This is a genomic window from Neobacillus sp. K501, assembly GCF_053749995.1.
The window spans coordinates 115,344-173,014 of the sequence record NZ_JBSLYA010000001.1 but is presented as its reverse complement, the minus strand read 5'-3'; the positions used below and the strand labels follow the sequence as shown (position 1 = coordinate 173,014).

General features: G+C 38.3%; 54 protein-coding genes, 1 pseudogene, 2 riboswitches and 1 other annotated feature (2 of these 58 cut by a window edge). Of the genes and pseudogenes, 44 read left to right on the top strand and 11 right to left on the bottom strand.

Features of this window, described 5'->3' with window-relative positions; genetic code table 11:
* On the top strand, positions 1–1,862 hold the 3' portion of the coding sequence (locus tag ACWM35_RS00830) for an AAA family ATPase (RefSeq protein ID WP_454814546.1). Its footprint begins 1,276 nt before the window's first position; 1,862 of the gene's 3,138 nt are visible here — the last part of the coding sequence; its start codon lies beyond the left edge, outside the window; its stop codon occupies positions 1,860–1,862.
* Between the two features lie 153 nt (positions 1,863–2,015).
* On the opposite strand, the gene ACWM35_RS00825 is transcribed toward ACWM35_RS00830, so the two are convergent.
* Complete coding sequence (locus ACWM35_RS00825) at positions 2,016–2,333, bottom strand: hypothetical protein (protein WP_454814544.1); 318 nt, start codon at positions 2,331–2,333, stop codon at positions 2,016–2,018.
* Positions 2,334–2,524: 191 nt separating this feature from the next.
* Between ACWM35_RS00825 and ACWM35_RS00820 the strand changes: the two genes are divergently transcribed.
* The 3 genes from ACWM35_RS00820 (at position 2,525) to selB (ending at position 5,893) form a co-directional block, all read left to right on the top strand.
* Positions 2,525–2,986 (top strand): GNAT family N-acetyltransferase, encoded by a 462-nt coding sequence (locus ACWM35_RS00820; protein WP_454814542.1) that lies wholly within the window; start codon positions 2,525–2,527, stop codon positions 2,984–2,986.
* Positions 2,987–3,132: 146 nt separating this feature from the next.
* Positions 3,133–3,939: a type II pantothenate kinase gene (gene coaW, locus ACWM35_RS00815; protein WP_454814540.1), complete on the top strand. Its 807-nt coding sequence runs from the start codon at positions 3,133–3,135 to the stop codon at positions 3,937–3,939.
* A 70-nt stretch (positions 3,940–4,009) separates the two neighbouring features.
* Positions 4,010–5,893, top strand: a complete 1,884-nt coding sequence (selB, locus tag ACWM35_RS00810; RefSeq protein WP_454814538.1) for a selenocysteine-specific translation elongation factor — start codon at positions 4,010–4,012, stop codon at positions 5,891–5,893.
* Positions 5,894–6,182: 289 nt separating this feature from the next.
* On the opposite strand, the gene ACWM35_RS00805 is transcribed toward selB, so the two are convergent.
* Positions 6,183–7,625, bottom strand: coding sequence for a TerD family protein (locus ACWM35_RS00805; RefSeq protein WP_454814537.1), 1,443 nt, complete (start codon positions 7,623–7,625; stop codon positions 6,183–6,185).
* Between the two features lie 319 nt (positions 7,626–7,944).
* Here ACWM35_RS00805 and ACWM35_RS00800 point away from each other — a divergent pair, with 319 nt between their 5' ends.
* The 21 genes from ACWM35_RS00800 (at position 7,945) to ACWM35_RS00700 (ending at position 30,946) form a co-directional block, all read left to right on the top strand.
* Positions 7,945–8,769, top strand: a complete 825-nt coding sequence (locus tag ACWM35_RS00800; protein WP_454814535.1) for a M55 family metallopeptidase — start codon at positions 7,945–7,947, stop codon at positions 8,767–8,769.
* 14 nt (positions 8,770–8,783) lie between these two features.
* Positions 8,784–9,716: an ABC transporter permease gene (locus ACWM35_RS00795; RefSeq protein ID WP_454814533.1), complete on the top strand. Its 933-nt coding sequence runs from the start codon at positions 8,784–8,786 to the stop codon at positions 9,714–9,716.
* Positions 9,716–10,669: an ABC transporter permease gene (locus ACWM35_RS00790; RefSeq protein WP_454814531.1), complete on the top strand. Its 954-nt coding sequence runs from the start codon at positions 9,716–9,718 to the stop codon at positions 10,667–10,669. Before ACWM35_RS00795 ends, ACWM35_RS00790 begins: the two co-directional genes overlap by 1 nt.
* A gap of 6 nt (positions 10,670–10,675) precedes the next feature.
* Entirely contained in the window at positions 10,676–11,674 is a 999-nt protein-coding gene (locus ACWM35_RS00785) for an ABC transporter ATP-binding protein (protein WP_454814529.1), read from the top strand.
* Between the two features lie 24 nt (positions 11,675–11,698).
* Complete coding sequence (locus ACWM35_RS00780; RefSeq protein ID WP_454814527.1) at positions 11,699–13,330, top strand: peptide ABC transporter substrate-binding protein; 1,632 nt, start codon at positions 11,699–11,701, stop codon at positions 13,328–13,330.
* A 94-nt stretch (positions 13,331–13,424) separates the two neighbouring features.
* Positions 13,425–14,348, top strand: a complete 924-nt coding sequence (locus ACWM35_RS00775; RefSeq protein ID WP_454814525.1) for a S66 peptidase family protein — start codon at positions 13,425–13,427, stop codon at positions 14,346–14,348.
* A 14-nt stretch (positions 14,349–14,362) separates the two neighbouring features.
* Positions 14,363–15,463 (top strand): dipeptide epimerase, encoded by a 1,101-nt coding sequence (locus ACWM35_RS00770; RefSeq protein ID WP_454814523.1) that lies wholly within the window; start codon positions 14,363–14,365, stop codon positions 15,461–15,463.
* On the top strand, positions 15,456–16,373 hold the full coding sequence (locus tag ACWM35_RS00765) for a C40 family peptidase (RefSeq protein WP_454814521.1): 918 nt from the start codon (positions 15,456–15,458) through the stop codon (positions 16,371–16,373). Before ACWM35_RS00770 ends, ACWM35_RS00765 begins: the two co-directional genes overlap by 8 nt.
* Positions 16,373–17,377: an ABC transporter ATP-binding protein gene (locus tag ACWM35_RS00760; RefSeq protein WP_454814519.1), complete on the top strand. Its 1,005-nt coding sequence runs from the start codon at positions 16,373–16,375 to the stop codon at positions 17,375–17,377. Before ACWM35_RS00765 ends, ACWM35_RS00760 begins: the two co-directional genes overlap by 1 nt.
* A gap of 3 nt (positions 17,378–17,380) precedes the next feature.
* On the top strand, positions 17,381–18,166 hold the full coding sequence (locus ACWM35_RS00755) for a serine hydrolase (protein WP_454814518.1): 786 nt from the start codon (positions 17,381–17,383) through the stop codon (positions 18,164–18,166).
* Positions 18,167–18,343: 177 nt separating this feature from the next.
* Positions 18,344–19,027 carry a sigma-70 family RNA polymerase sigma factor gene (locus ACWM35_RS00750; protein WP_454814516.1) on the top strand — a complete coding sequence of 228 codons (684 nt, stop codon included), beginning with the start codon at positions 18,344–18,346 and terminating at the stop codon, positions 19,025–19,027.
* Positions 19,028–19,057: 30 nt separating this feature from the next.
* Positions 19,058–19,642 carry an ATP-dependent Clp endopeptidase proteolytic subunit ClpP gene (gene clpP / locus ACWM35_RS00745; protein WP_454814514.1) on the top strand — a complete coding sequence of 195 codons (585 nt, stop codon included), beginning with the start codon at positions 19,058–19,060 and terminating at the stop codon, positions 19,640–19,642.
* 129 nt (positions 19,643–19,771) lie between these two features.
* Complete coding sequence (locus ACWM35_RS00740; protein WP_454814512.1) at positions 19,772–20,233, top strand: MarR family winged helix-turn-helix transcriptional regulator; 462 nt, start codon at positions 19,772–19,774, stop codon at positions 20,231–20,233.
* A 3-nt stretch (positions 20,234–20,236) separates the two neighbouring features.
* Positions 20,237–23,320 (top strand): MMPL family transporter, encoded by a 3,084-nt coding sequence (locus tag ACWM35_RS00735; RefSeq protein WP_454814510.1) that lies wholly within the window; start codon positions 20,237–20,239, stop codon positions 23,318–23,320.
* A 297-nt stretch (positions 23,321–23,617) separates the two neighbouring features.
* Positions 23,618–23,834 (top strand) — a binding site (T-box leader).
* A 48-nt stretch (positions 23,835–23,882) separates the two neighbouring features.
* Complete coding sequence (gene proS, locus ACWM35_RS00730; RefSeq protein WP_454814508.1) at positions 23,883–25,313, top strand: proline--tRNA ligase; 1,431 nt, start codon at positions 23,883–23,885, stop codon at positions 25,311–25,313.
* 108 nt (positions 25,314–25,421) lie between these two features.
* The gene (locus tag ACWM35_RS00725) at positions 25,422–25,982 is read left to right on the top strand and encodes a GNAT family N-acetyltransferase (RefSeq protein ID WP_454814506.1); all 561 of its coding nucleotides are present in this window, start codon (positions 25,422–25,424) and stop codon (positions 25,980–25,982) included.
* 148 nt (positions 25,983–26,130) lie between these two features.
* The gene (gene hmpA, locus ACWM35_RS00720) at positions 26,131–27,372 is read left to right on the top strand and encodes an NO-inducible flavohemoprotein (protein WP_454814504.1); all 1,242 of its coding nucleotides are present in this window, start codon (positions 26,131–26,133) and stop codon (positions 27,370–27,372) included.
* Between the two features lie 110 nt (positions 27,373–27,482).
* Positions 27,483–28,148 carry a vWA domain-containing protein gene (locus ACWM35_RS00715; protein ID WP_454814502.1) on the top strand — a complete coding sequence of 222 codons (666 nt, stop codon included), beginning with the start codon at positions 27,483–27,485 and terminating at the stop codon, positions 28,146–28,148.
* Positions 28,149–28,270: 122 nt separating this feature from the next.
* A complete protein-coding gene (locus ACWM35_RS00710; protein WP_454814500.1) occupies positions 28,271–29,050 on the top strand; it encodes an SGNH/GDSL hydrolase family protein in 780 nt (259 codons plus the stop codon).
* Between the two features lie 11 nt (positions 29,051–29,061).
* Positions 29,062–29,973, top strand: a complete 912-nt coding sequence (locus ACWM35_RS00705; protein WP_454814498.1) for an ABC transporter ATP-binding protein — start codon at positions 29,062–29,064, stop codon at positions 29,971–29,973.
* Positions 29,966–30,946 (top strand): ABC transporter permease subunit, encoded by a 981-nt coding sequence (locus ACWM35_RS00700; protein WP_454814496.1) that lies wholly within the window; start codon positions 29,966–29,968, stop codon positions 30,944–30,946. The genes ACWM35_RS00705 and ACWM35_RS00700 overlap by 8 nt, the downstream gene beginning before the upstream one ends.
* A 141-nt stretch (positions 30,947–31,087) precedes the next feature.
* Here the strand turns inward: ACWM35_RS00700 and ACWM35_RS00695 are convergent, their stop codons facing one another.
* Positions 31,088–32,311, bottom strand: coding sequence for an NAD(P)/FAD-dependent oxidoreductase (locus ACWM35_RS00695; protein WP_454814494.1), 1,224 nt, complete (start codon positions 32,309–32,311; stop codon positions 31,088–31,090).
* Between the two features lie 267 nt (positions 32,312–32,578).
* Here ACWM35_RS00695 and ACWM35_RS00690 point away from each other — a divergent pair, with 267 nt between their 5' ends.
* Together ACWM35_RS00690 and ACWM35_RS00685 are read left to right on the top strand one after the other, a co-directional pair.
* Positions 32,579–33,172, top strand: coding sequence for a hypothetical protein (locus ACWM35_RS00690; RefSeq protein ID WP_454814492.1), 594 nt, complete (start codon positions 32,579–32,581; stop codon positions 33,170–33,172).
* 106 nt (positions 33,173–33,278) lie between these two features.
* Positions 33,279–33,404 carry a hypothetical protein gene (locus ACWM35_RS00685; RefSeq protein WP_454814491.1) on the top strand — a complete coding sequence of 42 codons (126 nt, stop codon included), beginning with the start codon at positions 33,279–33,281 and terminating at the stop codon, positions 33,402–33,404.
* A 225-nt stretch (positions 33,405–33,629) separates the two neighbouring features.
* Here ACWM35_RS00685 and tatA read toward each other — a convergent pair whose 3' ends face one another.
* From tatA to corA, 3 genes are all read right to left on the bottom strand, one after another.
* On the bottom strand, positions 33,630–33,845 hold the full coding sequence (tatA, locus tag ACWM35_RS00680; protein WP_454814489.1) for a twin-arginine translocase TatA/TatE family subunit: 216 nt from the start codon (positions 33,843–33,845) through the stop codon (positions 33,630–33,632).
* 39 nt (positions 33,846–33,884) lie between these two features.
* A complete protein-coding gene (locus tag ACWM35_RS00675) occupies positions 33,885–34,907 on the bottom strand; it encodes a M42 family metallopeptidase (RefSeq protein ID WP_454815800.1) in 1,023 nt (340 codons plus the stop codon).
* 89 nt (positions 34,908–34,996) lie between these two features.
* The gene (gene corA, locus ACWM35_RS00670) at positions 34,997–35,947 is read right to left on the bottom strand and encodes a magnesium/cobalt transporter CorA (RefSeq protein WP_454814487.1); all 951 of its coding nucleotides are present in this window, start codon (positions 35,945–35,947) and stop codon (positions 34,997–34,999) included.
* 171 nt (positions 35,948–36,118) lie between these two features.
* Between corA and ACWM35_RS00665 the strand changes: the two genes are divergently transcribed.
* The 3 genes from ACWM35_RS00665 to ACWM35_RS00655 are packed head-to-tail and all read left to right on the top strand — an operon-like array spanning position 36,119 to position 39,649.
* Positions 36,119–37,453, top strand: a complete 1,335-nt coding sequence (locus ACWM35_RS00665; protein ID WP_454814485.1) for a spore germination protein — start codon at positions 36,119–36,121, stop codon at positions 37,451–37,453.
* Positions 37,454–37,478: 25 nt separating this feature from the next.
* Positions 37,479–38,552 (top strand): GerAB/ArcD/ProY family transporter, encoded by a 1,074-nt coding sequence (locus ACWM35_RS00660; RefSeq protein WP_454815798.1) that lies wholly within the window; start codon positions 37,479–37,481, stop codon positions 38,550–38,552.
* Positions 38,546–39,649, top strand: a complete 1,104-nt coding sequence (locus ACWM35_RS00655) for a Ger(x)C family spore germination protein (RefSeq protein WP_454815796.1) — start codon at positions 38,546–38,548, stop codon at positions 39,647–39,649. Before ACWM35_RS00660 ends, ACWM35_RS00655 begins: the two co-directional genes overlap by 7 nt.
* A gap of 63 nt (positions 39,650–39,712) precedes the next feature.
* On the opposite strand, the gene ACWM35_RS00650 is transcribed toward ACWM35_RS00655, so the two are convergent.
* Complete coding sequence (locus ACWM35_RS00650) at positions 39,713–40,831, bottom strand: TIGR04053 family radical SAM/SPASM domain-containing protein (RefSeq protein WP_454814483.1); 1,119 nt, start codon at positions 40,829–40,831, stop codon at positions 39,713–39,715.
* A 243-nt stretch (positions 40,832–41,074) separates the two neighbouring features.
* Between ACWM35_RS00650 and ACWM35_RS00645 the strand changes: the two genes are divergently transcribed.
* On the top strand, positions 41,075–41,704 hold the full coding sequence (locus ACWM35_RS00645; RefSeq protein WP_454814481.1) for a TVP38/TMEM64 family protein: 630 nt from the start codon (positions 41,075–41,077) through the stop codon (positions 41,702–41,704).
* On the opposite strand, the gene ACWM35_RS00640 is transcribed toward ACWM35_RS00645, so the two are convergent.
* A complete protein-coding gene (locus ACWM35_RS00640) occupies positions 41,701–42,051 on the bottom strand; it encodes a hypothetical protein (protein ID WP_454814479.1) in 351 nt (116 codons plus the stop codon). The two genes, ACWM35_RS00645 and ACWM35_RS00640, sit on opposite strands and share 4 nt — an antisense overlap.
* Before the next feature lie 554 nt (positions 42,052–42,605).
* On the bottom strand, positions 42,606–44,672 hold the full coding sequence (locus ACWM35_RS00635) for a peptidoglycan D,D-transpeptidase FtsI family protein (protein ID WP_454814477.1): 2,067 nt from the start codon (positions 44,670–44,672) through the stop codon (positions 42,606–42,608).
* A 233-nt stretch (positions 44,673–44,905) separates the two neighbouring features.
* Between ACWM35_RS00635 and ACWM35_RS00630 the strand changes: the two genes are divergently transcribed.
* The 8 genes from ACWM35_RS00630 (at position 44,906) to ACWM35_RS00595 (ending at position 52,965) form a co-directional block, all read left to right on the top strand.
* Positions 44,906–45,430, top strand: coding sequence for a hypothetical protein (locus tag ACWM35_RS00630; RefSeq protein WP_454814475.1), 525 nt, complete (start codon positions 44,906–44,908; stop codon positions 45,428–45,430).
* A gap of 46 nt (positions 45,431–45,476) precedes the next feature.
* Entirely contained in the window at positions 45,477–47,009 is a 1,533-nt protein-coding gene (locus ACWM35_RS00625) for a carboxypeptidase M32 (RefSeq protein ID WP_454814473.1), read from the top strand.
* A gap of 277 nt (positions 47,010–47,286) precedes the next feature.
* A complete protein-coding gene (locus tag ACWM35_RS00620) occupies positions 47,287–48,075 on the top strand; it encodes a TerC family protein (RefSeq protein WP_454814471.1) in 789 nt (262 codons plus the stop codon).
* A 93-nt stretch (positions 48,076–48,168) separates the two neighbouring features.
* Complete coding sequence (locus ACWM35_RS00615) at positions 48,169–49,473, top strand: hemolysin family protein (RefSeq protein ID WP_454814469.1); 1,305 nt, start codon at positions 48,169–48,171, stop codon at positions 49,471–49,473.
* 143 nt (positions 49,474–49,616) lie between these two features.
* Positions 49,617–49,922 (top strand): iron-sulfur cluster assembly accessory protein, encoded by a 306-nt coding sequence (locus ACWM35_RS00610; RefSeq protein WP_454814467.1) that lies wholly within the window; start codon positions 49,617–49,619, stop codon positions 49,920–49,922.
* Between the two features lie 114 nt (positions 49,923–50,036).
* Positions 50,037–51,752, top strand: a complete 1,716-nt coding sequence (locus tag ACWM35_RS00605; RefSeq protein ID WP_454814466.1) for an ABC transporter ATP-binding protein — start codon at positions 50,037–50,039, stop codon at positions 51,750–51,752.
* A 139-nt stretch (positions 51,753–51,891) separates the two neighbouring features.
* On the top strand, positions 51,892–52,641 hold the full coding sequence (locus tag ACWM35_RS00600; RefSeq protein ID WP_454814464.1) for a Cof-type HAD-IIB family hydrolase: 750 nt from the start codon (positions 51,892–51,894) through the stop codon (positions 52,639–52,641).
* Between the two features lie 123 nt (positions 52,642–52,764).
* Positions 52,765–52,965, top strand: coding sequence for a cold-shock protein (locus ACWM35_RS00595; protein ID WP_454814462.1), 201 nt, complete (start codon positions 52,765–52,767; stop codon positions 52,963–52,965).
* A 147-nt stretch (positions 52,966–53,112) separates the two neighbouring features.
* Here the strand turns inward: ACWM35_RS00595 and ACWM35_RS00590 are convergent, their stop codons facing one another.
* Positions 53,113–53,307: a YwbE family protein gene (locus ACWM35_RS00590; RefSeq protein ID WP_454814460.1), complete on the bottom strand. Its 195-nt coding sequence runs from the start codon at positions 53,305–53,307 to the stop codon at positions 53,113–53,115.
* Positions 53,307–53,501: a hypothetical protein gene (locus ACWM35_RS00585; RefSeq protein ID WP_454814459.1), complete on the bottom strand. Its 195-nt coding sequence runs from the start codon at positions 53,499–53,501 to the stop codon at positions 53,307–53,309. The genes ACWM35_RS00590 and ACWM35_RS00585 overlap by 1 nt, the downstream gene beginning before the upstream one ends.
* Positions 53,502–53,671: 170 nt before the next feature.
* Positions 53,672–53,818: riboswitch (FMN riboswitch) on the top strand.
* A gap of 139 nt (positions 53,819–53,957) precedes the next feature.
* Between ACWM35_RS00585 and ribE the strand changes: the two genes are divergently transcribed.
* The 5 genes and pseudogenes from ribE to ACWM35_RS00560 all read left to right on the top strand — a co-directional run.
* Entirely contained in the window at positions 53,958–54,617 is a 660-nt protein-coding gene (gene ribE / locus ACWM35_RS00580) for a riboflavin synthase (RefSeq protein WP_454814457.1), read from the top strand.
* Positions 54,618–54,688: 71 nt separating this feature from the next.
* Positions 54,689–55,306: pseudogene (ribB, locus tag ACWM35_RS00575) on the top strand (3,4-dihydroxy-2-butanone-4-phosphate synthase); the annotation flags it as partial.
* A 47-nt stretch (positions 55,307–55,353) separates the two neighbouring features.
* A complete protein-coding gene (ribH, locus tag ACWM35_RS00570; RefSeq protein ID WP_454814456.1) occupies positions 55,354–55,824 on the top strand; it encodes a 6,7-dimethyl-8-ribityllumazine synthase in 471 nt (156 codons plus the stop codon).
* A gap of 72 nt (positions 55,825–55,896) precedes the next feature.
* Positions 55,897–56,090: riboswitch (cobalamin riboswitch) on the top strand.
* Between the two features lie 155 nt (positions 56,091–56,245).
* Positions 56,246–57,205, top strand: coding sequence for an ABC transporter substrate-binding protein (locus tag ACWM35_RS00565; RefSeq protein ID WP_454814454.1), 960 nt, complete (start codon positions 56,246–56,248; stop codon positions 57,203–57,205).
* Positions 57,171–57,671: the 5' portion of a FecCD family ABC transporter permease gene (locus ACWM35_RS00560; protein WP_454814452.1), read on the top strand. It continues 561 nt past the right edge of the window; 501 of the gene's 1,062 nt are visible here — the first part of the coding sequence; the start codon lies at positions 57,171–57,173; its stop codon lies beyond the right edge, outside the window. Before ACWM35_RS00565 ends, ACWM35_RS00560 begins: the two co-directional genes overlap by 35 nt.

Genomic DNA, 57,671 nt, shown 5'->3' with positions numbered 1-57,671 from the left:
AAGAACTGTTTAAAAGCCTACAACAAAAAAAGACAGAAATAGAGACAGGGAAAATCACATATATAGAGAATGAGAGACAAGTTGAAAAGCTGCAGGGCGAGCTAGACCGTCTTGAAAGGTATGAACTGTTCCTTGATCGTCAACAAAAGGCTGAACAAGAGCTAAAATTAAATACGTTAAAATATGAAAATACCTTAGCTAGATGGAATGATGCAAAGGCGCTTTTAGAAGAATTGGAGAACAAATGGCTTCATGGCCAGGCATCGCTCCTGGCAGCTAGATTACAATCAGGTGAAGCTTGTCCGGTTTGTGGTTCAGAGCATCACCCAGCACCAGCTGTTTTGGCAGGTTCCGAAATTCCTACGGAAGAGGATTTAAAGGCAGCAAAAGAGCAAGCTGCTGTTTTTGAAAAAGAAAAATCGGCTGCTGAATCAAAGTTTTTCGATAGCAGATCTGTTGAACATACCCAACGGGATGCTGTAGCCGAAATGTTACTGGAAATTCGCATTCACCGTCCAGAATTTACAGATTTCGATTTACAGGATGTGAAATCTGAGGCTATAACTAGGAAAAATCTATTGATAGAAACACAAAATAAGCTAGCTCAACAAATTAACCAGTTTAACAAATTAACCTTGGAAATAGAGAAAACTGAATCTGAAAAAACGAAGCTACAAAAAGATATCCAGCAATTTGCTGTCGAAGTGACCGATTTAACGGTACAGTTCACAGAAAAGAAAACAGAAGTAATGAGATTGATAAAGGTCATACCAGAGAATCTCCGCTCTGAAGCTGAATATGAAAAGTCGGTAGCAGCCTCAATAAAACAGTATGAGATGCTCTTGAAAAAGCTAGATGGGGCAAAACAGCGGGTTCAAGCTGGAAAAGAAAAGCTATCAGGGGAAACAGCAAGATTACAGGATGCGAAGAAGTATCATGAAGCGAAACAAACAGAACTTCAAACCGAAAGAGAACTTTTTATCAATAAGCTTTCAGAACAAGGGTTTGAAAATTATGGGGTATATAACGGTTCTAAGAAATCAGAATCTGAAGTCCAAGCGCTTGAAAATCAAATCCGCGGTTATCGTGAAGAGTTCCGTTCTGTGACGGATCGTTTGAAAGAATTAACGGAACGATTAAACGGCGTGAAAACTCCAGATGTAGAAGGTTTAAAAACTAAGCTTGGAAATCTTGGTGGAGAAATTGAGGAACTGAATCAGCTGCGGACAGATCTAATTGTGAAAAAGCGGGATAATGAAGCGATTTATCAGCGGGTTGAACAATTAAATGAACAAATGAAGGTTCTAGAGGTAAGATATAAGCTTATTGGTCATCTATATGAGATTGCCAAGGGGCAAAACACGTATCGGATTACGTTTGAACGTTACGTCCTCGCTGCCTTTTTAGATGATATTTTACGAGAAGCAAATGGAAGATTGAGAAAAATGACTTCTGGCCGCTTCCAGCTCCTTAGGAAAACGGACCGCTCTAAAGGAAATGTTCAAAGCGGTTTAGAGCTGCTTGTATATGACCAATATACAGGTCAGGAACGTCATGTGAAAACATTGTCGGGTGGGGAAAGTTTTAAAGCAGCATTATCTTTAGCTCTGGGTCTTGCGGATGTTGTCCAAAACTATGCTGGTGGAGTATCGTTGGAGACGATGTTCATCGATGAGGGCTTTGGCACGCTTGACCCTGAATCACTAGACCAGGCGATTGAAGCATTGATGGATATCCAAAGCAGTGGCCGCTTAGTAGGAATTATCTCCCATGTTCCAGAATTAAAAGAGCGGATCGATATCAGACTCGAGGTCATAGCAGGTCAAACTGGAAGTAGAACTGAATTTATTTTTACAACCTAATATTGAATAAGAGCTTGAGTGACCGGAAATCGAAAAACTGAGGTAGTTCGATCATAATTCATTTTTTGAAACTACCTCCCAACAAAATAGCAATAATTACGGAAAACCAAAAGAAGAGTAGTCCCCTGCTAATAACTAGAGGACTACTCTTTCTTAAATAGCTTTAAAATTAGGAAATGGGTATTGTGCTTCTGCAAGAGAGGAAAGACTGGTGAGCTCCGCAACAGACATAATCTGCTTCCACACTCCCTTTACTTTTTCAGAAAGATGTGCTTGATCTATCGCCTCAGGTGACTTCCATTCCGCTATTTCAATGATTGTTCCATCTTCAGCCTGAAGGGTTAATAACTCTAGATCTGTAAGTAAACCTTCTTCACGTAAGACGGGAATATGTCCTTTTAGGATTTCTTTTAATTCTAATTCTTTACCAGGTTGTGGTCGATAAAGTGCCATAAAAACTAATGCCGACATACAAACACTCCTTCATTTTTTCTTAATGATACTTCATTATTCGTTTATTTCAAATAGAATGGTTTTATCTGATAACCTATGATGTTAAGCGGGCAGAATATTTTTCTTCCCAAATTAACTAATTATTGTTTACAATTAAATATAAAGTTAATAAATGTGCTAAACAATGATTATGAAATTGGGGTTTTAATATGATAAAAATAGTAGACTTTCAGAATGATAATCTTATGAAGGAATTATTTGGTCTTCAAAAAATCTCTTATATTATAGAGGCGAAATTGATTGATTATTATGAAATCCCTCCTCTAAAGGAGACATTTGAAGAGTTCTTAGATTGCGGTGAAACGTTTTTAGGGTACTGGGAGGATGATGAGTTACTTGGAGCTTTATCCTATACTATCGAAAAAGAAGTTTTAACGATTTGCCGGATGATCGTACATCCGAATCATTTTCGAAAGGGAATAGCTCAACAGTTATTAACAGCGGCTGAGGAGAAAAATGCTAAAATACAAGTTTATCACGTATCAACAGGCAAAGATAATTTTCCTGCGAAAAAGCTTTATCAAAAAAATGGTTATGTATTAATAGAGGATATTGAAGTGGAGCCCGGATTTTTTATCAGTAATTTTGAAAAAAATAAGACCGTCAATTAAAATTTATCCTCTAAAGGGAAGATTCACACTGAATCTTCCTTTTAATTTGCAAAAAACAAAGTAGGTTTGTATAGAAGAAGGAAATTTATTTTCCCCTGTCAAATTATTAATAAAACAATTTGATTAAAGGTATTGGGGGGAAGGGTATGCAACAAATAAAAGCAGGAATTGATGCTGGGGGTTCATTAATAAAGATTGTTTTTGCCGAAAATGAGAGAATGCACTTTAAAAAGTATTCAATTAATGAAATGGACCAAGCGATTACATGGTTGAAATTGGTGGCACCTTCCGTAAAAGTCGTTATAACTGGGGGAAGGGCACATGCTATTCAGAAAAAACACTTTCCTCAATCGATGATTATTCCAGAATTCCAGGCAACCTGTGAAGGGGCGAAGGTGTTCTTAGCAGAAGAAAAGAAACAACTTACAGAACCATTCTTACTGGTAAATATTGGTACAGGGACATCTTGGCATGTTGTTAAAGGTGATAAACAGGTAAGGATTTTAGGAAGTGGACTCGGTGGTGGAACATTTACGGGCCTTGGCTCATTATTATCCTCTGCAAAGGACTTTAGGTTGCTGTCAGTGCTGGCAAATGAGGGCGATAAAGGGAATGTAGATGTACTGGTAAAAGATATTTATGATGCCGGTGAAACACCGATTAATGGAGATTTAACGGCGGCAAACTTTGCGAAAGGCAGGAAAGGAAATCATACTGAAGCGGATCGGATTGCATCCCTTAATAATATGATCGCTGAAAATATCATATTATTAACGATGCAGGCAGCTAGTATTCATGAAGTACAAAATGTAGTCTTTATCGGTAGTACTCTTGCTGGTAATCCATCTTTAAGGAAAGGCTTAGAAAGTTTCTCCGAAATGGTGGGGTTAACATCTATTTTTATCGATAAGAGTGAATACTGTGGGGCAATGGGAGCTTTCCTATCTTTCTAAAAATGTTCGCTTGAACAAAGTGGTTATTAAAGATAAAGTTAATAGGAAGACGATAAAGTAGGTGGCAATCTTGGAAAAAAGATATTTTACTATTGGAATGGCCGGACATATTGACCATGGAAAAACCTCTTTAACGAAAGCCCTAACCAATGTTGATACCGACCGCTTAAAGGAAGAGAAAGAACGTCAAATCTCAATTGAGCTTGGATTTGCTCCATTATATGAAGATCATGAAATTCAAATCTCAGTCATTGATGTTCCTGGACATGAACGGTTTATCAGGCAAATGATTGCAGGTGTAGCTGGGATCGACCTCGTTGTTCTTGTTGTAGCAGCAGATGAAGGAGTCATGCCGCAAACAAGGGAACATCTTGATATTCTTAAATTCCTTGGTGTGAAAAATGGAATTATCGCTATCACGAAGATTGACCGAGTAGATCAGGAATTTATCGAGCTGGTAAAGGATGATATTTTAACAGAATTAACAGGAACTGTTTTTGAGGGAGTACCTTTTGTCTTAGTGGACAGCCTCTCAAAAAAAGGTATTGAAGAAATAAAAGAGCTCATTATTAACACACTGAAAGAAAAAGAGATGCGTGATGCGAAAGGAGCGTTCCGCCTCCCTATTGATCAGGTTTTTACCGTTAAGGGGCAGGGGACAGTCGTCCGGGGCACTGTTTATGAAGGGTCGATAGAAGAAGGACAAGCACTAAAAATTATGCCAAAAGGTTTAGAAGTGAAGGCAAGGCAAATTCAGGTTCATCATCAACCTGCACAAAAGGCTTACGCAGGTCAGCGAACGGCGATTAATCTAGCGGGTATTTCTAAGGAAGAAATAGAACGAGGGGATGTCCTAGTTTCTTCAGAACATTTTATTGTCACTAAAACAGTGGATGTCGCGATTCGTGTTGTCGAGGATCTTGAACATATTGTTAAACAACGAATGCCTGTTAAGCTCCATATAGGAACAGCAGAAGTAATGGGACGAATTGTTTTCTTTGATCGAAATGAAGTAAAAGAAGAAAATGGTGAAATTCTTTGTCAGCTTCGTTTGGAGGAGGAGATCCTCACAAAACGTGGTGATCGTTTTATCCTGCGGCGCCCAAGCCCGCAAGAAACCATCGGCGGTGGCTGGGTGATCGATCCCCGAGGGGATAAATATCGATTTGGTAACGAGACGATAGAAGAATTAGAGAAGAAAAAAGAAGGTACACCAAGAGAACGGGTAACGGCAGCTTTATTTGAAGCTAAAAGCTTATCGTTAACAGAATTAATCAAGCGGACTGCGCTTGATAAAGCCGCTCTCGAAGAATTATTAGAGGATGGAGATTTTGTCTTTTACAATCGTAAAGAGTATACTTTGCAAATGTTAATTCATACGATTGAAGAGGATATTTATGATCGAATCCAGGAATTTCATCAAAAGCATTCAATGAGATTGGGGATAAATAAAGCAGAGCTTTTGCAGACAATGCAATCTAGGTTCCCGAAATCATTGCTGGATTTTGTCATTGAGAATAGTATATTTAGTGGGGTTCTTCATAAGAGAGAACAATTTGTGTCAATCGCAAACTTCCATCCGCATGTACCAAAAAGCTGGCAGAAGCGGACAGAAAATCTCCTAGAAGAATTGAAGAATGATGGCTTAAAAGTTCGCTATTATAAAGATTACATAGCCGCTTCTGGTATTCCTAATCATCTGGAGGTTGATTTACGAAGATTTCTTGAGGAGCAAGAGCTGGTGATCCAGTTGGATGAACAATTTGCCTATCACGGAGAAATCTTCATGCAAGCCGTTGAAAAACTTCGCAAAAACACCGGTACAGAGTTTGAAGTAGGAGATGCCAAAGACATTTTGGATCTTTCGCGGAAATATATGATACCTTTTCTAGAAAGACTAGACACTAAAGGTCTTACAAAGCGTAATGACAATAAACGAGTCTGGCAAAATTAAGCTCAAGAAACCTCAATCCAATGTTGATTGAGGTTTCTTCTTAAAAGATAAAGATAAAATTCCACTTCGAGAATTGTCCAGCTCCAGCACCCTAGCGGCTAGTGTCCTTCGCTCTCCGCCCTACGATAAGTCAAGCACGAATGCGCTAACGCTCTTCGTGTTTCCTTTATCTCAGTTGGAGCGCTCCATAAAGGAAGGATTCGTAAGCATTGGCATCGCACGAAGGAAAAGCGTTTTTCTTTTTCGAGGAGGCCATACGCCGCTGGCCAGGGCGCTTCCGCTTTTCTTATTATGAAAGAAATTCTCCTGGGTTTAAGCCAAGTTCGCGGCAGATATCACTTACCATTTGCATTTCATTATGATCGAAATTGCCATCTGCATAACCAATTGCGATACAATAGCGAGCGACCAATCTTGCTATTTCTGGCTTGGATCTAATCTTACCAAGAGCACGAAACGCTTCTGCACGGCCAATCATCCGATCCATTTCAATCCGAGACACAAAGTAATTAAATCGTTGAATCACCTTATTTGTATCAAAGACTCGCAATTCCTCACTGGAATGAACGAATTCCATCATTTTCTGGCGTTCAGTGGCATCCAAGTAACCATCAGCCATTGAAACTAATGCACAGGCAGCCACAACGGCCTCAAGAACGTCCTGACTCTTATACTTATTAAATAATTCTTGTGCTTTTCTCTTTTGCTGGTTCGCCCACTCGGCATAATCGGTTTGATTTGGTGACCAGGAATTTCCGCAGCTGTTACAAGTGAACTTTAATTGATTTTTGCCGATGAACCCTCCAAGTAAACCGACCGGCCCAAGGATTAACCCGCCAATAGCTGCTTTTCCAAGACCAAAGCCTTTTTGTCCTGTCCGGACATTAGATGAATGACAGCGCGGACAATGGATATTATCTCCTCCATAGGATCGATTAGAAGAAGAGGATGGATGAGTCTGAGTAGGATATCCATATGCTGGCTGAGAATAGGATGATTCCGGCTGCAGGTGAATCCGCTGTGGCGGCTGGTTTTGCTGATATGAATTATTTTGATATTGATTTGATTGAAAGCCATTGTTCGTAAATGCACTGTTTTGGTTATTATTTTGATTCTGTTGGAACGGCTGTGATGGTGGAGTAGGTACAGCCGGAGGATCATCAACCGTTACACCAAAGTTACGGCATAATGCTGCTAAGCCCCCCTGGAAACCACTGGCAATGGCATTAAACTTCCACTCACCATTGTGTCGATATAACTCTGCCGCCACAATGGCGGTTTCAACAGTAAAATCTCTTCCTAAGTTAAATCGCATTAATTCCTCATTGGTCTGTGGATTGAAAATTCGGACAAATGAGTTAGAGATTTGTCCAAAATTTTGTCCTTTTAATTGCGCATCATGAATCGTAATGGTGAATGCTATCCGATGGATATGGGCTGGAACTCTGTTTAATTCAATTTTAATTTGTTCGTCATCTTGGGCACCGTAACCATCGCGGTTATCGCCACTGTAAATAATCGAACCATTTCCACCAGACGGGTTATTATAAAATATAAAATCTTGATCACTTTGAACCTTTCCAGTTTGCCCTAATAAAAATACTGAGGCATCTAAGTCAAAATTAGCCCCATTTTGGCTAATATCCCAGCCCAAGCCCACAACCACATTTTGTAATCCGGGATTAGATTTTGTTAAATCCACTTTTTGTCCTTTGCTTAGAGTTACACCCAAAACCTTCACTCCTATCCAATTTTGTCTACCAATCGAGATGATATGTTTATTATGTATCGAAAAAATATTTCTTTCAAACGTATTGGTTATTCTTTTAAACAATACGAGTATAGAAACATTAAGTTTCAATTTTTTAAGTAAAATTTTGCCTCGTATTTTGATTGAGCGTAAGTCGGGCAGCTTGAATCAACGATTGAAAAGGTAATCCCCCCTTTATGTAACGAATGTTGACATGGAATTTTAAAAATTATTTGAAAAAATCGAAATTTTGAATTATAATTGTAAGAAAATTATAAAAAGTTGAAAAGGGGTGCATTTATTGAAATTATACATTTCTGTTGATATGGAAGGAATAACGGGTCTTGTTGACCATACCCATGTTGATTCCAACAAACATAATTATGAACGAAGCAGAATCATTATGACAGATGAAGCAAATCATGTCATCTCTGCCGCTTTTGAAAATGGTTGTAAAGAAGTTGTTGTGAATGACAGTCATTCCAAAATGAATAACCTTTTAATAGAACGACTTCATCCTGAAACACAACTCATTACCGGGGATGTTAAACCTTACTCCATGATACAAAGTTTAGATGATTCATATACGGGTGCGATTTTTGTAGGTTATCATGCACGTGCATCACTAGCTGGTGTAATGTCCCATTCGATGATTTTTGGAGTTCGTAATATGTACATAAATGATGTTACTGTCGGAGAATTAGGTTTTAATGCTTATGTTGCAGGATACTTTGGTGTTCCGTTATTAATGGTAGCAGGTGATGATCGAGCAGCCATCGAAGCAGAGCAACTCATTCCTAACATAACAACCGCTGTCGTGAAAGAATCCATCTCACGGTCTGCAGCAAAATCACTAACTCCGAAGAAGGCTGGGGAGCTGCTTCGCGAAAAAACAGCCTATGCTTTAAGAAATAAAGAAAATTTGAAACCGCTTACTCCGCCGGACCGACCGCTTTTAGCGATTGAGTTTGCTAATTTCGGCCAAGCTGAATGGGCTAATTTAATGCCAGGAACTGAAATTGTACCAGGAACCACCATCGTCCGTTTTCAAGCGAAGGATATATTGGAAGCGTACCAAGCCATGCTGGTAATGACTGAATTAGCAATGCGAACTACATTCTGTTAGGAAGTGGGACAAGCATGAGTACATATTTTATCAAGCGAATCATTGCCATGATTATCACCTTATGGCTGATCATTACCGGGACATTCTTTCTCATGCACTCGGTACCTGGGTCACCCTTTAATGAAGAAAGAACAACGAATGAAGCCGTCCAAAAGAACCTCGAAGCTTATTTTCATCTAGATGAACCTCTCTTAGTCCAATATGGAAACTACTTAACATCACTGATACAGCTAGATCTAGGCCCATCCATCAAAAAATCATCACAGACAGTCAACGAAATGCTGGGAAGAGGATTTCCTGTTTCATTTGAACTTGGATTTTACACTCTTATTCTAGCCATTATTTCTGGAATCACACTTGGAATTCTTGCTGCTCTAAAACATAACAAAATGATCGATTACTTAGCTATGTCGATTGCCGTTCTCGGAATTTCGATTCCTAACTTTGTAATGGCAACATTACTAATTGAACAATTAGCGGTCAATATTCCGATTTTCCCGGTAGCAACATGGACAAGCCCGAAACATATGGTACTGCCTATTCTTGCGCTGGCAACAGGTCCGATGGCGATTATTGCCCGGTTAACGAGATCTAGTATGCTTGAAGTATTAACACAGGACTATATCCGTACAGCAAAAGCGAAAGGGCTATCACCTGTCAAAATTGTTTTCAAGCATGCTCTCAGAAATGCGCTTTTACCAGTCGTAACGGTGTTAGGGTCTCTAGCGGCCAGCATTTTAACAGGAACATTTGTTATTGAAAAAATCTTTGCCATTCCTGGGATGGGGAAATATTTCGTTGATAGTATCAATACACGTGACTATCCCGTCATTATGGGGACGACTATTTTTTATAGTGCGATTTTAATCTTTATGCTGTTATTAGTGGACTTAGCCTATGGTGTCCTAGATCCGCGGATTAAGTTTAACAAAAAGGAGGCGAAATAATGGAACTGCGAAAATGGGAGGAACTCAACGTTTCACCCGATATTCCAGATGAATGGTTCGTCCCGAAAGCTCGAAATAAAACCGAAGCGGAAGAAGTGGTGAGACCTAGTTTATCTTATTGGAAGGATTCATGGCTCAGGCTCATTAAAAACAGGCTGGCGATGGTAGGAATGATCTTTTTATTCTTATTAGCATTATTCGCAATTTTTGGCCCAATCATTTCTCCACATTCGGTGGAAACACAAAAGTTAGCGATGCAGAACCTGCCGCCTTCAAGTGAGAATTGGTTTGGTACCGATGATTTAGGTAGGGATGTATTTACAAGAACAGCTTATGGTGCAAGAATCTCTCTATTTGTCGGATTGGTTGCCGCTCTTATCGATTTTATTATTGGCGTCATCTATGGGGGAATTGCAGGTTATAAAGGCGGAAAGACTGATAATCTGATGATGAGAATTGTTGAAATCTTATACGGGCTCCCCTACTTACTCGTTGTTATTTTGGTAATGGTGGTCATTGGCCCAGGATTAACCACGATCATTCTCGCACTTTCGATTACCGGTTGGATTGGAATGGCAAGGATTGTCCGCGGTCAAGTCTTGCAAATTAAAAACTATGAGTTTGTTCTAGCCTCGAAAACATTTGGTGCTAAGACAGCGCGGATTATCCGAAAGAACCTTTTACCCAACACAATGGGTCCAATTATTGTACAAATGACCCTGACCATCCCGTCAGCCATTTTTGCTGAAGCATTTCTGAGTTTCATAGGTTTGGGAATCCAAGCTCCACATGCCAGCTGGGGTGTTATGGCCAATGATGGATTATCTACCATTCTATCAGGCTATTGGTGGCGGTTATTCTTCCCAACCTTGTTCATTTCTTTAACGATGTTTGCATTTAACGTTTTAGGTGACGGGCTTCAAGATGCCCTCGATCCGAAGCTGAGGAGGTAAGGCAGCATGGAAAAAATCCTTCAGGTTAAGGACCTTCAGGTTTCCTTTTCAACCTACGGCGGTGAAGTAAAAGCTGTCCGTGGTGTTACTTTTGATTTACATAAAGGAGAAACACTTGCCATTGTCGGTGAATCTGGGTGTGGAAAAAGCGTAACCTCACAAAGCATTATGCGGCTGATTCCCGAGCCTCCTGGAAAAATTGCCGGTGGTGAAATTCTTTTTAACGGTAAAGATTTAATCCAATTAAAGGAAGCAGATCTTCGAAAAATACGTGGTGCTAATATTTCCATGATCTTTCAGGACCCTATGACAGCATTAAATCCAACTCTCACCATTGGGGAGCAAATCATGGAAGGGATTCTTCAACATGAGAAGCTGTCTAGGCAACAGGCTCGGAAAGCAGCCGTGGAGATGCTGACGTTAGTTGGAATACCAAGTCCCGAAGAACGATTAAAACAATACCCACATCAATTTAGCGGAGGAATGCGGCAGCGGATTGTCATCGCAATGGCACTGATTTGCAGCCCAGATGTGTTAATTGCCGATGAACCAACAACGGCTCTTGATGTAACCATCCAAGCACAAATACTAGAATTGTTTAGGGAGATACAAAAGAAAACAAGTGTTTCGATTATTCTAATCACCCATGATTTGGGAGTAGTCGCTCAGGTTGCGGACCGAATCGCTGTTATGTATGCAGGCAAGATCGTTGAATTAGGGTCAAGGCGTGAAATTTTTTACCAGCCGAAGCATCCCTATACACAAGGACTGCTGCAATCAGTCCCGAGGTTAGATATAGAAAAGGCAGAACTCGTGCCAATACCAGGTTCACCACCAGACTTATTTTCTCCGCCCGTTGGGTGCGCATTTGCCGCAAGATGTCCTTATGCGATGGAAGTATGTGATCGAGTTTATCCATCCTCTACATACCTCAGTCAACTGCATCATGTGGATTGCTGGCTCCAGGATGAGCGAGCAAAAAAATTGGTTTCAACAGTTGTTTAAATATAAAAATCTAGGGGGAATAAGATGAAAAAGTTTGGAGCAATGTTTGTTACCGTTATGTTGTTATTTGCTTTAGCTGCCTGTACAGCCACCAAAGATTCTGGAAGCGAGCCAAAGGATAAAGGAGACGAGGGTTCCAAAGAAAAAACAGAAAAGGTACTTTACTTAAATAATAGTGTAGAACCAACTTCCTTTGACCCTCCAATTGGTTTTGATGCTGTATCTTGGAATGCCTTAAACAATCTCATGGAAGGCCTTACCCGTTTAGACGATACACATGAACCTAAGGCAGCGACAGCGAAAGACTGGGATGTATCAGAGGATGGAAAAACCTATACATTCCATATCCGTGAAGAAGCAAAATGGTCAAATGGTGATGATTTAACAGCAGGTGACTTTGTTTACGCTTGGAAACGTTTATTGGATCCAAATACAGCATCATCTGCAGCATTTTTAGGCTATTTTATTGAAGGTGGAGAAGCCTATAACACAGGTGCTGGAACAGCGGATGACGTGAAAGTAAAAGCGGTTGATGACAAAACATTTGAAGTAACACTGACAAGTCCACAAGCTTATTTCTTAAGTGTAATTGCAAATCCAGCTTTCTTCCCAATCAATGAAAAAGTGGCGACAGCAAATGCAGAGTGGTTCTCTGAAGCAGAGTCATTTGTAGGTAATGGTCCTTTCTCATTATCCGAATGGAACCACGATAGTGATTTCACAATGGTTAAGAATGATAAATATTGGGATGCCAAAAATGTGAAATTAGACAAAGTTCATTGGGCGATGATCGATGATACGAATACGGAATATCAAATGTTCCAAACAGGTGAGTTAGATACTTCAGAAGTTCCATCAGATCTTGCTGATCAAATCTTTAAAGAAGGAAAAGTAAAAGTAGAGGATCAAGCTGGGGAATATTTCTATCGCTTTAATGTTAATAAGGAACCTTTCCAAAATGTAAATATCCGTAAAGCATTTGCGATGGCAATTGATCAAAAACAAATGGTCGAGCTAGTTACAAAAAATAAAGAAAAGCCTGCATATGGCTTTGTATCATATGGTTTCAAAGATCCAGCTGGTAAAGACTTCCGTGAAAAAAATGGTGATTTAATTAAAACAGATGCGGAAAAAGCAAAAGAGCTATTGAAAAAAGGGATGGAAGAGGAAGGCTACACAACACTTCCAGAAGTAACATTAACGTATAGCACGCTTGAAACGCATAAGAAAATTGCTGAGGCAATGCAGCAAATGCTGAAGGAAAATCTAGATGTCGATGTTAAGCTGGCAAACATGGAAAGTAGTGTGTTTGCAACGGAACAAAAAGCTTTGAAATTCCAGCTGTCACGAAGCTCTTTCTTAGCAGATTATGCTGATCCAATCAACTTTATGGAAAACTTCCAAACAGGTCATTCGATGAACCGTACTGGCTGGAGTAATGCAGAGTTTGACCAATTAATTAAAGATGCAAAAAATGAAAAGGATGAAACAAAACGTTTTGAAATGATGTATAAAGCTGAAAAAATCCTGTTTGATGAAGTGCCGATCATTCCAATCCATTTCTACAACCAAGTTTATTTACAAAATGAAGATGTATCGGGCATCGTCCGTCATCCAGTTGGATACTTGGAACTAAAAGGAGCAGATAAAAACTAAAAGCGGAAACGATTTTTAATCAAAAGGGATGTTCGGATTGAACATCCCTTTTGTCCTCATACATAATTCGATTGATAGAAAAGGGGGTTATAAAATGACTTTACTTAAGCCTAATCGTCTGAAAAAAGGTGATACGGTGGGTGTGATTGCTCCGGCAAGTCCGCCGAATCATGAAAACCTAGAACGAGGGATTGCATTTTTAAAAGAAATTGGACTTAGTGTGAAAGTGGGGAAGGCTGTCGACCAAAAATATGGTTATTTAGCAGGTACTGATCAAGAGAGATTAAATGATCTGCATGACATGTTTCTCGATACTGAGGTAAAGGCAATCTTTTGTGCTTCAGGTGGCTATGGGACGGCTAGAATTGCTCCTTACATTGATTTTGATCTTGTGAAAAAGAATCCAAAAATTTTCTGGGGTTATAGTGATATTACATTTTTGCATACAGCCATACGCCAAGAAGCGGATCTTGTAACCTTCCATGGTCCGATGCTAGGATCTGATATTGGTAAAGAAGGGACGCACCCGTTATCCAAAGAGGGTTTTCATCAATTGTTCGAGCAGAAAGAACTTATTTATTCCAATGAACTATCACCTTTAGAAACTTTAGTACAAGGACAGGCTCAAGGTGAGTTAGTTGGCGGGAATTTATCCCTTTTAGTAAGTACACTGGGAACATCTTATGAAATTGATACAAACGGAAAAATATTGCTAATAGAAGATATTAATGAAGAACCACGTTCGGTGGATCGAATGTTGAATCAACTCAAAATGGCGGGAAAACTTGATTCTGTCACTGGGATATTAGTGGGAGATTTTTGTGATTGCGTATCAAAAAGGGAATTCTCTTTAACCCTTGACGAGGTTATTGCCCACTATGTGGAGCTTGCCAATAAACCTGCTTTAAAAGGTTTTAATATCGGTCATTGCAATCCACATATTTCAGTTCCACTAGGTGTAACAGCAACATTTTCTACTGATGAAAAAAGACTAATTGTCGAAAGCGGCATAAAATAAAAGGTGGGAAGAGGATGATTATTGATCAAATTCAAACATTTCGCACAGCTGTCCCGTTAATAAAACCATTTAAAACAGCGCTTCGTACGGTAACCACTGCCGAAGCGATTATGGTCAAAATAACCTGTGATAATGGCGTGATTGGCTGGGGAGAAGCGCCACCGACCGTTGTCATAACCGGTGATAGTCTTTCAAGTATTGAGTATTCCATTCAACATGTTATCAAACCATTTTTGGAAAATAAAAGTCTATTAAACTATGAAACTCTTTTTCAAGGAATAAACAGCATTTTGGTTGGGAATCCGAGTGCGAAAGCAGCAGTCGATATGGCCTTATATGATTGCTTGTCACAGAATTGCAGGCTGCCGCTTTATCAGTTCCTAGGCGGATCCAAGAAAGAGTTGGAAACTGATTTTACCGTAAGTGTTAATGGTCCTGAAGAAATGGGAGACGATGCTGTATCCTATATCCAAAAGGGCTTTGATGTCTTAAAGGTGAAGGTTGGAAAAGATAATGTTTCAATGGATATCGAACGAATTAAAGAGATTAGGAGACGCGTAGGGAGCGAAGTGAAAATTCGCCTTGATGCTAATCAAGGTTGGACTGCTAAGGATGCCATTCGGGCAATACGCAAGATGGAGGACAGTGATCTAAGAATCGAACTGGTTGAACAGCCGGTTAAAGCTCATGACATTGAGGGGTTAAAAAAAGTTACTGATTCAGTAGATACACTGATCATGGCAGATGAAAGTGTTTTTACACCAAAGCAGGCATTCGAAGTTTTAAAAACAAGAAGTGCTGATTTAATTAACATTAAGCTAATGAAAGCCGGCGGGATCTACCAAGCACAGATTATAAATCACCTGGCAGAAACCTGTGGTGTCGAATGTATGGTAGGCAGTATGATTGAAACCAGAGTAGGGATTACTGCCGCTGCTCATTTTGCTGCAAGTAAACAAAATATCACCCGTTTCGACTTTGATGCTCCGCTCATGCTGGCAAAAGACATTGTCGATGGTGGGATTCACTATCATAAACGTTTCATCACATTTCCTGAGTCACCCGGTCTTGGAATTAAGAATGTAATGGTCGAAGGAGGGGTTACCCTTGGATAGAAGGATTGTCAATGTTCCAGTTGCAACGGTTTGGACATCTTATAATTCTGCAAGAGAAATAGATTCTCCTGCGATATCAAACCCGGTTGAAATCAATAAATGGTTAGAAGGATTAACCTATGAGACGAGGCTTGGATTATGTGAACAAAACCTGGTTCAGACCCAGCTTTTATATGGAGAAGAGGTATTTGTTGTGGAGGAAGTTGAGAACTGGTCACAGGTGATTATTCCTGACCAATCTACTTCAAAAAATAAATCGGGTTATCCAGGCTGGGTACCTAGCGCTCAGTTGGTGAAGCCATCGGCAGATTGGAATTTGAAGAAAGGACCTGTTGTGGTAATTTCAAGTCCAATGGCGCAACTAACGAAAAGGACGGATATAGAGCTATCTTATCAAACGATCCTTCCGTTTATAAAAGTAGAGGATGGTAAAGCGTTGGTACGGACTCCGGATGGATTAGATTCACTAGCTATTGAAAATGTGGAGATTGCTGAATCTTATGCTGAACGCCGTAAAGGAAATGGCAAGGATATTGTCACTGCTGGAGAAAAATTTCTAAACCTTCCCTACTTGTGGGCGGGAATGAGCAGCTTTGGGTATGATTGTTCAGGTTTTAGCTATTCAATGTGTAAGGCAAATGGCTATTTGATTCCTCGTGATGCCCACGACCAAGCGAACGCAGGGATGAATATTGACCTTTCAGATATAAAACCTGGTGATTTACTGTTTTTTGCTTATCAAGAAGGAAAGGGCAGCATTCACCATGTAGGAATCTATTATGGGGATGGAAAGTTACTTCATTCTCCTAATACGGGAAAAACGATTGAGATTATTCCGTTAGCTGGGACTATTTATGAACGTGAACTTTGTGTGGCTAGACGTTATTGGGTTGAGACGGAGGAATCCTAATGGGCAAATTATTAGAAGTAACGAATTTAAAGAAACATTTTTCCTTTGGAAAAGGGAGGGTTTTAAAAGCCGTTGACGGCGTTTCCTTTCATATTAATAAAGGGGAGACACTCGGGATTGTTGGGGAATCTGGCTGTGGGAAATCCACGGCTGGCAGGACCATTATAGGTCTGTATGACCTAACTGAAGGCGAAGTCATTTTTAACGGGAAAAACATCCATTCGTTAAAGAGTAAGGAAAGACATGAATTTCACCGGCAAATGCAAATGATTTTTCAAGATCCCTATGCGTCCTTGAACCCAAGGTCAACCGTAAAGGAGATCATTTCAGAACCTATGGAAGTTCATGGAATGTATTCAAATAAACAGGAACGGTTGAACCGTGTATATCAATTATTAGAGGATGTTGGTTTAAATCGTGATCATGCAAACCGCTATCCGCATGAATTTAGCGGAGGTCAGCGGCAGCGGATTGGAATTGCCCGTGCACTGGCTTTAGACCCTGAATTTATTATTGCAGATGAACCGATATCTGCTCTTGATGTTTCCGTACAAGCACAGGTCGTAAACCTACTCAAGCGGCTGCAAAATGAAAAAGGATTAACCTATCTTTTTATTGCCCATGACCTGTCAATGGTGAAACAAATAAGTGACAGAATCGGGGTTATGTATCTTGGGCAATTAGTAGAGTTAACCGACAGCAACGAGTTATATAAGAAACCGATGCATCCTTATACTCAGGCTTTACTTTCAGCGATTCCTATTCCAGATCCGGACATTGAGGACCGGCGTGAGCGGATCATTTTAAAGGGAGAGCTTCCTAGCCCAATCGATCCACCTAGCGGTTGTGTTTTCCGAACTCGTTGTCCAGTGGCAATGGAAATATGTGCCCATGAAAAACCAGTCTGGCAGGAAGTGGAATCTAATCATTTTGTTGCCTGCCATTTATTTGATAAAAAGAAAACGGGTAACAATGATTATTCACAAGTGGCGGTTACGAGGTAAGCGATGAAAAAATTACTCGAGTATATTAACGCTGAACTGAAAGGATTCAATGGGAGAATTGGTTTGGCTATTGAAGTGCAAGACGGTGAAAACTTCACAATCAATGGGGATCAATTATTTCCGTCTGCCAGCATTATTAAGCTCCCGATTTTATTAGCGGGACTGATAAAAGCTAAGAATGGTGAAATAGATTTAGATGAAGTGATTACGATTTCCGAAAATAGTAAAGTTGGGGGGGCTGGGGTCATCCAGGCACTTTCCAAAAATGCTTCTCTGTCCATTCAGGATTTACTGACGTTGATGATTACCGTTTCAGACAATACCGCGACGAATCTAATTATCGATTTAATTGGTATGGATGCGATCAATGATAAATTCAAACAGGTTGGTTTGACCAATACGGTCCTTCAGCGAAAAATGATGGACTTTACCGCGATGGAAAAGGGAAAGGACAATCTAACCAGTCCGCTAGAGATGATCCACTGTCTTAAGCTGTTGAATGGATTAAATTTTACGATTGGATTCGAAGGAACCGTTATCGCGCGAGAAATATTGAAAAGTCAACAATTCAAAAATAAGCTACCAGAGAGAATGGATCAGGAAAAAATTACGATCTTAAATAAAACAGGAGAGCTTCCAGCTATTGAACACGATTGTGCCATTTTGGAATTTCGGGGCAGAAGAGTGTATGTGGCCGTTATGATGGATGGGCTATTGGATCAATATTCTGCTAAACAATTGATGCATTGGATCGGAAAGCATATTTCGGATTTTCTAGTAAGTGAATAGTCTCATTGAATGTATGAACTGAATCGGGCAAAAACCTATTCAGTTTTCTTTTTTTCTTAAAAAAGAATCGTGATACAATTTCATCATATAATAAATAAAAAATTTTTTCCCCACCCGTATCTTTTTAACCCTGTTAAAGCGTTTATAGGGTAGAGAGTGCTAAAGGAGTGAACTGGAATGTCGAAGAAAGTTGTTCCCTACACCACAGAGCAGTTGGATGAAAGAAACGAGGATATTTTTTGGACCGATTTTTATCCAAAGCTTAAGCGCTATTGTCACTTCCTTGCCCAGAACAAATGGGATGGAGACGATATTGCCCAAGAAACCTTTGTGAAAGCATTAAAATACAGTGGAAATAAAATGATGTCACCTGCATTACTTAATAAAATTGCCTACCATCATTGGATTGATGTTGTTCGGAAGAGAAAAAAGATAACAACCGAAATGGAATCTGAACAGATAAGTGATGACCGGAAAGAAAACCGATCGGGTGTTGTAGAACTATTGATAGAGAATTTTTCCCCGAAACAGGCAGTCATATTATTATTAAAAGAGGGATTCCTCTATCAAATTAAGGAAATTGCCGACATTCTCGGTACTACAGAAATGGCAGTGAAAGCAAGTCTGCATCGAACTAAGAAGCGTGTAGAAAAAGGAATCGATGAGAAGAAATCTCTTGCGCTTTTGTGGGATGAAGAGGAACGGGAGCAGTTAGAGTTGCTGTTTAAGGAATCGTTAGAATCTCAGGACCCTTCTATTTTAATCGAAGCGCTTCCCTCCCTTCATTGCATTACAGAACAACCGAAACTCCAAACCATCTCAAGACAAACTCCTTCTAGCACTCTCTGCATGGCTGCTTAGCCATAAAACAGCTTTTAGGAGGATCATGAAATGAGTACAATTCCATATGTGATTGAACAATCGAACCGTGGGGAACGGTCGTATGATATTTATTCTCGACTGTTAAAGGACCGAATTATTATTATTGGTGATGAAATCAATGATCATATAGCAAACAGTGTTGTCGCCCAATTATTATTTTTAGCGGCAGATGCACCAGATAAAGAAATCTCTCTTTATATCAACAGTCCCGGAGGCTCAACATCCGCTGGTTTTGCGATTTTTGATACGATGCAGTATATTCAGCCTCAGGTAAGAACCATTTGTACAGGAATGGCTGCCTCATTTGGAGCGATGTTATTGTTAGCGGGAACGAAAGGGAAACGTTATGCTTTGCCAAATAGTGAGATTATGATTCACCAGCCATTAGGCGGTGCACGTGGTCAGGCAACGGAAATCGAAATTACTGCCAAGAGGATTTTAAAATTACGTGAACATCTAAATCAAATCATCGCTGAAAGGACAGGTCAACCTGTTGAAAAAGTTGCCAAGGATACCGATCGAGATTATTTTATGAGTGCTGAAGAAGCAAAAGAATATGGAATAATCGATGAAATTCTTTATCCGAAAGCATAATAATAGGGAATCAAAAATAGGTTAGCTTCGGCTGACCTATTTTTATTGACATCTTTAATATGATGAAATATAGTTAAACGAGTGAATAGTTAAACTGTTAAACTAATATATATAGAGGTGAAGACATCAATGGCCGACTTCAAGGTTCAAGATTTGATTGACCGCTACGTGTCAGTCTCGTTCCGGGTAGATAAGAAAGCGGGTGCCTTAATAAAGGCACATATTGGAGATGATCTGACTACGGATCAACTTTACATATTAGGTTATATACATGAACAAGGAAAATGCACGTCATCTGAATTAGCTGAGGCGTTTTATGTAAATAAAAGTGCAATTACTGCCATCATCAATCGACTGGTGGAAAAAGGTTTGATTGACAGGACCAGAGATGAAACCGATCGCAGGGTTATCTATTTAACATTAACCGATGAAGGTAAAGAGTTACATCAAATTACGGAGGAAAAAGTTCATCAGTTAGTCGAGTGCTTTATCACTCAATTTGAAGAAAGTGAAATTAAAAGTTTTATCGAGACCTATGAAAAATTAGCTGTCATTTTAGACAACATGTGCAAGGAAGAAATGGGGGAATAGGGTATGAGAGCTATCATCAAAGGAAAATGGTTTATTCTAATCGCTTGGATAGTCATTATTGCCGCACTCTTTATGGTTGCACCGAACATGGAAAAACTCGTTCGAGAGAAAGGGCAGATCAATGTTCCAGATGGATATTCTTCCACATTAGCAGAGGATATCCTTAGTGAAGTCCAATCAGATGAAAATAAAGGCAGCGATTTGCAAACGGCTTTAGTATTTCATAGCGATAAAAAGCTAACAGAAAAAGACTTTGCAAATGCTGAAAATGCTGTAAAACAGCTGGAAAAAAATCAAGATGAATTAGGGATTACAGAGATCTTATCACATTTTAATCAAGAAGCATTAAAGGATCAGCTTGTATCAGAAGACGGAACAACCATTCTGGTTTCCATGAATGTTACAGCAAATGGCCGTGAAGGGAAAGAAATCACCGAGGATTTATATAAGGCGATTGATGATGTGAGGCTTGATCATTACTATACGGGAAACTGGATGATTGGGGAGGACCTTGTTACCAACTCTCAGGAGGGTTTAAAGAAAACGGAGGGAATTACCGTAGTTTTCATTTTAGTTGTCCTGTTACTTGTGTTCCGATCAATCATTGCTCCGATTATTCCTTTAGTGACAGTTGGATTCAGTTATCTCACTGCGCAATCGATTGTGGCGATTCTAGTGGATAAAGTGGATTTTCCACTATCCACCTTTACTCAGATCTTTCTAGTTGCTGTTCTTTTCGGGATTGGGACGGATTATTGTATTTTACTATTAAGTCGGTTTAAAGAGGAATTATCGAAGAATGATAGTGTGGTAGAAGCAATTATTACTACTTATAAAAATGCAGGTAAAACTGTCTTGTTCAGTGGTTTAGCTGTTATGATCGGGTTTGCTTCTATCGGTTTTTCAACGTTCCAACTATACAAATCAGCAGCAGCTGTAGCGATAGGAGTCGCTATTCTATTACTAGCACTATTCACTGTCGTCCCATTTTTTATGGCTGTCTTAGGGAAAAAGCTGTTCTGGCCATCAAAAGGGAAGCTCGAACATGGGGATAGCAAATTATGGGGAGTTACGGGAAAGTTTGCTTTAGCACGTCCATTAATCGCCCTGATTATAGTAGCTGTTATTTCAGTTCCTGCTTTATTTACTTATGATGGGGAGCTGTCCTTTAACTCTTTAGAGGAAATAGGCGATGACTTTCATTCTATTAAAGGATTTAATATCATCTCTGATTCTTTTGGTCCTGGTGAATCGATGCCTACCCAAATTGTCATCAAAAATGATGATGAATTGAATTCCTCAGATTATATTGCTTTGACTGAAAAAATCAGCCTAGAGCTTGCTAAGATTGATGATGTAGACGTTGTTCGTTCTGTCACAAGACCAATGGGCGAGCCAATAGATGAACTATATATTTCAGGTCAGGTTAAAAGTTTAGAAGAAGGGCTTGTTCAAGGGAATGACGGAATCCAGCAAATCAGCGATGGTTTGTCTGAAGCTGGTGGCCAACTAAAAGCCAATCAGCCGAAAATGGAAGCAGCCACAGACGGTATTAGTCAGCTTATTTCAGGCACAAATCAATTGCAGTCTGGAATGGGAACCATTCAAACCAACCTTGCGAAAATTGAAGATGGATTAGAACAAGGTGCCTCAGGAACAACTCAAGTTAGAGAAGGATTAGAAGTTATCAAAACTGAATCATCAAAGGTTTTAGCAGGCAGTCAGAAATTACTCGACGGCTATAAACAGGTAGCAGCTGGAATCAGTTCCATTAACAATACACTAGGAGCGACAAATCACTATTTTACTAATCTCGAAACAGATCTGCCTGAAGTTCTTGGAAATCCAAATTATCTTGCATTAAAAATGACAATCCAAGGTACCCAAGACCAACCAGGGTTACAAACGGTTGCAGCACAATTAGCAGGAAGCTTTAGCCAATTAAATAGTAATTTTAACGAAGCCATAGTTGGTCAGGAGGCTCTTGTTAAGGGAATGGAAGAGCTAGTAAAAGGACTTTCTGAGATTGAAACGGGCCTTTATGCAATGGAAAATGGCCAAGGACAAATTGTTCAGAGCCTTCCACAGCTTTCTAGCGGACTAAATGGATTAAATAATGGCCAAGAGCAAATATTGAATGGTTTTAAAGACATGGGCAGCCAGATTACCCAGTTAACGGATGGGCTAACACAAAGCGCGGATGGTTTAAATCAAGTCCATGATGGCCTTGAGTCAGCTCAAGAGTACTTAGCTGGTGTATCGGAGCAAGAGCAAACTGGATTTTATATTCCACAGGATGTACTTGATAGCAAGGACTTCGAACAGTCACTTGATGCTTATATGTCTAAAGATCGTAAAGTAATGACAATTGATGTAGTCTTTAATAAAAATCCATATTCAAACGAAGCGCTCAATCGAATTCCTGAAATTAAGGAAGCAGTAGAACGAGTAGTGAAGGATACAAAGCTTGAGAATGCAAAAGTGGCAGTCGGCGGTGTTTCTAGTATGCATCACGATCTTGACACCATTTCTGAAGGTGATTACTCCAGGACCGTTGTTTTCATGCTAATTGGGATAACGATTATTTTAATGATTCTTTTCCGCTCGATCATCATGCCGCTTTATCTAATCGGTTCATTAATCTTAACCTACTATACTTCTATGGCCATTTCAGAGGTCATCTTTGTAAACTGGTTGGGTTACACGGGTATCAGCTGGGCTGTTCCGTTCTTTGCCTTTGTCATCTTAATAGCACTTGGTATCGACTACAGTATTTTCTTGATGGACCGCTTTAATGAATTCAAGCATATGTCGGTTGAGCAAGCGATCCTTCAGGCAATGAAGAAAATGGGAACAGTTATTATCTCGGCTGCGGTTATCTTAGGTGGAACCTTCGCTGCAATGATGCCAGCTGGGGTATTATCGTTGCTTGAAATCGCGGCAATCCTATTGATTGGCCTGTCTCTATATGCACTAGTGATTCTCCCGCTTTTTGTACCAGTTATGGTCAAAACATTTGGAGAAGCAAACTGGTGGCCATTTAGGAAAAATAAAGACAGCATAGTAGACCAGTCCACTCATATGTAAAGGGAATGCACGCTGAGGTAAATTTCAGCGTGCTTTTTTATGTTGTTGGAAAGAAAATCGGCAGTTTAATATAAATGGGGAGTGGTTTAACAAAAATCGTTATCCCTTTAACAAAAACTGGGGCATATTTTACGAAAATTGAAGCTTCTTTTACAAAAACCGGCACATCTTTTACAAAAATACCTCCCGCTTTTACAATCAGCTCAGAAACTTTGCCAATTTGCCACTAAAAGAATAATATTCCAAAAATAATTTGACTTTTAACATCAGGAAATATATAATTTTGACAAAAATACATTTAAAACGATGATGGGGACTAGTAAAGTGGAGTTGTCTTACAAAGAGAGGGAACCAATGGTGTGAGGTTTCTTAAGACGATCATTTGAACCTGCCTCGGAGTTCTGTATCGGATCTTTTTGAAGATACAAGCGGATGATTTCCGTTATCATGATGAGAGTATGAAGCATAATGCTTTATAAATTTAGGGTGGTACCGCCAGGCCTTGGTCCCTTTTTGAGGATCAAGGCCTTTTTATATTCAAATTTATTAATGAGGTGTCATAATGACAAAAGAATTTGTAAAAGACGTAACCAGCATGGATGAGGATTTCGCCCAGTGGTATACAGATGTTGTAACAAAAGCAGACTTAATTGACTATTCCAGTGTTCGCGGCTCGATGATCATTCGTCCGTACGGATATGCTCTTTGGGATAATATTAAAAATGAATTGGATCGTCGAATTAAAGAAACAGGGCATGAAAATGTTTATATGCCACTGTTTATTCCAGAAAGCCTGCTTCAAAAAGAAAAGGATCATGTCGAAGGATTCGCACCTGAAGTAGCTTGGGTAACGCATGGTGGTTCAGATGAACTCGCAGAGCGATTAGTTGTTCGCCCAACTTCAGAAGTACTTTTCTGTGAGCATTATAGTAATATCATTCATTCCTATCGAGATTTACCAAAGCTCTATAACCAATGGGCAAACGTAGTGCGTTGGGAGAAAACTACTCGTCCATTTTTACGTACATTAGAGTTTTTATGGCAGGAAGGCCATACAGCCCATGCAACAGACGAAGATGCGATGGAAGAAACCATTAAAATGTTAAACGTCTATGCAGCAATTTGTGAAGAAATCCTTGCCATTCCAGTTGTAAAAGGTCAAAAAACAGAAAAAGAAAAATTTGCTGGTGCAAAAGCGACGTTTACAATTGAAAGCTTAATGCATGATGGTAAAGCATTACAGTCAGGTACTTCCCACCACTTTGGTACTGGATTTGCTGAAGCCTTCAATATTCAATACACAGATAAAGAAGGCAAATTGCAATATGTCCATCAAACATCATGGGGCTTTACTACAAGAATCATTGGTGCCTTAATCATGGTTCACGGAGACGACCGCGGTTTAGTGATTCCGCCAAAGGCAGCACCAACACAGGTCATGATCGTACCAATCGCTCAGCATAAAGAAGGTGTGCTTGATTTTGCCTATGACTTGAAAAATTCTTTGGCAAAAGTTGCACGTGTTGATATCGATGCCAGCGACAAAAAGCCAGGCTGGAAATTCAATGAATATGAAATGAAGGGTATTCCTGTTCGCTTAGAAGTTGGACCAAAGGATATCGAAAATAAACAAGTTGTCCTAGTAAGAAGGGATACGTTAGAAAAGGTGATTGTTCCATTAGCTGAATTAGAAACGAAGCTAGTTGAACTTCTCGATGAAATTCAAACAAACCTTTATAACAAAGCTCTACAACACCGTGAAGAACGTACTTCCGTTGCGGTTACACTGGATGAACTAAAAACATCGCTTGAATCTAAACCTGGATTCATCAAAGCTATGTGGTGTGGCGAACTTGCTTGTGAGGAAAAAATTAAAGAAGAAACAACGGCAACTTCGAGATGTATCCCATTCGAACAAGATCAAGTGGCTGATACATGTGTATGCTGCGGAAAACCTGCAGATAAAATGGTTTACTGGGCTAAAGCATATTAATTTTTAGGAGAGACTCTTCCAATTTTGGAGGGGTTTCTTTTTTGTCGAAAAAAAGGATTTTCCTTAAGTTTTGCTGAACTATTTAATGAAACAAAGGGGGAATAAAATATGAAACCAATTTTAATTGATTTTCCAAGTGAGTTTTACAGTGATCGACTGCTCATTCGGATGCCAATGCCTGGAGATGGACAAGTGGTATATGAAGCGATTGAGTCATCACTTGCGGAATTAAAGCCGTTCATGCCGTTTGCACATATTGAGCAAACAGCAGACGATATTGAAGAAAATATACGTGAAGCCCACGCCAAGTTCTTAACACGTGAGGACTTAAGACTTCTGTTATTTAATCGAGAAACAGGAGAATTTATTGGCTCATCTGGTTTGCATCGAATCAATTGGGAGATCCCAAAGTTCGAAATTGGTTACTGGATTGATACTCGGCATTCAGGAAAGGGGTATATAACCGAAGCAGTGGAAAGAATAACTCAATTTGCATTTGATGAACTAAATGCCAAACGAGTAGAAATCCGCTGTGATTCCAACAATTCTAGAAGCAGGGCAATCCCAGAACGCTTAGGATATACTCTGGAAGGAATCCTAATAAATGAGGGAGTCTCGGCGGATGGAAAAGAAATAAGAGATACCTGTGTGTTTGCGAAAACAGAATAAGTACAAAAGTAAGGTTGCACTTATTTATAGAAAAATAGTTCTATTTATCTAAAAATAATAACGTGTGATTCACATCACTTACTCCTTGTGTGTTATTTCATATAATATCACTATATAAATAGTGATAACTACATAAGGAGTGTTAAAAATGTTAGAACAAAATACTATTAACATTATTAAATCAACGGTACCTGTTTTAGAACAACATGGTGAAACCATTACCACTCGCTTTTATCAATTAATGTTTGGAAATCATCCTGAGTTATTAAATATCTTTAACCATGCGAATCAAAAGCAGGGCAGACAGCAGAAGGCACTAGCCGGAACTGTTTATGCTGCTGCTCAATATATTGATAACCTTGAAGCTATATTGCCCGTTGTTAAACAAATTGCCCATAAACATAGAAGTCTTGGAATTAAAGCAGAACATTATCCAATCGTCGGAAAGCATCTATTACTAGCCATTAAAGATGTATTAGGTGATGCGGCAACGGACGAAATCATTGATGCTTGGGCACAGGCATATGGGGTTATTGCGGATGCCTTTATTAGTGTTGAGGCGGAAATGTATGAAGAAGCTGCAAACCAGAATGGCGGCTGGGACGGTTTCCGCAACTTTATTGTTGATCGCAAAGTCATTGAGAGTGATGTTATCACTTCCTTCTATTTAAAACCAGAGGATGAGAAGGAAATTTCACACTTCCTTCCCGGTCAGTATATTAGTATAAAGTTAGAAATTGCTGATGAAGAGTATACGCATATTCGTCAATATAGCCTTTCAGATGCACCTGGTAAAGGATATTACCGTATTAGCGTGAAACGCGAAGCAGGTACAAGTAATCCTGATGGTATGGTCTCTAATCACCTGCATGACTCTATAAAGGAAGGGGACGTTCTTAAAGTGAGTGCTCCTGCAGGGGACTTTGTTCTTAATACTGAAAAAAATACACCTGTCGTATTGTTAAGCGGTGGTGTAGGCTTAACGCCAATGTTAAGTATGCTTAAAACTGTGGTGGAAGTTCAGCCTGAGCGCAAGGTTTCATTCATCCATGCGGCAGCAAACAGCAATGTTCATGCATTAAAAGAAGAGGTTGAGACATTATCTTCGCTTGAAAATGTGACTTCATTTGTGTTTTATGATGCACCAACTGAAGAGGATCGCAAGAACAATCGTTTTGATGTAGAAGGCTATATCACGAAGGAATGGCTTGAAAAAAATGTCCCTGTTAACGATGCAGACTTCTATTTCTGTGGTCCGGTTCCGTTCATGAAAGCAACTAACCGTGCTTTAAAAGATTTAGGAGTTAGTGAAGAGAGAATTAACTTTGAATTCTTCGGTCCAATGGGCAGCCTAGAAGAAGAGACTCAAAAAGAACTTGTAACAGTTTAATACCAGAGTAAAAACCGGTTTCCAATGGAGACCGGTTTATTTGTGGTTTTTATTACATATTTTTCAATTATAGTATAATTATAGTAGATGAATGAAAAGGAGGAATTGTAATGGCCACGATTAATTTGATGAAAAAGACTGTTGGGGTAATTTTAGAAAAAAAGAAGTTAACGGATGTTGTTGCTAGAGTTGGATTGGTGCTTGATATTTCGGGTTCAATGAGGAATCTCTACAAAAATGGAACCGTGCAAAAAGTTGTTGAACGAATTCTAGCAGTCGCTAGTAAGTTTGATGATGATGGAACTTTAGATGTATGGGTGTACGATAACGAGTTTTCCCGATTAAAGTCAGTGACAGAAAGAGACTTTGACAATTATGTTGAAGATTACATATTAAAGAACGATTTAATCCATAAATTTGGCAGAAATGATGAACCGTCAGTAATGGAAGATGTCATCCAAAAATATACACTGGAACAACCATCTAAAGAACCAGCATTTATCGTCTTTATTAATGATGGTGGCTGTAAAAAGACTATTAAGAAACCAATAGTAAACTCGTCTTCAAAACCAATTTTTTGGCAGTTCGTGGGTATAGGGGATTCTAACTTTGAGACACTTGAAAAATTAGACACAATGGAAGGCCGTTTCATTGATAATGCAAACTTTTTCCATATTAAAGATATTGTGAAAATATCCGATGAGGAATTATATAATAAACTCCTTGATGAATTTCCATCCTGGTTGAAAGAAGCGAAAGATAAGGGGATTTTATAATTCTTGTTACTTATTGTATTTAAGGCCAGTTAAATGGCCTATTTTTTTTATGTGAAATTTTTCTTTCTTATATAAATTATGATTAAATTATAGGTAGAAATCACCAGGAAAGGATGAGTGGTTTGAATAAAAAACTCATAGGGGTAACCACTTTCGTTGCTGTTTTTTTCTGCCTTCTTTGGTTGGGTGGATTAGGCGTGGCGGTAGGTGAATTTTATGCAGGAAAACCTGACACGATTTCACAGCCCAAAACAATAGCGGAGAAGGAAGAAAATAAGAACGAATTAACGATTGTTGCTCTTGGTGACTCCTTAACAAGAGGAACTGGGGATGAGACAGGTAAAGGCTATGTTGGTGTCCTAGTGGATGAAATCCAGGAAAAATCAAATCAGCCTGTAAAGCTTACGAACTTAGGAATAATTGGACAGCGCTCCAATCAATTAAAAGAACAGGTAAAAGAGGCAGAGGTTCAACGCCAAATTGGAACAGCAGATTATGTACTAGTTACAATAGGCGGAAATGATTTGTTTCAGGGTGGACAAGGCCTAATTGAATACGAAACGATGGCGGATATTGAGGAAGTAGAGAAGAAATATATCGAAAATTTACAGTTTATCCTCCAGCAGATTCAAAAGGTAAATAGTGAAGCAACAGTATTTTTAATCGGATTGTATAACCCATTTATTGACCTTGATGAAGGAAAAGAAATATCACAAATTGTACTTCATTGGAATTATCAAAGTGCCGAAGTAAGTGCTTCTTTTCCAAAGGTTGTTTTTGTACCGACCTTTGATTTATTTGAGTTAAAGGTAAATGATTACCTCTATACAGATAAGTTTCATCCAAATACAGAAGGATACCGTTTAATAGCAGAGCGGGTTGCATCATTGCTGACATGGTAAGGAGACCGGACATGGAGAACATCACTTTATCTGTACATCATTTAAAAAAAGTAATCAAAGGAAAAGAAATTATTAATGGAATTAGTTTTGACTTAAAAAAAGGAGAAGTTTTTGGTTTCTTAGGACCGAATGGTGCTGGAAAAACAACAACCATTCGGATGTTAGTCGGTTTAATTAAACCCACTTCCGGTACCATCTATATTGGGGGTTACAATATTGCTAATGACTTTGAAGGTGCAATGAGAAACCTTGGATGTATCGTTGAAAATCCGGAGCTGTATCCTTATCTATCTGGTTATGACAATTTGTTTCACTTCGCAAGGATGCTCAATGATATTGGAGAAGAAAGAATAAGAGAAGTAACAGAACTGGTTGGCTTAACAGAGCGGATCCACGATAAGGTCAAAACCTATTCACTTGGTATGAGGCAGCGGTTGGGGATTGCCCAGGCGCTGTTAGGAAGGCCGAAAGTATTGATTCTTGATGAACCCACTAATGGATTGGATCCGGCTGGAATTCGAGAGATGCGGGAATTCATTCGTTTTTTAGCAGAAGAAGAGGGTTTAAGTGTTCTGGTTTCGAGCCATTTATTAAGTGAAATCCAACTATTGTGTGACCGTGTTGCGATCATTTCAAAAGGCTCTATTATACGAATTGATTCTGTCCAAACGCTGTTAGCCAATCGAGAAAGAGTGGTTTGGAGGCTTAAACCTTATGAAAAGGGGAAACAGGTTTTGAGTACTGTTACCTCAATTGAAGAAACGGAAGAGGGTACCATCTTAACAGAGTTCCATGAAATAAAAACACCCGAATGGAACAAACTCCTTGTGGAAGCCGGGATTTCTGTTACGGAAATGAATAGGAAATTACCTGTATTAGAAGACCTGTTCCTCGAATTGACGGAGGGAAATAAGATTGAATAAATTAATCCAAAATGAAATGATGAAACTAATCGCTAAAAAGCGGTTAATTGTCATTGGAATCATTATTGCCGTCCTCGTTGCCTTATTTACCTATGCACAATATAAGGAGGTAAAAACCCAAAGGGAGAAACTAGGAACGGATGATTGGCGGACGATCCTTCAGCAGCGAATTATTGACCAGCAAAATCGCCTAGGTTCAAGCCGTATTTCTGATGAGTGGCGAGAACAAATTCAAGTCAGTCTCCAGCAAAATCAGTACTATCTTGATCATGATATTAATCCTTCTGAACCGGGTGCACCAACATTTATTAGAGTTTTCCTGGAAAGTTCGATTGAACTATTTATTCCTCTGATGGTAATGGTGATTGCCAGTGATATCGTATCATCCGAGCATAGTCAGGGCTCGATTAAGTTATTATTAACGAGGCCAGTAAGACGATGGAAGATTCTATTAAGTAAGTATATTACCTTGATTCTAGCCATTTCCCTTATTGTTGCAATGGCCGGGATTCTCTCATATTTTATTTCTGGCCTTGTTTTCGGCTTTAAAGGATGGGGAGCACCAGTCCTTACGGGATTTACCTTTACTGAAGCGGGATTAAATATAAAAAATGTGAAATTAATCAACCAATGGCAGTTTTTATTTATGGACTTTGGTCTTGTTTGGTTCGTAGCCATAGTAGTCGGAACCTTATCATTTATGCTGTCTGTTTTAATACGAAGCACGGCGGCAGGTATGGGGATTATGTTAGCGGCCTTGATTTCAGGGGTTTTACTCAGTAATATGGTGGCATCTTGGGAGTCCGCTAAATATTTTTTTATGGTAAATTTGCGCTTAACAAACTATATGAGCGGCAGTCCACCGCCAATTGAAGGGATGACGCTTGCGTTTTCGATGACCGTACTATTCATTTGGTGGGCAGCCGCACTGTTCGTATCCTTTTTCGTATTTACAAAAAAAGATGTCTATTAATGAAATAAAGAACCTCCTTTTCAATGAGAGAAAGGAGGTTCTTTCTGCCTTATATTGGGGGATGAAGGCAGGACTGACAATTAAGATGTTCTATCAAATAGCTGGTATTAGAGGGGATCCTACCAGCTTTGGGATATTGGATTATTGTTTAACTGAGATTTGCACAGGATCCTTATTGACAGCAAAATGCTGCTTGATAATCAAAGACGGACCGCCTAGATTTAATAAATATCGGGCTTCAATCACTTGTTTCATAAAGGCGCCGAACAAGCCAGATAGTCTAAATTTCCCAACCTTCCCTACCGCTGCCCATACACCGATGGATGCGACAGAGCCTTTATGATGATATTCAAAGTCTTTCAAACTGCCGCCACGTAAAGTTGAAACGATGTTTTTTGCGCATACATCAGCTTCCTGCAAGGCAACTTGTGCAGTAGGAGGAAGGGCACTCTTCTCATCTTTCATAAATAATGCGCAGTCACCTATACTAAATACATTACTCGTACCTTTTACTCGTAAGAAGGAATCGACTGGCAATTTTCCTTTCTCGATTGGTAAACCACAATGTTGGACGATTGGATTCCCTTTAACCCCGCATGACCAGATTAATGTTCGCGTAGGGATAACAATATCATTTTCAAGAATTACTTTTTCAGGCGTACATTCTAAGATTTTTGTTGCCATATACATGTCAATATTAAACTTTTCTAAAATCTCTGTTGTATATTGGATGGATTCCTTTGGAAAGAAAGGAATAACAGATGGAGCCGCCTCTACTGCAACTATCTTTACTTTTTCAAAAGGAACATCATATTTTTTACAAAGCTTAGGCAGCCCTTCAGCTAGTTCACCCAGCATTTCAATACCGGTAAAGCCTCCACCCGCAACTACAAATGTTAATCGGGAAGGATCATTGTCTTCCTTGAATTTGGTTAATTGTCGGATGATTTGATGATAAATGGCTTTTGTACTTCTAAAGCTCCGAATGGCAAAAGCATGTTCTTTAATACCAGGTATGCCGAATGTTTCGATATCAAAGCCTAATGCAATTAATAAATAATCGTAATCTACTGTATCTCCGCCTTCAAGAATTACGGTTTGCATCCTCGTATCAACTGCTTTAACAGAACCCTTGATAAACCGTGTTTTCTCAGGATTGATAAGCTCAGGTATAGACATTGCGATCTGACGGTCAGCTGCCGTTCCAGCACCCGTTTTATGTAGTTGTGTTGTAATATAATGGTAGTCATGTTTATTGATAAGGGTAACGTCAGCTTCACCGGATTTAAGCAATTTTTCTAATTTTTTCCCGGTTATGATCCCACCGTAACCGGCTCCTAGGATTACTATTTTAGGCCTTTTCATGTAGTTCCTCTCCTATGAAAAATATTATTCAATTTGTGAAATAAATCACAATTTCATCACAAAAAATAACGAACTAACAACATAAGTTCATTGTGAAATAATTCACATATCTAACATGGTTATAGATTACGATATTTATTCTATGTAAACAAGTAGATTTTAGCTAAAAATTTGTCAAAATGGTAAATTATTTATACCAATCTGGGGAATGATAATTTCGTGTCTAAAATTGGATAAATCTGCATAGATAGGAAGGAGATTATGATGATGATTAAAATGTTACTATTCGTTTTTAGCTTAATGCTATCGATTCCTGGTATCGTCGCAGCAAATGGGTCGATGCCAGCTGCAGATGAGGTACTAGCTGAAAAAATGCCGGTGAAAGATTCGCAGTTGGAAAAAGGAAAAATGGAAGCAGAAGAATGTGATTGTGAAAAGCAGGAAGAAATGCATCGGAACTGGCAGGCTAAAATGGCTGAGAGGGAACAAAAACTTCTCATTTGGATTGAACTGTATACCCCTGAGAAAAAGGCTGAATGGACAAAGGTATTAGAAGAAAAGAAACAATTGCGCGATAAGTGGTTAAGTCCTGAATTAGCTCAAAAACGTGAAACATGGAAACAAGAAAAAATGGCTAAAATACAGGAATTGAAGAAGCAATTGGATGAAGGAAAAATAACCAAAGAGGAATTCGTTAAACAAGCTCATGGTGGTAAACAGCTGGGAAATATGAAAACTTTTCACGAATTAAAGGATGCCGTCGAGGCTAAGAACAGTAAAAAGGCTGCAGAACTGCTAAACCAATTACTGGAACAAACGAAACAGCATAATGAAAAAATGAAAGAAATGATCAATAAATAAAGAAGAGAGACGCCATTCCCCCAAAAAAAATGGCGTCTTTTATTTGCTAAATATTAAATAAATGGGAAACCTTTAAAAGGTAATCCCATTTCAAGGAGGTAAGATGATGAACAGAAAAACGTTAATGATGTCAACTGTAGCATTAGGTGCAGCCTATTTATTGCGAAATGATAAATCACGAAAAAAATTAATGAATCAATTCCAGACATTTACGGATAAATCAAGAAGGTAGAAATAAAAAATGCAAGATGGATGACATCTTGCACTTTTTTAATTGATAAGAAAGTATAAAAATCGACTTTGAGAATTGTCTAGCTCCAGCGCCTAGGGGCTCGGGTCATAAGCGTGTCTAGTTCCGGCTCCACTTTTCGGTCAATCCGTCAAGAAGGTTAAAAAGCAACCTTCTCGCCGGCTCGTCTTATGCCTGTCGCCCCTGGACAAGGCGTTTGAGCTTTTCTTATTTCTTTAGTTCCACTTTGTCTTTTTTAGGCTCATTCAGATCATCTTTTAACTCTTCTTTAATATCACTTGCTAAACCATTCGTTGCCCGTTTAAACTCACGAATGGACTTTCCTACAGCACGGCCAACTTCAGGAAGCTTATTTGGTCCAAAAACAATTAATGCAAGGACAAGAATCAAAATTAAACCCGGCACTCCTATATTTGAAAGCATTGAAAGCTCCTCCTATGGGATATGTTTAACACTATCCAATTATATCACTAATTTTGATTGAACGTAATGATATAAAAGCTTTGCTGTATTTTCAAGCGATGATTCATGAGTTCTCTCAAAGGCATGGGATGAGTCAATTCCAGGGCCAATTAAGCCATGAACAATATCATGACCAGCACGAATGGCGGCAGATGCATCCGACCCATAGAAGGGATATATATCTAATTTATATTGAATATTATTTTCTTCAGCAAGGCGGACTAAATTTTTCCGAAGTTCATAATGATAGGGGCCGCTTGCATCTTTAACACAGATAGATACGGTGTATTCATCTGTGGATTGTCCGTCACCCATTGCCCCCATATCAACCGCTAAATATTCAACCGTTTCAGGCGTAATATTGGAGTTACCTCCATATCCAATTTCCTCATTATTCGAAATTAAGAAATGAGTCGTATACGGTAATGTGATGTTTTCTGTTTTTAATTGTTTGATTAACTGTAGCAAAATCGCTACGCTTGCCTTATCGTCTAAGTGGCGGGATTTAATAAATCCGTTAGGTGTTACTTCTACACGCGGATCGAAAGAGACAAAATCACCGACTTCAATTCCAAGTGCTCTAATATCTTCAGCATTATGTACTTTTTCATCAATTCGTATTTCCATATTTTCTTGATTTCGCTCAGCTTTTCCAGCATCCTTATAAACATGGACGGAGGTTTGATGCATAAGGATAGTACCTGTAATTTTCTTTCCGCTGCTAGTTTCAATTTGACAGTATTCGCCTTCAATCGAGTTATATTTGAAACCACCAATTAGGTCGATTTTCAGCCTGCCATTAGCCTTTATCTCCTTCACCATTGCCCCAAGTGTATCAACATGTGCTGTAAGCATCCGGTGCTGCCTCGAGTCTTTCCCTTCAAGCGTGGCAATAAGTCCGCCCTTCCGGTTTCGTGTCGTTTTCACCTGCAACTCCGCTAGGTATTTTTCTACATAGGTAATGACTTCATTGGTATTCCCTGATGGGCTTGGGATGGACACTAAATCAACTAAAAGCTTCATTGTATCTTCGAGAGTTTTATTTTCCAAAGCGATAACTCCTTTCAGTCTCTTCACTCTTGCCTATTATACAACTAATTAATTCATTTTTACTATTTGAACCATCCTTTACTTTTAAACCATAATGACATTCCAAAGCCTACGAGAAACATCAAAATTAGCGTAATAAAATATCCGTATTTCCAGGATAGCTCAGGCATATGCTGAAAATTCATCCCATATATTCCTGCAATAAAGGTGAGTGGCATAAAAATCGTGGTTATGACGGTAAGCACCTTCATTACCCGGTTCGTTTGATGCGAATTTAATGAAATATAGCTATCACGAATATCCATCGTTAGCTCACGATTGGCTTCAATTAATTCTGAAAGTTTTAGTAAATGATCATGGATATCAGAGAAATATTCAACTTTTACTTTCATATCTGTAAGTCGTTGTGAATTAATAATACGATAGACTAAATCTCTCATTGGGGTGATCGTATGTCTCAAGGTAAGTAGATCGTGCCTGGTATCAAAAAGTTTTTCTAATAATACTTCCATCGATACTCCCTTAGAGTTTTCGTCAATTTCATTTAAGGTATCCTCAATTTGATAGACGAGAGGGAAATAATTATCGACCATTTTATCAAGGGCATGATAAAGGACTTGTGTCGGGTTCCATTTTTTTAAACTTTTTGTTTGAGACAAGCGTTCCCAGACCTCATGTATTTCTTGGGAAGGTTGGTGATGAAAAGTTACGATAAAGTTTTTTGCAAGAAAAAAATTAATTTCATCTTTTGTAATCGAAACAGGATTTATAGTTTGGGTAACAAAGAATGTATATTCATCATAATAATCCAACTTCGGACGTTGTAGAGTGAAGATACAATCCTCAATGGACAATGGATGGAATTCCAGTGGATCGGATAATAATTGGATTTCATTTTCCGTAGGCTCTCGAAAATCGATCCAGTACCAAAGAAAATTTCCCATCAATAACTCTTTCACATGTAAATTTGCAATAAGCCGATGATCATGGGTGACCGCCATCGTTCTAATCATTTAAAACACCTAATTTCTGTTAACCTTTAAATCTCATCCATTTCTATGATAACGATATTACCATCATTTTTCAAAGGAGATTCCTTTTATAAAGTGGATATCTTATTTACGGAATAAAATTCCATTCCTCGAGGAAAGGTAAGGAGAAAGTTCTTATTAAGGGGGAGACGGATGACATTTAATAAAGTGCAATCCATCCAAGAATCCTTAAAAGCACAAATTCAAAAAGCTGAGGATGTTGTTTTCAAGGAAATCCAAACGAAAGAAAAATATTTAGAAGTTTTGTATATAAAATCGATTAGTGATGAAGCCCAGCTTCAGGAGTTACTGATTAAGACGTTTTTTGAGATTTATACCCCTGAGAGATTCTTAAGCTATCTGCATTCGCATCCAAAGGTGAAAACATTTGAAAACGAACAAAAAACGGTCGAGGAATTACTTGCCGGGGTCGCTGTTCTCTTTTATCAAGATGCGATTTTCTTATTAGATACTAAAATTGATAAAAATAGTTCAGTCTTAGACACAACGGTTGAAACGACGATTCAAGGACCACAATCAGGGTTTAGTGAAAGTTTGCCGACAAATCTTGGACTGATTCGTCATCGTTATCCAGAATCTACATTAATGGTGGAGTCAACGAAATTAGGAGTAATTTCTAGGACGCCAGTTATGATCCTTTACGATTCTAATACCGTTGACAATATGGCACTGCAGGAAGTAAAAAAATTCCTTTCATCGGTTAAAATCAAGATGTTCCAATCAGGTGAACAATTGTTGGATCTTACAAAAAAATCGCAAAGGACATTGTTTCCTACCATTATGGTAACGGAAAGACCTGATCGTGTTGCGATTAATCTCGCAGCAGGAAAAATCATTTTACTCGTTTCAGGTTCTCCCTTCGCCGTCTTGATGCCGACTGTTATGAAGGATTTAATGTCGTCGATGGCGGATATCTACCAAACCTATTGGATCGGTATATTTCTACTTACACTTAGATATATTGGATTGTTTACCAGTACCATGCTGCCAGCCTTGTATGTAGCGATGACAAGCTATAATCCGGAGGTCTTACGAGTTCAATTAGCACTCTCCGTTGCAGGAAGCCGCAGTGCTGTTCCTTATCCTTCATTTATTGAAGTATTCCTCATGCTAATCATGATGGAGTTATTGATGGAAGCTAGTATTCGGCTGCCGAAAGCGATTGGCCCGACAGCTACGACGGTTGGAGGCTTAATTTTAGGTCAGGCAGCGACCGAAGCGGGACTTGTCAGTAATATTATGATTATTATTGTTTCATTAGGTGCCATCTCCAATTTTGTTATCCCCATTAGTATCTTTAGCTTTGCTGTAAGAATTTCAAAGTATATTATTTTGTTATTATCCATTTTTTATGGATTAGTTGGCGTGATCATTGGATTTTTCTTTTTGATTGCCTATATGGTCAGTCTTGATAGTTTCGGAAAACCGTTTTTCTCCTTTATCGAAAACAAACCAACAAAAAGTTAATTTAAGAGGAAATTGAGTGGTGGGAATGAATCGTTATTTTTTATATTTAATGCTTCTAAATATGTTTACGAATATCATCATTTTCGTGCCCAAAATTCTCATTAGTTACCGATTTGATGGAGTGATTATGAGCATCATCATCGCTATTTTCATTTCGATGGGTTTGATTTATCTGAATACAAAAGTTTATGCGCGATTCCTGGGTAGAGGTCTGCCGGAAATCATCGATAATAAATTGAAAAAGCCTTTTAAAATAAGCTTGCTTGTCGGATTTTCTACCTTCTGGTTTAGTGCCGGGCTGTTATCCCTGCTTGGTTTTATCGATATTCTTCATCGCTTTATTAATCCTGAACTTTCAAAGGTGTGGCTAATGGCTATATTTGTAGCTGTTATATGTTTTGTGATTCAATTTCCGACACAAAAGGTTATGTACTTGCTAGAAATTGTATTACTAATAAACGTTCCATTGATAGGATTTATTTTCTTTAAAGCTTTAGTAAGTGACTATTTAAGCTGGAACTCTATTTTTGAAATCGGCACCCATTTTTTCACTCCACCTAAGATGGTACCTATTGCAGTTGCAACATATGCCTTTTCAGGTTACGCCAACATCATTATCTTCAACCGTTTGTTCAAGGAGAAAATCAAAAGTATTAATTTGGTTTTTATCTTTGGTTTAGCAGTTATGAATTTGTTTACGACAGTTTTTATTCCGATTGGAATACATGGTGCAGATGGCGTCCATGAATATATGTACCCGTGGATCATGACGTCTGATTCTCTTAGGATGGTTTATAGTCCGATAGAACGAGCATTATTCATATTTCTTATGTTGTATGTCAGCATTACTTTATTAAGCGTTTCTGTCCATTGGCATGTAGCCTATGAATTGATTAAGGGCTCATATTCACAAAATGCTAGTAAAAAGAAGAATTGGCTTGTGTTGGTTATTTTTTTAAGTTTATCGCTTTTGATAGTTTCTAGGATTGATTTAATTAGTCCAGAAAAAATCATTATTTTTTGGTTAACCACACGATTTTTCTTCGAAATTGTCGGTGTGTTAGGCTTTTTCTTTATTCTTAGGAGGCGGAGATTCTGAGGATTTACGTAAAACCAATCAGTATCGTACTTCTATGCATGATAATACCGTATTTGTTGTCTGGTTGCGGCTTTAAGGATATCGATAAACGTTTATTTGTTGTGAGTATTGGGATTGATCCAGCGAAAAATAGTGAAAAGAAGTTCCTCATCAGTCTTAAGTTTGCGGTTCCTGTTGTTGAAGAAAAGTCGAATGAATCCTTTATCGTCTCCGAAGAGGCTGATTCCATTTCAGAGGCAGTAAGGATTATAAAAACAAAAGTCGATAAAGAAATAGATTTTAGCCATGCGAAAGTAATCATCTATAATCAAGATGTATTAAAGCCAACGATGGAACCAAACCTTTACTATTGGTTTGTTAGAAGGAGAGATATCCAAGAGGTTTCGTGGGTGGCAGTTGGCAAGCCTTCGGCAATAGATGTACTGAAAGTGACGCCTAAAACAGAACGACTTCCTTCTAATTCCCTGTTTCTGGCATTGGGAAGAGACGGCTCAGAATCAGCTTATATTATCTCAGAATTTCTTTTTGACTTTAAAAAGCGTTTCAGTGAAAGGGGACTTGACCCTTATTTGCCGATCATTGAAGCAAAAAAAGAATTGTTTGAAATCAATAAAGTGGGATTATTAGATAAAAAACAATTAAAGGTTACTCTAACACCAGAAGAAACAAAGATATTGAATTTCTTTTTAAAGCATGAATCTAAAAGTGCTTTAAAAATTGGGAAAGAGGGTAAAACTTTCATCATTGATACTGGAAAAGTAAAAACGAAATATAAGATAATCACAAAAAATCAAAAGGAGCCCTATATAAAGGTTGATGTATTCATAAATGGAAGGTTAGAAGAGGCTTTGTTTAGTATAAACAATAATGATCTTTACAAATATGAAAAAATAGCAAGTACTGAAATAAATAAAGCGTTTGAAAAGACTCTCGCAAAGATGCAGAAAGCGAATGTCGATCCGATTGGTTTCGGTCTTCTCTATCGAAGTCGACATTTTGAAATAGATGATTGGGAAACTTGGCGGCGAATCTATCCCACGATTAAATTCAAAGTAAATACGAAGGTTCAAATTGAAGATACAGGTTTAGTGGAATAAGTGAAGAGGCATTCCAAACGAGCAGGAATGCCTTAGCCTTGATTATTATAATATTACGGTTATTTAATTTCGCATAACTTGTGGTATATATACGCAGAATGGCTCGCTTTCCAAATAATCACCCGTTACGGCATAGGTTCTTGAACGTGAGCCTCCGCAAATATTGTCGTATTCACAAACACCACATTTTCCTTTATATTTGTCAGGTTGACGGAGTTCTTTAAAAACCTTGGCTTTACGATAGATTTCTGCTAACGGCGTTTCTCGAATGTTGCCGCCCACGATTGGAAGCAGACCGCTTGGCATGACATCCCCAATATGAGAAACAAACGCAAAACCATTACCGTCATTTACTCCTTTAGGTGCTCGTTTTAAGCCATCATGCATTGAGGCGAAATCGGTTGTGATGGAATCTTCATATCGAATTTCGCCTTTCTCAATCACATGGTCACGTGCTTTTTCTTGTAAAACTACACGGCGGTAATGCTGGGCAGCTGTTGTTTTAATATCGTATGGAGCTGTTTTACTTAATTGATATAACCATCGGAAAACTTTTTCATGCTCAACTGGAGTAATACAAGCGTCCATTTGGCCTCTCCCCGTGGGAACAAGGAGGAATATGTACCACATTACCGCACCAAGCTCAGAAACAAGCTTTGACATTTCTTCTAGGTGGTCGTAATTATACCTGGAAATAACGGTATTTATCTGTAATGGCATATTTAATTCATTTAAGTATTTAATTTTTTCAAGAGTTAACTCAAACGATCCTGGAACTCCGCGGAAATGATCGTGTATTTCAGCAGTTGGTGCATCAAGACTAAAGCCCCAGCGGGAAAGTCCAACTTCCTTGGCACGTTCTATTTTTTCCTTTGTGACATTTGCAGTTGCACTTGGTGTCATCGAGACACGCATACCTTTTTTAATGGCATAGTCAGCAAGTTCAAAAAGGTCTTCTCTCAACATACAATCCCCGCCAGTAAAGACTAGCATCGGATTATCCATTTCATAGATTTGATCAATTAAATGGATTCCTTCTTCATGGGTTAATTCACGAGGATCGGGTGTGAGCTGGGCATCGGCTCGACAGTGAACACATCTAAGCTGGCAGGCACGTGTTACCTCCCAGATGACGATAAATGGATTTACGTCGTAATCGATTCCTTTACCGATTTCACTCATCCTATGAGGATGTCCTTTTCCAATTCCTTGCATATTTATCACCAAACTTTATCTAAATTTTTTCGATAATAAGTTATTTCCTTCATTTATTATAAATTTGTCTTTCTTTCGTGGATGAAATCTTTGTTACAATATATCTACAATACTCTTTTTTAAAAGTTACAAAACTATTTGAATTTAAAGTTTATGAACGGGGTATTAGCCATTATAATGAAGTTAAATTTATTAAACTAGGAGAATTCGATGGGGAAAAGACTTGTAAGTATTTGTATTTTATTGATCATTATTGCAGTTGGGATTTTTCAAAAGGATGAATTAATGTCATTAATTAAAGCGGGGGGCTTTCTATCTGTTTGGATAAGTATCTTGCTAGTAGCAATTTGTGTCTTTTTTCCCGTTATTCCGTTTCCGGTTTTAGCAGGTGTGGTTGGTGGAGTTTTCGGTACAACACAAGGGGGGATCATTTCCTTAACTGGGGCAATGATTGGCACGATGGTATTCTTCTTTTTAAGCAGATATGGATTTCGGGATTTTGCACAAGAGAAGCTGCAGAAATACCCAAAAGTACAGGAATATGAGGCTTTTCTTAATCGAAATTCATTTATGGCAATTCTAACTTGTCGGTTGATTCCGATTATTCCCGCACCTGTTGTTAATATTATTTGTGGATTAAGTAAGGTGAATGGGGTAATATTCTTTTTTGCTTCTACCATTGGCAAGATCCCAAACATTTTAATTTTATCCTATGCTGGTGCAGCTTTTAGCGATAATAAACTTCTATCCTTTGGCCTGTATGGTGGATATTTGCTGATCATTTTCTTGATCAACTTTATTTATATGTATCGAAAAATGTCGAAGGAATCCGTTGATTAAATAATTTTTTGTTTTGATAATTTATTGTGCTCCTCGAGATTAATCAGCACTTTAAAAAAACTTTTTAGAATGAGCCATTTAGCAGGGTAGGTATTTTTGAAATCTTCTATCATTTGCTCAGAGTAATAAATGAAACAATCAAAATAGTTTTTTTCCTTTTTTAAATCATATAGCAGTGCGTGTAGAATCGTATAGTAATCATGAATTTGGTATGGATTTAGTCTAATCACTTGAATACGATTGGTTTCAATGAAATGTAAAATTGCTTGATTCTGTAATACAGAGCTAGACTCCTTTGATAGATCATTTATGCTTTCCCGTTCATTAATAAAATATATTCCCTTCATCCAATAACACCTCCATCGTTCGTTATAGTATTGGTATTGACAAGGAACTAAGGAAGTATACCTCCTTAACTATTAAGGGCTAATGGATAAATTCGTGATATGACATTAGGAAATTTGTACAAAAAAATGGCCCAGCTATTTTTAGCTGGGCCATTTTTAGCAATATATGTTAAAAGGGGGCGGAGGATTGGTTCACTAACTGAACCTAAACCTATTTTAACGAAAAAGTATGAACAAAATATGAATGAATAATTAATAGTTATGTAATTTAGGTGGGTGAGAAGGGGAATGAAAGATTACCATTGCTGTGCAACATGCAAGTATTTTATAGCGGAGAAAAAAACAAACAGAATGATTTACTTTTGCAAGCGATTGGGATATGAAACAAAAACAAATTATAAGTTTAACTGTTGGACGCCAAAAGAGAGAATTCTGTCACTGATGGAAAAGGATCAACGATGACGATGCTTCTGTTGTTGGTATATGAAAAAATAAGGCAAATAAAAAAATGAATGGAAACGTCCGGAACTGTAATCCCGGACGATTTTTGTTGGTCAATTACTCTTCATTTGAAAAAATGTATCCATTACTCTTTTTCCAATTCTAAAATTTGCCCCGTTATCTGTTTTTCCTTGGTATGCCCACGGAACGATAACAGACATCGCTACTTCAGGATTTGAGCTTGGGGCATAGGTGACTAAGCTTAAATTAATGACAGGAGGTGGTTCCTTCCCAAATTTCCAGCGTTCTGGTCCATCATAAAACGCTTCTGCAGTCCCAGTTTTTCCTGCAGGGGAGTAAGCTGCACCAGCAAAACTCTTAAAGGCTGTACCACCGGGTTCCTGATAAACTTTTTTAAACCCCAATTGAACTCGTTCCATCCAGTCAGGTTCAGCATCAATAGTATTTAGTATAGTTGGTTTCGTTTCTTGAAACACGGGACCGATTTCTCCATTATTTACTGAGGTATCGCGAATTTCTCTGACTATATGTGCCTTCATCCGGTTGCCGCCATTAGCAATTGTAGATATATATTGTGCTAGCTGCATCGGAGAGTAGGTGTCATATTGACCAATAACAAGGTCCATAATATGTCCTGGGAGTTTGCTTGAACCTTTTAAACCAACTGATTCATTCGGAAGGTCAATTCCAGTTCTCGATCCGAGGCCAAAGCTAGCAAACGAATTCCTGATAATTTCGGAAGTATTTGGTGCAAGACTTAATGGCTGATCGTATTGGTAGTTACCTTTTCCAATTCGAATGGCTGTATGGAACATATAAACGTTTGATGATAATTTTAATGCTTGGACATCATCTAGAGTACCCAAATAGGCATATGATTTTTTGATCGGAGTGTCTTTAATTTTTATCCCTTGATCATTTATTCTAGTTCGGGGCTTTATTACTCCTGTTTTAAAACCGGTTAAAATAGTAGCACCTTTTACAGCTGAACCGACATTATAAGTAGTCGTGATCGTACCTAGTGCATCATCCTGCATTTCTGCCTTTCCGGTTTCACTATTCTTAACGATTCTCTTTCCGGCCATTGCTAAAACTTCGCCATTGTTAGGATCCATTAAAACAACATAAGCACGGTCTAATAAATTCGCACCTGCTGTTTTTTTCAAGGCCCATAGCTCTTCCTCGATAATTTTCTCTACAGCAATTTGTAAATCCATATCAATGGTTAGGACAAGATCTTTGCCTGGTTTACCATTGGAGACAACTTCGGTCTCAATGACATTACCTGCTTTATCCGTTACGGTTTTTACTTTTGCTTTGTGACCATGAAGTACGTCCTCATATTGCATTTCCAATTGGCTTTTTCCAACACGGTCATTCCGGCTGTAGCCTAAAGATAAAAAATGATCAAGCCTTTCAGCCGGTAGTCCTTCCTCGGTTTTTGTTACGTTGCCTAAGATGGATTTGAGTGTTTTATCAAAGGCGTAGGATCGTTCCCAATCGGTCGTTGTATCTACACCAGGCAAGGATTGGAGATGTTCACTGACAATCGCAAATTCTTCGTCCGTCACATCTTCGTTCTTAACAATTTGCGGTGTGAACTTGTAGCCACTCGTAAACTCTCGATAAATGGCAAGGATTTCTAGCTCTTCTGGTGTCAATTTACTTAACTCTTCCTCTGTTATACGGTCAAGCTTCAGTTTATATAAATCATTGTCCTTTAATTTCTTGGCTTTAAATAAAGCTTTTTCTTTATCGGTTATTTTGTTTTCTGCAAGTTGGGGGTTCTTTAATATCCAAAAATCTTTCTTATCTCTAACCGTCACTTTATCGGCCTTTTTTTCAATCAAATGGGCCAATCTCTCCGCCGTTTCGAGCATTTCTTTCTGACTTGCTCCCAAATTGGTATAGGTAATAGCACGCTTTGAAAAATTATCGACAATAACCTTGTAGTCACGGTCAAGCATTTTTCCTCTTGGGACAGGATTGTTGATGGTAATATCTTCTTTCCGTTCCAGTTCCCGTTTGAAATTTTCACCATATACAATTTGTACAAAGCCAAGTCTTAAAATCAGGATGGAAAATAATACGAAAACGCTAAAAAATAAAAGATTTAATCGTACCGGGAAATGAGACTTTTTCTTCTTCTTTTTCTCCAAACCGTTTCACATCCTAAATACCCATAGTATGTACCGTTAGTATATCCAATTTAAAATTGGTAATTATTAATTATTTTTAGGTTAACTTCGCAAAAATGTAAAGGATTTCCTGCTAATGATAATAATGTTAGACTGTTTTTCTGTTTGTAACCTTTATGTAAATTTTCCCTAAAAAGAGAATGTTAATATATTACCTAGGTAGGATATTACTTTCTATGGGAAGGTGTGCCATCTTGAATAAGTTAAAGAATTCTAAGCATATCATCTATTTTTTTGGGGCTTATTTCCTATTGATGATTTCCTTAATCTTTTTTGCGGTCTCCTATGATGGAGCGGGAAAAGCGAGTAATCGTTCTAATGAGGTGACTTCTACTTTTAACAAGGAAATGAAGCTGTATGAGGATAGGCAAGTCCAAAAAGAATTTGCGAGCGCTGACACAAAGGATAGGTGGAAACCATCGAATCCATTTATCATTTCAGCTCTTACCTTGGCATCTGTTTTAGATGTAGTCATTATTTTAATTTGGGCGAAAAAAAGAAATAAAGGTACTTCTCAAAAATATACCGGAAAAAGGTTGACGGACCATAAATGGTTTTGGAATCTTATTGCCATGGGAATTGTTCAACCTGAACAAGGGAAAATGGTTCTAAAGTGGAGAAATATGCTTCTTTTCATCATATTAATGGCAGCCTTGAAATATTTCATTTCAAGAAAACTAGATTGCAGAGAATCCGCCTTACAACAGCTTGGTATATAACAGATATTCGATAATATATTGGGAGAAAGAGGAGGTTTGTTTAAAGATGGAACATAAAGTGGTAGACAAAATATTACAAACTACATTGGAGCAATTTAATGCATTAGATGAAAAAATTACTCATTTTTCAAGTGTAATCGGATTAGCAGATTGGGATGCCAAGGTAATGGCGCCTAAAAAAGGAAGAAACAATTTTGCGAAGGCGATCGGAACATTGAGAACGGAACTTTTTAAATTGACTATCTCTCAGGAAATGGGAGAACTGCTGGCAGTTTTGACCTCATCCGAACACTTAGAATCACTAGATGAAATAACAAAAGCAAAGGTTAGGGAGTATAGGGATTTATATGAAAAATCAAAGAGTATTCCTGCTGATCTATTTCAACAATACGCCATATTGACAGGGCAGGCCAATGATGCCTGGGAAGAGTCAAGAGAAAAAAATGATTTTGCTTTATATCTTCCTTACCTAGAAAAGATTGTTGCCTTTAAACGAAAGTTTGCAGAAATTTATGGCTATGAGGATCATCCTTATGACGCCTTGTTAGATGAGTTCGAGCCCGGGTTAACAGTAAAAACACTTGATCCATTATTTGCAAAGCTTAGAGAATCGAGTGTCAACCTGCTTACGCGTATTCAAAAATCAGGTAAACCAACACCTGATCACATTTTCAATCAATCCTATAATATCGAACAACAAAAAGCCTTTAATCGTTATATTCTGCCAATCATCGGGTTTGACATGGAAGCAGGAAGGCTGGACGAAACGGTACATCCATTCGCTCAAACCGTTAATATCGGTGATGTGCGATTGACGACCCGTTATTTAGCAGAAAATGTTCGTTCCGCCATCTTTGGTACGATTCATGAAGCTGGCCATGGTATTTATGAGCAGCAGGTGAATCCTGGATATGAGGATACGGTTCTTCAGAGCGGTTCTTCCTTTGGTATTCATGAATCCCAATCGAGATTTTTAGAAAATATGGTTGGACGAAGCAAGGAATTTTGGCAATATTTTTATCCAAATCTACAAGCGCATTTTCCGAAGCAGCTTGGGACTGTAACGGTTGATGACTTCTATCGAGCGATTAATACAGTCAAACCATCCTTTATTCGTGTAGAAGCAGATGAACTTACGTATAACCTTCATATCATGCTTCGATATGAAATTGAAAAATCGTTAATTGCAGGTGAGATTGAGGTTAAAGACCTTCCATCTATTTGGAATCAAAAAATGAAGGATTATCTCGGCATTACGCCTAGCACTGATACAGAAGGGGTACTTCAAGATGTTCATTGGTCTTTTGGCGGGATCGGTTATTTCCCATCCTATTCACTAGGAAATCTGTATGCAGCCCAAATTCTTCACTCCATTCAGAAGGATCTTCCTGACTTCTATCACCATATTGAAAATGGACGGTTCTCAGTCATCCAAGAATGGTTAAAAGAAAACATTCATTATCATGGCAAGCTTTACGCACCCAATGATTTAATCGTCAAGGTAACAGGTGAACCATTAAATGCCGATTATCTCGTTGAATATTTTGAGAAAAAATACTCTGAAATTTATGGACTTTAAAATTAATGATTGACAGTAACATTTAACCTAGTATATATTGATATTAATAAAATATTTCCTTTTTAAAGGGGAGTAGCTGGACAATAAAGTCGTCATTCCGAGAATGTAAATTCTCCGGCTTTATTGGCAACGTGATGTTGTTAGCAAGACCTTTACTGCATAAACGGTAAAGGTCTTTTTGTGTTTTTAAAGGCCTTTACCGCAATGGGTAAAGGCCTTTTTATTTGCAGCAAAGGAATATTTTACTACACTACACACTACTGAGGAGGATTTATTAATGGACTTAACACTTTTGCTGGAATATGGATGGGTGCTAATTGTTTTAGTGGCACTAGAAGGTTTGTTAGCGGCTGATAATGCCCTGGTACTTGCGATTATGGTAAAGCATCTCCCTGAAGAAGAACGAAAAAAGGCCTTATTTTACGGATTGGCCGGTGCCTTCGTTTTCCGTTTCGTTTCACTATTCGCTATCTCATTCCTTGTAGACGTATGGCAAGTTCAAGCGATTGGCGCACTTTATTTATTGTTTATGGCGATTAATCATATCTTTAGAAAAGTGTTTATTAAGAAAGAGGAAGAAAAGAAGGATGACAAGCCCGTTAAGAAAAGTGGATTTTGGGCTACTGTTTTTAAGGTGGAATTGGCTGATATTGCCTTTGCGGTGGATTCAATCCTAGCTGCAGTTGCACTTGCAGTAGTTCTACCAGATACTCCACTCCCAAATATTGGCGGACTTGATGGCGGAAAGTTTTTAGTGATCTTTGCCGGAGGTATCATCGGATTGATCATTATGCGTTTTGCTGCCAACTTATTTGTTAAACTTCTTGAAAGAAAACCTGGGCTTGAAATCGCTGCCTTTATGATTGTAGGCTGGGTTGGGGTAAAATTAGCTGTTTATACCCTATCACATCCATCATTAGCGATTCTAAGTGAAGATTTTGCCCATTCTACAGGATGGAAAGTTACCTTTTATCTGGTATTAGTTGGAATTGCAGTTGTTGGCTGGTTCTTTTCCAAAGATAAACATCAAGAAACAGGCAAAATAGAATCATCAAATTTATCATAATTTACACTATCAGAAGGAAAACTGAAAGTAAAAAAAGAAAAGGCAGCAGTATTTAACATTAAGTCTGCTGCCTTAAATTAAAGAGGTATTACATTGATAATCATTAATCTACTTCTTGTCGCACTTTTAATTGCATTAACAGCTTTTTTTGTGGCAACAGAATTTGCCATCGTAAAAGTAAGAGGTTCTAGAATCGATCAATTGATAGCAGAAGGTAAAAAAGGGGCAAAAGCAGCAAAACATGTAACAGGTCATCTAGATGAATATTTGTCTGCCTGTCAGCTTGGGATTACGGTAACTGCTTTAGGGCTAGGCTGGCTAGGGGAGCCGACCGTAGAGGCAATCCTCTATCCTGTGTTTGTAGAGCTGGAGTTAAATGCATCTGTATCGCATATATTATCCTTTGGTATTGCCTTTGCATCCGTCACCTTTTTGCATGTCGTTATTGGAGAATTGGCGCCAAAAACCGTGGCGATTCAGAAAGCAGAAGCGATTACACTTCGGTTTTCAAAACCTATTATTTGGTTTTATAAGATCATGTACCCTTTTATTTGGGTCCTAAATGGCTCTGCACGATTGCTAACAGGCTTGTTTGGTTTAAAACCTGCTTCTGAGCAAGAGTTAGCCCTATCTGAAGAGGAATTAAGGATTCTTCTTTCAGAAAGTTATAAAAGCGGAGAAATCAATCAGAATGAATTAAAATACGTAAATAATATTTTTGAATTTGATGAAAGAATTGCAAAGGAGATCATGGTTCCGAGGGTTGAAATGGTTACTGTCGATATTAATGACAGTCTTGAAGTTGTTCGAGATGTGATTAAAAAAGAAAAATATACACGCTATCCAGTTGTTGCCGATGGTGATAAGGACAATATTTTAGGATTGATTAACATTAAGGAAATTTTGACAGCTGAAATTTCTAAGGAAGAATTTTTAAAAAATTCTTCCTTAGATACGATTTTAAAGCCTGTCATTCGCGTTATCGAAACGATTCCTATCCATGATTTATTGGTTAGAATGCAAAAAGATCGCTCACATATGGCAATCCTGCTAGATGAATACGGCGGAACATCGGGACTGGTAACGGTTGAAGATATCCTTGAAGAAATTGTTGGAGAAATACGTGACGAATATGATATGGATGAAGTAGCCGAGATTCGGAAACAAAATACGGATCATTATTTATTCAACGGTAAAGTTCTAGTGAATGAAGTCAACGATATTCTTGGTACGAATTTATCAGATGAGGAGATGGATACCATCGGTGGATGGTTTCTCACTCGAAATTTTGATGCCAAGAAGGGTGATGAAATTATCGAAGAAGGCTTTACTTTTAAAATAAAAGAAATCACAGGACACCATATCATATTAATTGAAGTAAAAAAGATAAAAGATTAAAGTAGCTCCCTCCTACTTTTTCCAATGGAGGGACTTTTTTGTATCCAGACATTTTGAATGGCATCACAGGAGTAAAAAATTTGTCTATTTCAGTCTGGAAATGGGATAATGGTAATAAGTACATAAGAATAGGAGAGACAAGCATGAAGGTCAAAATTAATCGTCACGCAGCAAAAGCCCTGAAAAAAATGATGGAAGGTGAAGAAGCGGAAGGAAAGTTATTCCGTATTTTCGTTACACATATGCATGGAGATCATGCACATTATGATTTAAAGCTTGATACACCAACAGCAAAAGATGAAGTTGTACAAACGGACAAGGACATTGATTTCATCCTTGAAAAAGGCGATGAATTCTTAGATGGTGTCTGGATTCAAATGTTCCATGTACCAAAAGAAGAATGGCTCATTACTAACCCTTCAAAGGGCGGGCATCACCACCATCATTAGAAAAGCTTGGATATCCAAGCTTTTTTAGTTGGAAATATTAATAAATTTCTTGAAAAGACATATCCTTTTTTCATATAATCCAATTATTGCTACTACGTTTAAAGGGGAAATGCTATGATTCGGCGCTTTTTTTCTTATTATTTACCGCATAAAAAGTTATTTATCCTTGATTTTAGCAGTGCTGTTATTGTTGCAGCATTGGAGCTTGCTTTTCCTCTTGCCGTCCAGTGGTTCATCGATGACTTACTGCCAGGAGAAAATTGGCAAGCCATAGTAACAGTTAGTTTAGCTTTGCTGATGGTTTATGTATTAAGTACTTTCCTCCAATATGTCGTGAATTACTGGGGACATAAGCTTGGGATTAATATTGAAACCGATATGAGGCAGGAATTGTTTGAGCATGTTCAAAAACAATCCTTTCGTTTTTTTGATAATACGAAAACAGGGCATATTATGAGTAGAATTACCAATGATCTCTTTGATCTTGGTGAACTTGCCCACCATGGTCCAGAAGATGTGTTCATTGCAATTATGACATTTATCGGCGCTTTTTGGATTATGCTTACGATTAACGTCAAGCTTGCCCTTGTTGCTGTTTTGATATTGCCGTTATTAATAGTCGTCGTGGTTGTCTGTAATTTAAAAATGAACAAAGCATGGAGCAAAATGTATTCGAGCATTGCAGATGTAAATGCCCGGGTCGAAGATAGTGTATCAGGAAGCAGAGTCGTGCAATCTTTTACAAATGAAGATTTCGAGATTGCTAGATTTCGAAAAAACAATCAGAAGTATCGTGGAGCAAAGCTTAGTGGATATAAAGTGATGTCTTTTAGTTTATCAGGAATCTATATGATGACCAGGTTAATCACCATACTAGTCCTAGTTTATGGTGCATGGTTAAGCTTCACTAATCAGCTTTCATATGGTGAACTTGTTGGCTTTGTTCTATATGTCAATATTTTATTTAAACCAATTGATAAAATAAGTGCCATTATGGAATTATATCCAAAGGGAATGGCAGGATTTAAACGTTTTAGTGAATTGATTGATTCTGAGCCAGACGTAAAAGATACGAAGGATGCGATCGAGGTAGCATCATTAAAGGGAAACATTGTATTTGATCATGTTAGCTTTAGCTATGAGGGAAATAAAGCCGTCCTGGACAATATTAATTTAAACATTCGTTCAGGAGAAACGGTCGCGTTTGTCGGCCCCTCTGGTGCTGGAAAAACCACGATATGTTCATTAATTCCAAGATTTTATGACGTAAATAGTGGTGCGGTGTCCATCGATGGTGTTGATATCCGTGATATGTCAAAAAAATCTTTGCGCTCGCAAATAGGGATTGTCCAGCAAGATGTTTTCCTTTTTACTGGGACAATAAAAGAAAATATTGCCTATGGGAAGCTAAATGCAACGGATGATGAGATATTTGAAGCGGCAAAACGTGCTCACCTTGAGAAATTTATTACCTCCTTGCCAGATGGGTATGAGACACAAATTGGTGAACGAGGGTTGAAGTTATCAGGAGGACAAAAACAAAGAATGGCGATTGCAAGAATGTTTTTGAAAAATCCACCGATCTTAATCTTGGATGAAGCCACCTCTGCTCTTGATACAGAAACAGAATTGGTTATCCAAGAAGCCTTAACAGAACTGGCTAAAAACAGAACAACCCTTATCATTGCTCATAGACTTGCTACGATTCGCAATGCCGATCGAATTGTGGTCGTAACCGAAGATGGGATTGCCGAAGAGGGCGGTCATGACGAACTAATAGAGCAAGATGGAATCTTTGCAAACTTACACCGCGTCCAATATCAACAATAACCGTAAAACCTCCTTTCAACTTTTGGAAGGAGGTTTTATGTTATAGAAACATTATGTAAACTGCCGTAGCGTATTTTTGATTAATATTATCCAAAGATGTTAAGCTTAGAACATTAAGCAGGAAGGGAGTAAGCTACATATGGAAAAAGTGAAAAACAATGTGGACATCAAACTGGTCGCTCTCGACATGGATGGAACCTTGCTAAACGATAAGCATGAGGTTTCAGAAGCAAATCGAAAAGCGATAAAAGAGGCTCAAGAAAAAGGAGTTTATGTCGTTCTAAGTACTGGAAGGACATTAAGAACTTGTCAAGACCATGCGGATGCTTTAGAGCTCACTTCCTATTTAGTAACCGTTAACGGCAGTGAAATTTGGGATGAAAAAAGGGAAATCGTTGAAAGGAATTTTGTTTCCACAGAGTTAATTCAATGGATGTGGGAGCTTACGAAACAACATAAGACAAAATTTTGGGCAATCAGTACGGAGAAAAATTGGTTTGATGAAATGCCAGAGGACGTAACCGGGGTTCAATGGTTAAAATTTGGTTTTAATATTGACGATGATGCTGTAAGAGAAATCATTCTAAATGAACTGCAAGCAAAAGGTGAATTTGAAGTGAGCAACTCTTCACCCACAAATATTGAAGTAAATCCAGCAGGTATTAATAAGGCAAAGGGACTGGAAATAGTCTGTAACCGCCTGGGGATTGAGATGAAAAATGTCATGGCTGTTGGTGACAGCCTCAATGATTTAGCAATGATCCAAGAAGCCGGGGTGGGGATTGCGATGGGGAATGCTCAAGAAACGGTGAAAGAAGCTGCTGATTGGGTGACTGCTTCCAATACAGAAGATGGTGTTGCCGAAGCGATTCGAAAATGGGTATTATGATAAAATAAATTCGTTTGAAGTGTATATTTTTTGGTTTAAAATTTTTGTGTACAGGAAATAATAATCAAGCAAGATAAAATTGCAATTTCATGTATAGTTACATGCTAGGAGGCTACAAAGAAAATGGAAACAGGTAAAGTAAAATGGTTTAACGGTGAAAAAGGCTTTGGATTTATCGAGCGCGAAGGTGGAGACGATGTATTCGTTCACTTCTCTGCAATTCAAGGCGAAGGTTACAAAACCTTAGATGAAGGTCAAGAAGTTACGTTTGAAATCGAAAATGGTCAACGTGGACCACAAGCGGTTAACGTTCGTAAAGCATAATCAACCTTCTAAACCAAACAGACTCCTATTTCAGGGGTCTGTTTTTTATTTGCTCATAAAAAAACCCCACGAAATTACGTGGGGAAAAAGTAATATGGTATTTCTAGTAGTAGGTGATTTTCTAAACATCATACAAGCAAATGTTTATTATTTATGTATTTCTTGAACTCTTCCAACCAGCCCATTCGTTAACCTAACTTTAATTCCATGAGGATGGAAGACTGATTTTGTTAAAATATCCTTAACAATTCCGCTTGTGCGCTTTCCTGTTCTTTGATCAGCCTTTAGGACAATATCTACCGCAATCCCGGGTAGGATGTCCTTGCGGTTTTGCCCATTCATTAAACACCCATTTTTCGACGGGAGTTACTTACTTTTTTTGTCTGTTGGCTTGTTAGCCTTTTTGTTGCTTGTGAGTTATTGGCATGAGAATTTCCACCAGCCGCTTTATTTTTCTTATTCTCTAGCTGCTGCTTCATCGCTTCCTGTAGACTCACTTTCTTTTTTGGAACTTCAGGTTGATTTTGATCGGACATAAATATACCTCCAAAGTAGTTGAATGTATTCACAGTATAATCTATTTTTTGATAAATTAACATTTTAAAATCGAATTCTTATTTTTGGATAGTAAAATAATAAGCGAAATAGTTAATATTATTTCACAATTTTGCTTGGGTACGTTATACTGTTAAATAATTAAATGATGTTATTCCTTCGGGGTCAGGTGAAATTCCTAACCGGCGGTGATGAAGCGCAGCTTCTTAGTCCGTGACCCGGTTAACCTAATGGTTAAGCGGTGGATCTGGTGAAACTCCAGGGCCGACAGTTAAAGTCTGGATGGGAGAAGGAAAAAAAGGCAGGAGTGGAAACGGGATAAGTATATCCTTTTTTACCCCTTTATTTAGTATTGCCTTTAAAATCCCCCTGAAGACGTATCGCTTCAGGGGGATTTTTTTACCCATGAATTTTACAGGGACAAGGAGAAAAATACTATGTTTACCGGAATTATCGAGGAAATTGGTACAGTGGCCAATAGTCAGCGAAGTGGAGATTCTTATGTTCTAACAATTGAAGCCAAAAAAATACTTGAGGATGTCCGCCTAGGGGACAGTATTGCGGTTAATGGTGTTTGTCTTACTGTTACTAGCTTCACACATAACCAATTTACTGTTGATGTGATGCCAGAAACGGTGAAAGCCTCGAGCCTTCGTACCGTTCAGCGAGACACAAAAGTAAATCTGGAAAGGGCAATGGCTGCAGGTGGAAGATTTGGTGGACATTTTGTTTCCGGACATATCGATGGAACTGGAGTAATTAAATCAAAAAAGGCTCTTGAAAATGCGATTTATTATGAAATTTTAACAGACCCCGAACTGTTAAAATTCATCATTAAAAGAGGTTCAATTGCCGTTGACGGAACTAGTCTAACCGTATTCGATGTAACGAATGACAGTTTCACACTATCACTTATCCCTCATACACGCTCTGAATCTATTCTTGGAAATAAGGACAAGGGTGAAATTGTTAATCTAGAATGTGACATGATTGGTAAATATGTAGGACATTTTTTGATGAGTACTTCCGGACAAACCTCTAATAAGAGTGCATCAGGTTTAACGGCCAAGTTCTTAGAAGAAAATGGCTTTTACTAAAGGTCTTACCATTATTTTTGTAGAAACGGCAAACAATAATCTAGAAGGATTATGAGGAAGGGGAGGATAGGATGTTTGATACAATTGAAGAAGCACTGACAGAATTAAAACAAGGGAAGGTTGTCATCGTTTGTGATGATGAGAACAGGGAAAATGAAGGTGACTTTATTGCCCTTGCAGAAAGGGCTACACCAGATGTGATCAACTTAATGGCAACACATGGAAGAGGGTTGATCTGTGTTCCAATTGAAGAGGAACTAGCAGATAAACTAGAATTAGGCCCAATGGTAGCCCATAACACCGATCCCCATGGAACAGCCTTTACAGTTAGTATTGATCATGAATTTTCAACTACAGGGATTTCTGCTTTCGAGCGTTCTGCAACAATTTTAAGTATGCTCGATTCTGAAGCAAAACCTGCTGATTTTAAAAGACCAGGACATATTTTTCCTTTAGTTGCAAAAAAAGGTGGCGTTCTTAGTAGGACGGGACATACAGAGGCAGCAGTGGACTTAGCAAAATTATGTCAGGCAAAGCCGGCAGGGGTAATTTGTGAAATAATGAATGAAGATGGGACAATGGCACGAGTTCCCCAGTTAAGGGAAATTGCAGATAAATTAAAAGTTAAATTTATTACGATTAAAGACTTAATTGAATATAGGAAGAAATTGGAGCAGGCTAGTCAAAGATAAGTTTAGCGAAAATATGGAAAAATTTATATTTGGAGGAATTATGGATGAATAATCTTTTTGAAGGTAATTTAGTTGGATCAGGTTTAAAAATAGGAATTGTTGTTGGCCGTTTTAATGAATTTATTACGAGTAAATTGTTAAGTGGAGCACAGGATGCTTTAAAAAGACATGGTGTAAGCGAATCTGATGTCGATATAGCATGGGTGCCAGGTGCGTTTGAAATTCCGTTAATCGCCCAGAAAATGGCTAAAAGTAAAAAGTATGATGCCGTGATTACTTTAGGTACAGTCATCCGAGGATCAACTCCTCATTTTGATTATGTTTGCAATGAAGTAGCAAAAGGTGTTTCTAAAATTACATTAGAAAGTGGCATCCCGGTTATTTTTGGTGTGTTAACGACTGATTCCATTGAGCAAGCGATTGAGCGTGCTGGAACAAAAGCAGGGAATAAAGGATGGGAAGCAGCAGCAGGGGCAATTGAAATGGCAAATCTTTGTAGAGTTATTGAGCAATAATAATCCATTTTGTAGAAATTAGCAAAAATGATACAAAATTCTCCACGTTATTATATAATAGGACTATCATAAAAAAATAATTGAAGAATAGGTGCTAGAAATCTTTTTCTAAAGATTTTAAGCTTAATAGGGAAGTTTGGTGAAAAGCCAACACGGTCCCGCCACTGTAATTGGGAGCAACCTATAAAATGTCACTGTCGAAAGATGGGAAGACATAGGAAGCGATGACCATAAGTCAGGAAACCTGCCTAATTCTTGCGCCAAAAGGAACCTACGAGGATAGGGAGGTGTGGAAGACTAGTGCCTTTTTACTTATAAAGTATAAGGATCTATCGAACCAACATCTCTACATAAATGTAGAGATGTTTTATTTTTTATTCACACTTTTTTATGATCAAAATGCCGTACATAGGAGGAAAAAATGAAAAAATTATCTTCGTTATTATTTATTTTATTATTATCCATTGGTGTATTAACAGCCTGCGGTGAACAAAACGAAAGTCCTAAGGAAGAAACAAAAGGCAGTTCTGAGCAACAATCAACAGATAAAGCTTTTCCGGTAACCATTAAGGATGCCTTTGACCAAGAGGTAGTCATTAGCGAAAAACCTGAAAAAATTGTTTCTTTAATACCAAGTAATACTGAGATTGCCTATGCATTAGGACTTAAAGAAGAAATCGTTGGAGTATCAGATTATGATAATTATCCTGAAGAAGTCTCAAAAAAAGAGAAAGTGGGCGGCATGGAAGTTAACTTAGAAAAAATTATTGCTTTACAGCCTAATTTAGTGTTAGCACATGCCTCACAACATACAGCAGAAGGTCTGAAGCAGTTAAGCGATTCTGGAATTACCGTATTAATCGTGGATGATGCGCAAAATTTTGAGGAGGTAAATGACACCATTAGTTTGATTGGGAAAGCTACAGGTGAAACAATCAAAGCAGAAGAGCTAGTGAAAGAAATGGAGGAGAAATTGGCTGAAATAAAAGAGAAAGCTGCTGAAATCTCCGAGAAGAAAAAGGTGTTCATTGAGGTAGGGGCGGAACCAGAAATTTTTACGACTGGTAAAAATACTTTTATGGATGAAATGTTGCGTTTTATAAATGCAGAGAATATCGCAAACGACCAAGAAGGCTGGGTTGCGATGGATCAAGAAGCAATTATTAACCGTAATCCAGATGTCATCATTACTACTTATGGATTTTATGTTAAAAATGCGGATGAGCAAGTGTTAAGCCGAAAAGGCTGGGAAAATGTCAATGCAATTAAAAACAAGCAAGTCATCGATGTAGACTCTGATCGTGTGACCCGGTCAGGTCCTAGGATTGTTGAAGGAGTAGAGGAACTTGCAAAGGCTGTCTATCCAGAAGTTTTTAAATAATAAGTTAATAGCCTATTTTTTTGCCGGAGGTTTCCTGCTCTTTTCGATACTATTAGGGATATCGATTGGCAGTGTTTCGGTCCCGATTTATACGATTATTCAAATTATTATCGCAAAACTAACTGGCTTTATTTCACTTGATCAGATTGACCCGATGTATTCGAGTATTGTTATAAATATCCGTTTACCCCGAGTAATTTTAGCAGGTCTTGTAGGAGCAGCTCTTGCCATTGCAGGAGCGGCCTTTCAAGGTCTTTTAAGAAATCCATTAGCCGATCCCTTTACATTAGGTGTATCCTCTGGCGCTTCAGTCGGGGCTGTACTTACTTTGTTTTTTCAAATTTCCATCCCCTTTATTGGCAACTTCACACTGCCGCTTCTAAGTATTTTGTTTTCCTTTATCACGATCTTTTTAGTACTTGCTTTCGCTCGTAAAATTGATCGTTCGATGAGAGTGGAAACGATT

Coding starts and splice junctions, on each gene's coding strand:
- ACWM35_RS00825 (WP_454814544.1), bottom strand. CDS start 2,333: ATGTCGGCATTAGTTTTTATGGCACTTTATCGACCACAACCTGGTAAA.
- ACWM35_RS00820 (WP_454814542.1), top strand. CDS start 2,525: ATGATAAAAATAGTAGACTTTCAGAATGATAATCTTATGAAGGAATTA.
- coaW (WP_454814540.1), top strand. CDS start 3,133: ATGCAACAAATAAAAGCAGGAATTGATGCTGGGGGTTCATTAATAAAG.
- ACWM35_RS00795 (WP_454814533.1), top strand. CDS start 8,784: ATGAGTACATATTTTATCAAGCGAATCATTGCCATGATTATCACCTTA.
- ACWM35_RS00790 (WP_454814531.1), top strand. CDS start 9,716: ATGGAACTGCGAAAATGGGAGGAACTCAACGTTTCACCCGATATTCCA.
- ACWM35_RS00785 (WP_454814529.1), top strand. CDS start 10,676: ATGGAAAAAATCCTTCAGGTTAAGGACCTTCAGGTTTCCTTTTCAACC.
- ACWM35_RS00780 (WP_454814527.1), top strand. CDS start 11,699: ATGAAAAAGTTTGGAGCAATGTTTGTTACCGTTATGTTGTTATTTGCT.
- ACWM35_RS00775 (WP_454814525.1), top strand. CDS start 13,425: ATGACTTTACTTAAGCCTAATCGTCTGAAAAAAGGTGATACGGTGGGT.
- ACWM35_RS00770 (WP_454814523.1), top strand. CDS start 14,363: ATGATTATTGATCAAATTCAAACATTTCGCACAGCTGTCCCGTTAATA.
- ACWM35_RS00760 (WP_454814519.1), top strand. CDS start 16,373: ATGGGCAAATTATTAGAAGTAACGAATTTAAAGAAACATTTTTCCTTT.
- ACWM35_RS00755 (WP_454814518.1), top strand. CDS start 17,381: ATGAAAAAATTACTCGAGTATATTAACGCTGAACTGAAAGGATTCAAT.
- ACWM35_RS00750 (WP_454814516.1), top strand. CDS start 18,344: ATGTCGAAGAAAGTTGTTCCCTACACCACAGAGCAGTTGGATGAAAGA.
- clpP (WP_454814514.1), top strand. CDS start 19,058: ATGAGTACAATTCCATATGTGATTGAACAATCGAACCGTGGGGAACGG.
- ACWM35_RS00740 (WP_454814512.1), top strand. CDS start 19,772: ATGGCCGACTTCAAGGTTCAAGATTTGATTGACCGCTACGTGTCAGTC.
- ACWM35_RS00735 (WP_454814510.1), top strand. CDS start 20,237: ATGAGAGCTATCATCAAAGGAAAATGGTTTATTCTAATCGCTTGGATA.
- proS (WP_454814508.1), top strand. CDS start 23,883: ATGACAAAAGAATTTGTAAAAGACGTAACCAGCATGGATGAGGATTTC.
- ACWM35_RS00725 (WP_454814506.1), top strand. CDS start 25,422: ATGAAACCAATTTTAATTGATTTTCCAAGTGAGTTTTACAGTGATCGA.
- hmpA (WP_454814504.1), top strand. CDS start 26,131: ATGTTAGAACAAAATACTATTAACATTATTAAATCAACGGTACCTGTT.
- ACWM35_RS00715 (WP_454814502.1), top strand. CDS start 27,483: ATGGCCACGATTAATTTGATGAAAAAGACTGTTGGGGTAATTTTAGAA.
- ACWM35_RS00705 (WP_454814498.1), top strand. CDS start 29,062: ATGGAGAACATCACTTTATCTGTACATCATTTAAAAAAAGTAATCAAA.
- ACWM35_RS00695 (WP_454814494.1), bottom strand. CDS start 32,311: ATGAAAAGGCCTAAAATAGTAATCCTAGGAGCCGGTTACGGTGGGATC.
- ACWM35_RS00690 (WP_454814492.1), top strand. CDS start 32,579: ATGATTAAAATGTTACTATTCGTTTTTAGCTTAATGCTATCGATTCCT.
- ACWM35_RS00685 (WP_454814491.1), top strand. CDS start 33,279: ATGAACAGAAAAACGTTAATGATGTCAACTGTAGCATTAGGTGCAGCC.
- tatA (WP_454814489.1), bottom strand. CDS start 33,845: ATGCTTTCAAATATAGGAGTGCCGGGTTTAATTTTGATTCTTGTCCTT.
- ACWM35_RS00675 (WP_454815800.1), bottom strand. CDS start 34,907: ATGAAGCTTTTAGTTGATTTAGTGTCCATCCCAAGCCCATCAGGGAAT.
- corA (WP_454814487.1), bottom strand. CDS start 35,947: ATGATTAGAACGATGGCGGTCACCCATGATCATCGGCTTATTGCAAAT.
- ACWM35_RS00665 (WP_454814485.1), top strand. CDS start 36,119: ATGACATTTAATAAAGTGCAATCCATCCAAGAATCCTTAAAAGCACAA.
- ACWM35_RS00660 (WP_454815798.1), top strand. CDS start 37,479: ATGAATCGTTATTTTTTATATTTAATGCTTCTAAATATGTTTACGAAT.
- ACWM35_RS00650 (WP_454814483.1), bottom strand. CDS start 40,831: ATGAGTGAAATCGGTAAAGGAATCGATTACGACGTAAATCCATTTATC.
- ACWM35_RS00645 (WP_454814481.1), top strand. CDS start 41,075: ATGGGGAAAAGACTTGTAAGTATTTGTATTTTATTGATCATTATTGCA.
- ACWM35_RS00640 (WP_454814479.1), bottom strand. CDS start 42,051: ATGAAGGGAATATATTTTATTAATGAACGGGAAAGCATAAATGATCTA.
- ACWM35_RS00625 (WP_454814473.1), top strand. CDS start 45,477: ATGGAACATAAAGTGGTAGACAAAATATTACAAACTACATTGGAGCAA.
- ACWM35_RS00620 (WP_454814471.1), top strand. CDS start 47,287: ATGGACTTAACACTTTTGCTGGAATATGGATGGGTGCTAATTGTTTTA.
- ACWM35_RS00610 (WP_454814467.1), top strand. CDS start 49,617: ATGAAGGTCAAAATTAATCGTCACGCAGCAAAAGCCCTGAAAAAAATG.
- ACWM35_RS00605 (WP_454814466.1), top strand. CDS start 50,037: ATGATTCGGCGCTTTTTTTCTTATTATTTACCGCATAAAAAGTTATTT.
- ACWM35_RS00600 (WP_454814464.1), top strand. CDS start 51,892: ATGGAAAAAGTGAAAAACAATGTGGACATCAAACTGGTCGCTCTCGAC.
- ACWM35_RS00595 (WP_454814462.1), top strand. CDS start 52,765: ATGGAAACAGGTAAAGTAAAATGGTTTAACGGTGAAAAAGGCTTTGGA.
- ACWM35_RS00590 (WP_454814460.1), bottom strand. CDS start 53,307: ATGAATGGGCAAAACCGCAAGGACATCCTACCCGGGATTGCGGTAGAT.
- ACWM35_RS00585 (WP_454814459.1), bottom strand. CDS start 53,501: ATGTCCGATCAAAATCAACCTGAAGTTCCAAAAAAGAAAGTGAGTCTA.
- ribE (WP_454814457.1), top strand. CDS start 53,958: ATGTTTACCGGAATTATCGAGGAAATTGGTACAGTGGCCAATAGTCAG.
- ribH (WP_454814456.1), top strand. CDS start 55,354: ATGAATAATCTTTTTGAAGGTAATTTAGTTGGATCAGGTTTAAAAATA.
- ACWM35_RS00565 (WP_454814454.1), top strand. CDS start 56,246: ATGAAAAAATTATCTTCGTTATTATTTATTTTATTATTATCCATTGGT.